The organism is Halobaculum sp. D14 (assembly GCF_051195135.1).
GTDB lineage: Archaea > Halobacteriota > Halobacteria > Halobacteriales > Haloferacaceae > JBNTKA01.
The window spans coordinates 1-54,443 of sequence record NZ_JBNTKA010000002.1; the positions used below are offsets into that span (position 1 = coordinate 1).

At 70.2% G+C, this 54,443-nt stretch carries 59 protein-coding genes and 2 tRNA genes (1 of these 61 running past the window's edge); 38 read left to right on the plus strand and 23 right to left on the minus strand.

All coding sequences use genetic code 11. From position 1 onward, the window contains the following. Window positions 1–163: 163 nt before the first annotated feature. A tRNA-Cys gene (locus tag ACQUST_RS05720) sits at window positions 164–239 on the plus strand. Between the two features lie 149 nt (window positions 240–388). After that, window positions 389–1,270 carry a hypothetical protein gene (locus ACQUST_RS05725; protein ID WP_435126122.1) on the plus strand — a complete coding sequence of 294 codons (882 nt, stop codon included), beginning with the start codon at window positions 389–391 and terminating at the stop codon, window positions 1,268–1,270. Window positions 1,271–1,429: 159 nt separating this feature from the next. Here the strand turns inward: ACQUST_RS05725 and ACQUST_RS05730 are convergent. Together ACQUST_RS05730 and ACQUST_RS05735 are read right to left on the minus strand one after the other, a co-directional pair. Further along, a tRNA-Arg gene (locus ACQUST_RS05730) sits at window positions 1,430–1,505 on the minus strand. Window positions 1,506–1,555: 50 nt separating this feature from the next. Beyond that, window positions 1,556–1,765 (minus strand): hypothetical protein, encoded by a 210-nt coding sequence (locus tag ACQUST_RS05735; RefSeq protein ID WP_435126125.1) that lies wholly within the window; start codon window positions 1,763–1,765, stop codon window positions 1,556–1,558. A 129-nt stretch (window positions 1,766–1,894) separates the two neighbouring features. Here ACQUST_RS05735 and ACQUST_RS05740 point away from each other — a divergent pair, with 129 nt between their 5' ends. Further along, window positions 1,895–2,512 (plus strand): AAA family ATPase, encoded by a 618-nt coding sequence (locus ACQUST_RS05740; RefSeq protein WP_435126127.1) that lies wholly within the window; start codon window positions 1,895–1,897, stop codon window positions 2,510–2,512. Next, window positions 2,509–2,946 (plus strand): RNA-binding domain-containing protein, encoded by a 438-nt coding sequence (locus tag ACQUST_RS05745; RefSeq protein ID WP_435126129.1) that lies wholly within the window; start codon window positions 2,509–2,511, stop codon window positions 2,944–2,946. Before ACQUST_RS05740 ends, ACQUST_RS05745 begins: the two co-directional genes overlap by 4 nt. Window positions 2,947–2,963: 17 nt before the next feature. On the opposite strand, the gene ACQUST_RS05750 is transcribed toward ACQUST_RS05745, so the two are convergent. Continuing rightward, on the minus strand, window positions 2,964–3,521 hold the full coding sequence (locus ACQUST_RS05750) for a magnesium transporter (RefSeq protein ID WP_435126132.1): 558 nt from the start codon (window positions 3,519–3,521) through the stop codon (window positions 2,964–2,966). Further along, window positions 3,521–4,135 carry a magnesium transporter gene (locus tag ACQUST_RS05755; protein ID WP_435126135.1) on the minus strand — a complete coding sequence of 205 codons (615 nt, stop codon included), beginning with the start codon at window positions 4,133–4,135 and terminating at the stop codon, window positions 3,521–3,523. Before ACQUST_RS05755 ends, ACQUST_RS05750 begins: the two co-directional genes overlap by 1 nt. Before the next feature lie 123 nt (window positions 4,136–4,258). On the opposite strand from ACQUST_RS05755, the gene surE reads away from it, so the two are divergent. Further along, window positions 4,259–5,197, plus strand: coding sequence for a 5'/3'-nucleotidase SurE (gene surE, locus ACQUST_RS05760; protein WP_435126137.1), 939 nt, complete (start codon window positions 4,259–4,261; stop codon window positions 5,195–5,197). Window positions 5,198–5,242: 45 nt separating this feature from the next. Here surE and ACQUST_RS05765 read toward each other — a convergent pair whose 3' ends face one another. Together ACQUST_RS05765 and thpR are read right to left on the minus strand one after the other, a co-directional pair. Next, window positions 5,243–6,490, minus strand: coding sequence for an MFS transporter (locus ACQUST_RS05765; protein WP_435126140.1), 1,248 nt, complete (start codon window positions 6,488–6,490; stop codon window positions 5,243–5,245). 164 nt (window positions 6,491–6,654) lie between these two features. Continuing rightward, window positions 6,655–7,215 (minus strand): RNA 2',3'-cyclic phosphodiesterase, encoded by a 561-nt coding sequence (gene thpR / locus ACQUST_RS05770; protein ID WP_435126142.1) that lies wholly within the window; start codon window positions 7,213–7,215, stop codon window positions 6,655–6,657. A gap of 75 nt (window positions 7,216–7,290) precedes the next feature. Between thpR and ACQUST_RS05775 the strand changes: the two genes are divergently transcribed. The 9 genes from ACQUST_RS05775 to ACQUST_RS05815 all read left to right on the plus strand — a co-directional run bounded on the left by ACQUST_RS05775 (window position 7,291) and on the right by ACQUST_RS05815 (window position 13,722). Beyond that, window positions 7,291–8,046, plus strand: coding sequence for a tetratricopeptide repeat protein (locus ACQUST_RS05775; protein WP_435126145.1), 756 nt, complete (start codon window positions 7,291–7,293; stop codon window positions 8,044–8,046). Continuing rightward, a complete protein-coding gene (locus ACQUST_RS05780; RefSeq protein WP_435126148.1) occupies window positions 8,046–8,345 on the plus strand; it encodes a DUF424 domain-containing protein in 300 nt (99 codons plus the stop codon). The genes ACQUST_RS05775 and ACQUST_RS05780 overlap by 1 nt, the downstream gene beginning before the upstream one ends. A 61-nt stretch (window positions 8,346–8,406) precedes the next feature. Continuing rightward, on the plus strand, window positions 8,407–8,685 hold the full coding sequence (locus tag ACQUST_RS05785; protein WP_435126149.1) for a hypothetical protein: 279 nt from the start codon (window positions 8,407–8,409) through the stop codon (window positions 8,683–8,685). 126 nt (window positions 8,686–8,811) lie between these two features. Then, the gene (gene sufS / locus ACQUST_RS05790; RefSeq protein ID WP_435126151.1) at window positions 8,812–10,089 is read left to right on the plus strand and encodes a bifunctional cysteine desulfurase/selenocysteine lyase SufS; all 1,278 of its coding nucleotides are present in this window, start codon (window positions 8,812–8,814) and stop codon (window positions 10,087–10,089) included. Between the two features lie 95 nt (window positions 10,090–10,184). Then, entirely contained in the window at window positions 10,185–10,613 is a 429-nt protein-coding gene (locus ACQUST_RS05795; RefSeq protein ID WP_435128137.1) for an iron-sulfur cluster assembly scaffold protein, read from the plus strand. 121 nt (window positions 10,614–10,734) lie between these two features. Then, a complete protein-coding gene (locus tag ACQUST_RS05800; RefSeq protein WP_435126154.1) occupies window positions 10,735–11,397 on the plus strand; it encodes a DUF4129 domain-containing protein in 663 nt (220 codons plus the stop codon). Continuing rightward, a complete protein-coding gene (locus ACQUST_RS05805) occupies window positions 11,394–11,939 on the plus strand; it encodes a DUF7269 family protein (RefSeq protein WP_435126157.1) in 546 nt (181 codons plus the stop codon). Before ACQUST_RS05800 ends, ACQUST_RS05805 begins: the two co-directional genes overlap by 4 nt. Beyond that, entirely contained in the window at window positions 11,936–13,231 is a 1,296-nt protein-coding gene (locus ACQUST_RS05810) for a DUF58 domain-containing protein (RefSeq protein ID WP_435126160.1), read from the plus strand. Before ACQUST_RS05805 ends, ACQUST_RS05810 begins: the two co-directional genes overlap by 4 nt. Continuing rightward, entirely contained in the window at window positions 13,228–13,722 is a 495-nt protein-coding gene (locus ACQUST_RS05815) for a DUF7519 family protein (RefSeq protein WP_435126163.1), read from the plus strand. The genes ACQUST_RS05810 and ACQUST_RS05815 overlap by 4 nt, the downstream gene beginning before the upstream one ends. 122 nt (window positions 13,723–13,844) lie before the next feature. On the opposite strand, the gene radA is transcribed toward ACQUST_RS05815, so the two are convergent. From radA to htpX, 3 genes are all read right to left on the minus strand, one after another. After that, complete coding sequence (gene radA / locus ACQUST_RS05820; protein ID WP_435126166.1) at window positions 13,845–14,876, minus strand: DNA repair and recombination protein RadA; 1,032 nt, start codon at window positions 14,874–14,876, stop codon at window positions 13,845–13,847. Between the two features lie 252 nt (window positions 14,877–15,128). Then, on the minus strand, window positions 15,129–15,767 hold the full coding sequence (gene pspAB, locus ACQUST_RS05825; RefSeq protein ID WP_435126169.1) for a PspA-associated protein PspAB: 639 nt from the start codon (window positions 15,765–15,767) through the stop codon (window positions 15,129–15,131). Next, window positions 15,767–16,639 carry a zinc metalloprotease HtpX gene (htpX, locus tag ACQUST_RS05830; protein ID WP_435126172.1) on the minus strand — a complete coding sequence of 291 codons (873 nt, stop codon included), beginning with the start codon at window positions 16,637–16,639 and terminating at the stop codon, window positions 15,767–15,769. Before htpX ends, pspAB begins: the two co-directional genes overlap by 1 nt. A 123-nt stretch (window positions 16,640–16,762) precedes the next feature. On the opposite strand from htpX, the gene ACQUST_RS05835 reads away from it, so the two are divergent. The 6 genes from ACQUST_RS05835 to ACQUST_RS05860 all read left to right on the plus strand — a co-directional run bounded on the left by ACQUST_RS05835 (window position 16,763) and on the right by ACQUST_RS05860 (window position 22,759). Continuing rightward, window positions 16,763–17,935, plus strand: a complete 1,173-nt coding sequence (locus ACQUST_RS05835; RefSeq protein WP_435126174.1) for a type IV pilin N-terminal domain-containing protein — start codon at window positions 16,763–16,765, stop codon at window positions 17,933–17,935. Between the two features lie 67 nt (window positions 17,936–18,002). Then, complete coding sequence (locus ACQUST_RS05840) at window positions 18,003–19,169, plus strand: anion permease (RefSeq protein ID WP_435126176.1); 1,167 nt, start codon at window positions 18,003–18,005, stop codon at window positions 19,167–19,169. A gap of 268 nt (window positions 19,170–19,437) precedes the next feature. Then, complete coding sequence (gene fer, locus ACQUST_RS05845) at window positions 19,438–19,827, plus strand: ferredoxin Fer (protein WP_435126178.1); 390 nt, start codon at window positions 19,438–19,440, stop codon at window positions 19,825–19,827. 111 nt (window positions 19,828–19,938) lie between these two features. Next, a complete protein-coding gene (locus ACQUST_RS05850; RefSeq protein ID WP_435126181.1) occupies window positions 19,939–21,024 on the plus strand; it encodes a prepilin peptidase in 1,086 nt (361 codons plus the stop codon). Between the two features lie 98 nt (window positions 21,025–21,122). After that, complete coding sequence (gene hisI, locus ACQUST_RS05855; RefSeq protein ID WP_435126184.1) at window positions 21,123–21,524, plus strand: phosphoribosyl-AMP cyclohydrolase; 402 nt, start codon at window positions 21,123–21,125, stop codon at window positions 21,522–21,524. Beyond that, window positions 21,524–22,759, plus strand: a complete 1,236-nt coding sequence (locus ACQUST_RS05860) for a DUF7118 family protein (protein ID WP_435126187.1) — start codon at window positions 21,524–21,526, stop codon at window positions 22,757–22,759. The genes hisI and ACQUST_RS05860 overlap by 1 nt, the downstream gene beginning before the upstream one ends. A gap of 92 nt (window positions 22,760–22,851) precedes the next feature. Here ACQUST_RS05860 and glmM read toward each other — a convergent pair whose 3' ends face one another. Further along, window positions 22,852–24,213 (minus strand): phosphoglucosamine mutase, encoded by a 1,362-nt coding sequence (glmM, locus tag ACQUST_RS05865; protein WP_435126190.1) that lies wholly within the window; start codon window positions 24,211–24,213, stop codon window positions 22,852–22,854. Window positions 24,214–24,364: 151 nt separating this feature from the next. Between glmM and ACQUST_RS05870 the strand changes: the two genes are divergently transcribed. Then, a complete protein-coding gene (locus ACQUST_RS05870) occupies window positions 24,365–25,798 on the plus strand; it encodes a DHHA1 domain-containing protein (RefSeq protein WP_435126193.1) in 1,434 nt (477 codons plus the stop codon). Between the two features lie 54 nt (window positions 25,799–25,852). Here ACQUST_RS05870 and ACQUST_RS05875 read toward each other — a convergent pair whose 3' ends face one another. Next, complete coding sequence (locus ACQUST_RS05875; RefSeq protein WP_435126196.1) at window positions 25,853–26,440, minus strand: response regulator transcription factor; 588 nt, start codon at window positions 26,438–26,440, stop codon at window positions 25,853–25,855. A gap of 142 nt (window positions 26,441–26,582) precedes the next feature. Here ACQUST_RS05875 and ACQUST_RS05880 point away from each other — a divergent pair, with 142 nt between their 5' ends. Beyond that, on the plus strand, window positions 26,583–27,314 hold the full coding sequence (locus tag ACQUST_RS05880; RefSeq protein ID WP_435126198.1) for an RAD55 family ATPase: 732 nt from the start codon (window positions 26,583–26,585) through the stop codon (window positions 27,312–27,314). Window positions 27,315–27,357: 43 nt separating this feature from the next. On the opposite strand, the gene ACQUST_RS05885 is transcribed toward ACQUST_RS05880, so the two are convergent. Further along, window positions 27,358–27,699: an ArsR/SmtB family transcription factor gene (locus ACQUST_RS05885; RefSeq protein ID WP_435126201.1), complete on the minus strand. Its 342-nt coding sequence runs from the start codon at window positions 27,697–27,699 to the stop codon at window positions 27,358–27,360. Window positions 27,700–27,963: 264 nt separating this feature from the next. Here ACQUST_RS05885 and ACQUST_RS05890 point away from each other — a divergent pair, with 264 nt between their 5' ends. The 12 genes from ACQUST_RS05890 to flaJ all read left to right on the plus strand — a co-directional run bounded on the left by ACQUST_RS05890 (window position 27,964) and on the right by flaJ (window position 39,139). Then, window positions 27,964–28,554, plus strand: a complete 591-nt coding sequence (locus ACQUST_RS05890) for an archaellin/type IV pilin N-terminal domain-containing protein (RefSeq protein WP_435126203.1) — start codon at window positions 27,964–27,966, stop codon at window positions 28,552–28,554. A gap of 2 nt (window positions 28,555–28,556) precedes the next feature. Beyond that, window positions 28,557–29,162 (plus strand): archaellin/type IV pilin N-terminal domain-containing protein, encoded by a 606-nt coding sequence (locus tag ACQUST_RS05895; protein WP_435126206.1) that lies wholly within the window; start codon window positions 28,557–28,559, stop codon window positions 29,160–29,162. Window positions 29,163–29,221: 59 nt separating this feature from the next. Continuing rightward, window positions 29,222–30,055 (plus strand): DUF7500 family protein, encoded by an 834-nt coding sequence (locus ACQUST_RS05900; RefSeq protein ID WP_435126209.1) that lies wholly within the window; start codon window positions 29,222–29,224, stop codon window positions 30,053–30,055. A gap of 109 nt (window positions 30,056–30,164) precedes the next feature. Next, window positions 30,165–30,527, plus strand: a complete 363-nt coding sequence (gene cheY, locus ACQUST_RS05905; protein ID WP_435126212.1) for a chemotaxis protein CheY — start codon at window positions 30,165–30,167, stop codon at window positions 30,525–30,527. A 2-nt stretch (window positions 30,528–30,529) separates the two neighbouring features. Beyond that, window positions 30,530–31,759: a chemotaxis protein CheC gene (locus ACQUST_RS05910; protein ID WP_435126215.1), complete on the plus strand. Its 1,230-nt coding sequence runs from the start codon at window positions 30,530–30,532 to the stop codon at window positions 31,757–31,759. Continuing rightward, window positions 31,746–32,294, plus strand: coding sequence for a chemotaxis protein CheD (locus ACQUST_RS05915; RefSeq protein ID WP_435126218.1), 549 nt, complete (start codon window positions 31,746–31,748; stop codon window positions 32,292–32,294). Before ACQUST_RS05910 ends, ACQUST_RS05915 begins: the two co-directional genes overlap by 14 nt. 260 nt (window positions 32,295–32,554) lie before the next feature. Then, window positions 32,555–33,994 carry a FlaD/FlaE family flagellar protein gene (locus ACQUST_RS05920; RefSeq protein ID WP_435126221.1) on the plus strand — a complete coding sequence of 480 codons (1,440 nt, stop codon included), beginning with the start codon at window positions 32,555–32,557 and terminating at the stop codon, window positions 33,992–33,994. Further along, a complete protein-coding gene (locus tag ACQUST_RS05925; protein WP_435126223.1) occupies window positions 33,978–34,415 on the plus strand; it encodes a hypothetical protein in 438 nt (145 codons plus the stop codon). The genes ACQUST_RS05920 and ACQUST_RS05925 overlap by 17 nt, the downstream gene beginning before the upstream one ends. Further along, window positions 34,415–34,867 (plus strand): flagellar protein G, encoded by a 453-nt coding sequence (locus ACQUST_RS05930; RefSeq protein WP_435126226.1) that lies wholly within the window; start codon window positions 34,415–34,417, stop codon window positions 34,865–34,867. Before ACQUST_RS05925 ends, ACQUST_RS05930 begins: the two co-directional genes overlap by 1 nt. Further along, window positions 34,864–35,622 (plus strand): ATPase domain-containing protein, encoded by a 759-nt coding sequence (locus ACQUST_RS05935; RefSeq protein ID WP_435126228.1) that lies wholly within the window; start codon window positions 34,864–34,866, stop codon window positions 35,620–35,622. The genes ACQUST_RS05930 and ACQUST_RS05935 overlap by 4 nt, the downstream gene beginning before the upstream one ends. An 82-nt stretch (window positions 35,623–35,704) precedes the next feature. Next, window positions 35,705–37,375, plus strand: a complete 1,671-nt coding sequence (locus tag ACQUST_RS05940) for a type II/IV secretion system ATPase subunit (RefSeq protein ID WP_435126230.1) — start codon at window positions 35,705–35,707, stop codon at window positions 37,373–37,375. Window positions 37,376–37,387: 12 nt separating this feature from the next. Further along, window positions 37,388–39,139, plus strand: coding sequence for an archaellar assembly protein FlaJ (gene flaJ, locus ACQUST_RS05945; RefSeq protein WP_435126232.1), 1,752 nt, complete (start codon window positions 37,388–37,390; stop codon window positions 39,137–39,139). A gap of 101 nt (window positions 39,140–39,240) precedes the next feature. Here flaJ and ACQUST_RS05950 read toward each other — a convergent pair whose 3' ends face one another. The 3 genes from ACQUST_RS05950 to ACQUST_RS05960 are packed head-to-tail and all read right to left on the minus strand — an operon-like array spanning window position 39,241 to window position 42,534. Further along, window positions 39,241–39,831, minus strand: a complete 591-nt coding sequence (locus tag ACQUST_RS05950) for a dolichol kinase (protein WP_435126234.1) — start codon at window positions 39,829–39,831, stop codon at window positions 39,241–39,243. A gap of 4 nt (window positions 39,832–39,835) precedes the next feature. Beyond that, on the minus strand, window positions 39,836–41,677 hold the full coding sequence (gene glyS / locus ACQUST_RS05955; RefSeq protein ID WP_435126236.1) for a glycine--tRNA ligase: 1,842 nt from the start codon (window positions 41,675–41,677) through the stop codon (window positions 39,836–39,838). Continuing rightward, window positions 41,677–42,534 (minus strand): CBS domain-containing protein, encoded by an 858-nt coding sequence (locus ACQUST_RS05960; protein WP_435126238.1) that lies wholly within the window; start codon window positions 42,532–42,534, stop codon window positions 41,677–41,679. The genes glyS and ACQUST_RS05960 overlap by 1 nt, the downstream gene beginning before the upstream one ends. A 197-nt stretch (window positions 42,535–42,731) precedes the next feature. Between ACQUST_RS05960 and ACQUST_RS05965 the strand changes: the two genes are divergently transcribed. Further along, the gene (locus ACQUST_RS05965) at window positions 42,732–42,875 is read left to right on the plus strand and encodes a DUF7556 family protein (RefSeq protein WP_435126240.1); all 144 of its coding nucleotides are present in this window, start codon (window positions 42,732–42,734) and stop codon (window positions 42,873–42,875) included. A gap of 110 nt (window positions 42,876–42,985) precedes the next feature. Here ACQUST_RS05965 and ACQUST_RS05970 read toward each other — a convergent pair whose 3' ends face one another. Both ACQUST_RS05970 and ACQUST_RS05975 read right to left on the minus strand, forming a co-directional pair. Then, window positions 42,986–43,237, minus strand: a complete 252-nt coding sequence (locus ACQUST_RS05970; RefSeq protein ID WP_435126243.1) for a hypothetical protein — start codon at window positions 43,235–43,237, stop codon at window positions 42,986–42,988. A gap of 69 nt (window positions 43,238–43,306) precedes the next feature. Then, window positions 43,307–45,028: a methyl-accepting chemotaxis protein gene (locus tag ACQUST_RS05975; protein WP_435126244.1), complete on the minus strand. Its 1,722-nt coding sequence runs from the start codon at window positions 45,026–45,028 to the stop codon at window positions 43,307–43,309. A 110-nt stretch (window positions 45,029–45,138) separates the two neighbouring features. On the opposite strand from ACQUST_RS05975, the gene ACQUST_RS05980 reads away from it, so the two are divergent. Then, entirely contained in the window at window positions 45,139–46,872 is a 1,734-nt protein-coding gene (locus tag ACQUST_RS05980; protein WP_435126247.1) for an excinuclease ABC subunit C, read from the plus strand. A gap of 122 nt (window positions 46,873–46,994) precedes the next feature. On the opposite strand, the gene ACQUST_RS05985 is transcribed toward ACQUST_RS05980, so the two are convergent. Together ACQUST_RS05985 and mdh are read right to left on the minus strand one after the other, a co-directional pair. After that, complete coding sequence (locus tag ACQUST_RS05985; protein WP_435126249.1) at window positions 46,995–47,990, minus strand: CPBP family intramembrane glutamic endopeptidase; 996 nt, start codon at window positions 47,988–47,990, stop codon at window positions 46,995–46,997. Between the two features lie 106 nt (window positions 47,991–48,096). Further along, the gene (gene mdh, locus ACQUST_RS05990; protein WP_435126251.1) at window positions 48,097–49,011 is read right to left on the minus strand and encodes a malate dehydrogenase; all 915 of its coding nucleotides are present in this window, start codon (window positions 49,009–49,011) and stop codon (window positions 48,097–48,099) included. A 204-nt stretch (window positions 49,012–49,215) separates the two neighbouring features. Between mdh and upp the strand changes: the two genes are divergently transcribed. Together upp and ACQUST_RS06000 are read left to right on the plus strand one after the other, a co-directional pair. Next, complete coding sequence (upp, locus tag ACQUST_RS05995) at window positions 49,216–49,893, plus strand: uracil phosphoribosyltransferase (RefSeq protein ID WP_435126254.1); 678 nt, start codon at window positions 49,216–49,218, stop codon at window positions 49,891–49,893. A 311-nt stretch (window positions 49,894–50,204) separates the two neighbouring features. Then, window positions 50,205–50,405 carry a DUF7569 family protein gene (locus ACQUST_RS06000; RefSeq protein WP_435126257.1) on the plus strand — a complete coding sequence of 67 codons (201 nt, stop codon included), beginning with the start codon at window positions 50,205–50,207 and terminating at the stop codon, window positions 50,403–50,405. 6 nt (window positions 50,406–50,411) lie between these two features. Here the strand turns inward: ACQUST_RS06000 and ACQUST_RS06005 are convergent, their stop codons facing one another. From ACQUST_RS06005 to ACQUST_RS06020, 4 genes are all read right to left on the minus strand, one after another. Further along, on the minus strand, window positions 50,412–50,591 hold the full coding sequence (locus ACQUST_RS06005) for a hypothetical protein (protein ID WP_435126259.1): 180 nt from the start codon (window positions 50,589–50,591) through the stop codon (window positions 50,412–50,414). 96 nt (window positions 50,592–50,687) lie between these two features. After that, window positions 50,688–52,793 (minus strand): S9 family peptidase, encoded by a 2,106-nt coding sequence (locus ACQUST_RS06010; protein ID WP_435126262.1) that lies wholly within the window; start codon window positions 52,791–52,793, stop codon window positions 50,688–50,690. A 78-nt stretch (window positions 52,794–52,871) separates the two neighbouring features. Beyond that, on the minus strand, window positions 52,872–54,011 hold the full coding sequence (locus ACQUST_RS06015; protein WP_435126265.1) for an NAD(P)/FAD-dependent oxidoreductase: 1,140 nt from the start codon (window positions 54,009–54,011) through the stop codon (window positions 52,872–52,874). Window positions 54,012–54,107: 96 nt separating this feature from the next. After that, on the minus strand, window positions 54,108–54,443 hold the 3' portion of the coding sequence (locus ACQUST_RS06020; RefSeq protein ID WP_435126268.1) for an IMPACT family protein. The gene runs 288 nt beyond the window's last position; the window shows 336 of its 624 coding nt (coding positions 289–624); the start codon falls outside the window, past its right edge; it ends in the stop codon at window positions 54,108–54,110.

Sequence of the window (54,443 nt, forward strand, 5' to 3'; positions counted from 1 at the left end):
CCCCGACACCCGGTCTCGCCTCGACACTCCCCCGCACTCAACACTCCCCAGCCCGCCCAACCACACCCCCTGCACGTACGACTCGATTTAGCGACAGCTCTCCGCCGCTGAAAACGAGGTGATTCGCTAGGCTTAAGCGCGGCACCCGTCTTTCCGTACATGCGCCAAGGTGGCAGAGTCCGGCCATACGCGACGGCCTGCAGAGCCGTTATACGCCGGTTCAAATCCGGCCCTTGGCTTCTTTCGATTCAGCGACGAAACGCGACAGCCTCAGCGACGCGTCCGTGTCCCGACGAGCGCCCGTCGACGCGCGCCGAAGGCGGGCCGGGCGGGTCGCACACTTCATCGAAAAGTAACGGTTAAACGCCGGGCGGACTGTCGTCCGCGTATGCAACGTCGTGCCGCGGCAATCTACGTCGCGTTCTTCGTCGTCGTCGGAGCGGCGTCGTTCTCGCTCATCGCTACGGCGAGCGCGCCGCACCTCTCCTTCGACAACCCGGACCACGAGCTCGCACCGGGCGAGAGCATCACCGTGGACGGGACTCAGTACCGGCTCACCGAGATCACCGCCGAGATGCAGGGCGGCGGTGGCGGCGGCCACGGCGGCGGTGGCCCGGCGACCCTGGTCCGCTCGGGGACGTTGGAGTGGACGAATCAGTCGTCGCGGTACACCGTCGAGTGGGCGAACGGCTCCACCGTGACGTACGACGGCGAGGACTGGACCGTCGTCGTCGAGAGCGGTGACGACCCGACGCAGTTCACGCTGCGCGAGAACATCGACCGGTCCGCCATCCTGCAGAACGACTCGTCGGTCGAGAACGAGACGACGACCGTCGACGGCCAGACGTACGTCGTGCGGAAGGCGACCGAGAACGGGAGCCGCGAACTCGTCCCGGCGGACGACTACTTCCCCGAGCCGGCGACCCGCGAGTACGCCGAGGGCGACGAGGTCTCGGACGTCCAGAACCACACCGCGACGGTCGCGTCCGTGACCGGGAGCGGTGCGACGCTGGAGTGGTTCGCGCCGCGCACGAACACCATCGACGTCGCGGACACCGCGAACGTGACGCTCGGGTCGACGACGTACTTCGCGCACTTCCCGAACAACCAGACGCTGGTGTTGACCCAGAACTTCGAGCAGTACGACGAGTACCAGCACCAGTCGTCGCTACACACGACGATGAAGAACGGGCTGTGGGGCGTCACCATCCTCAGCGGCGTCGTCGCCTTCCTCGTGACCGGCTTGGCGTACCTGCCGTCGCGGTACTGAGCCGCCAGCCCCGCTTCGCCGCCACGACTGCACACGACTCGACTCCCGTTTTTCCGATTCGACGCGACCCGCCGAGCGGCGGCGCTGTCGAACGGCCGGTTCAGCTCGAAAACGGCGTCTCGCGGTGGTCGGCGGACCGCCGGTCCGCGGTTCGGTGGACGGGCACGATGGGATTTGAACCCACGGCCACCGGATTAGAAGTCCGGCGCTCTCATCCGGACTGAGCTACGTGCCCCGTCGTGGGTGAGTGCGGACAGCGGGAAAAACGACGCGGTTAGCGAGCCGTCACGGCGCCCGGCGGCCGGCTTCAGCGGAGCGCTGCGTCCCGTCGTCGGGGTCTTCCTGGTCCGGGTCGTCGTCGGGGTCGTCGTTGGGGTCGTCTTCGTCGTCCGGGTCCTCGTCGAGTCGGTGGTCGCCGCGTCCGGCTGGCGCGTCGCGAGCGGCCGGCGTGTCGCGGACGAGCGGGCGACTGCGTGGTGCTGTGTCGGGGACCATACGAGCCGGTCGGCCGCCGTCGACAAGAGCCCGGGTGACGTTCCGGTTCGGGGACACGTCCCGCGGATGCGTCGGCGCCGCCACGGGGTCCCGCAGCCCTTAACTCCGGGAGCGGCGAAGCCGGGAGTAATGCGAGTTATCGGGACGGTCGGCCTGCCGGGTAGCGGAAAGGGCGAGGCCGCCGCGGTCGCCGAGGAGGAGGGCGTCCCCGTCGTGACGATGGGGGACGTCATCCGCGAGGAGTGTCGGCGCCGCGGACTCGACCCCGCCGAGCACCACGGCGAGGTGGCGAAGGCGCTCCGCGAGGAGGAGGGCCCGGCCGCCATCGCGGAGCGGTCGATTCCGCTCATCGAGGAGGCCGCCGCCGAGACCGACGCGGACGCGGTGCTCGTCGACGGGCTCCGGTCGATGGTGGAACTGGAGCGGTTCCGCGACCGCTTCGGCGACGACTTCCTCCTGGTCAGCATCGAGGCGCCGTTCGACGTGCGCGCCGAGCGGCTCGGCGCCCGCGGCCGCGACGACTCCGACGTGGACGTGGACGCGCTGCGCCGCCGGGAGGAGCGCGAACTGGAGTTCGGGATGGGCGAGGTCATCGACGCCGCCGACGTCACCGTCGAGAACACCGAGTCGCTCGCGGCGTTCCGCGACCGGGTCCGCGACCTGCTCGGCGGCGCCGCAGCCGACGCGGACGCCGACGAGGCGGGGCGGGAGGCCGCCGGCGACGACGCCGCGGAGGTGCGCGAATGACGACGGTGTACAGCGTCGACGCCCGCATCGAGGTGCCGGTGCACCGCACGGAGGTCACGGACCGCGTCGCCGACGCCGTCACGAACCTGTTTCCGAACGCGGAACTGGAGTCGGAGCCGGGCGACCCCGGCCGGCTCGTCGCGGAGACGCACACTCTCGACCCGTTTTCGGACCTGCTGCACGAACAGGAGATTCTCGACACGGCGCGCCGCGAGTTCGAGCGGAACGCCGACGAGGACGGCTTCTCGTTCGAGCTGAAAAAGCAGGCGGCGCTGCAGGGCGTCGTGAACTTCGCCGTCGGCGACACGGACGAACTCGGCGACATCCGCGTCGACGTGACCGTCCGGGAGCCGTCCGTCGAGGAGTACATCGACCACATCGCGCCGCCAACCGAGGGCGGCCGGCCGGTCGACCCGGACGCGACCCGCGGGTAGCGACGCCGGGGCCGCCGCTACGTGAACAGCACCACGGCGCCGAACAGGACGACGACGCCGAGCACGTCGCAGACGTTCGTGACGACCGGGATGACGACGTCGTCGGGGTCGAGCGACAGCACGTAGGCGACGTAGGTGGCGACGACGGTGACGGCGACGGCGAGCGCGGCGAGCGTGACGCCCGCGGTGGTGGCGACGAGCAGCACCGTCGTGACCGGGAGCGACGCGCCGCCGGTGAGCGACGCGAGCGCCCAGGCGCCGGCGCCGACGACCGGGAACAGCGTGGCGGCGAGCGCGACGGTCGCGACGGCGTTGCCGGCGAGTTCGTCGTCCGTCGCGTCGAAGCTGAGCGTCCCGAGGTGGAACGCGGTCGACAGCCGCGAGGCGAGGACGCTGCCGAGGTTCCCGGCGGTGCCGATTGTGACCGGTACCAGCACCAGCAGCGACGGCGCCCGGTACAGCCGCTGTTCGAAGCTGCCGAGCACCAGCCCGGAGCCGAGTTCGACGACGGTCAGCGCGAGCAGCACCGGGAGCGTCGCCCGCGTGATCGACCGGACGGTCCACTCGGTCGGCACTACCCGCCACCTCCGAGTGCAGCGAGCGTCACCCGGACCGCGAGCAGCAGGAACGCGACGCCGAACACGTCGCCGGTCGTCGTGACCAGCGGCCCGACGAGCGTGTCCGGGTTCCGGCCGCGGCGGTAGCCGGCGAACACGACTGTCACGACGACGGCGGTGAGCGCGACGCCCGACAGGACGCCGGCGATGAGCGCGATGCTTACCAGCACGGGCAGCGGCGCCGCGCCGCGGCCGAGCACCGCGAGCACGACGGCGGCGGCGACGGCGGCGAACACGGACGCGAACACGCCGTTCACGAGCGCCGCGGCGGCCGCCCCGCGGAGCCGTTCGTCGCCGACGGTCACCCGGGGCTCGATGAGCCCCTGGTGCAGCCCGGTGGAGAGCCGCGCCCCGAAGCTCCCGTAGACGTTTCCGCGGGTCGCGAGCAGCGCCGGCACCAGCACCAGCAGCCCCTCGACGGCGCGCAGTTCCGCGCGCATCCCGCCGAGCACGACGCCGGCGAGCAGCCCGCCGACCAGCGACGCCGACAGCGCCGGCAACGCCTCCCGGTAGGCCTCCCGTGCCGTTCCCAGCACGCCGCCGACGCCGTCGCCGCGCCCGCCGGTACTCATTCGTTCGGGGCAACGAGCGCCCCCGTGAAAAGTCGGCCGGGGTCTGCCGGCCGCCGAGCGCCGCGCCGTTCGGCGACGCGGCGGACCGACGCGCACTTGCCGGCGCGCACGAACGCTTCGGCAATGAGCGACCGCCAGGTGCTGTTGACGAACGACGACGGCGTGGACTCGCCGGGGCTCGCCGCGCTGTACGAGGAGCTGCGCGCCGTCGCGGACGTGACGGTCGTCGCGCCCGCGGCGGACCAGTCCGGCGTCGGACGCTCGCGCTCGCGCGCGGTCGACGTCGACGACCACGAGTGGGGGTACGCGGTCCACGGGACGCCCGCGGACTGCGCCGCCTTCGGGCTCCGCGGACTCGACCGCCGGTTCGACGTCGTCGTCTCCGGCTGTAACCTCGGCCCGAACTGCGGCGAGTACATCATGGGCCACTCCGGCACCGTCGGCGCCGCCGTCGAGGCCGCCTACCTCGGGACGCCCGCCGTCGCGGTCTCCGCGTACCACCGCGAGGAGTTCTTCCCGCCGAACCGGTTCACGTTCGACCTGCCGGCGCAGGTGACCCGCGACGTCGTCGAGCGCGCGGCCGGCGACGGCGACGCGGACGGTGACGGCGACGCCGACGTGTTCGACGCCGCGGACTACCTCAGCCTGAACGTCCCGGTCGAGGACGCCGGCCCGATGCGGGTGACCGAGCCGCTCGCGGACTACGGCGTCGACGCCCGCGACGCCACCGACGAGGAGCGCGACGAGTACGGCGGCGCCTACCGGCTCGAAAGCGACTACTGGGCGCGGCTCGACCAGCCGGACCGCTACCCGACGCTGGAGCAGGTGAGCCGGACGTACCCGACGTGGTCCGACCGCGCCGCCGTCGTCGACGGCGACGTCAGCCTCTCCGCGCTCCGCGTTCCGCAGGAGCCGGTGCACGACCCCGCGATCGACGACTTCGTCGCCCGCTACAACGACGTCCGCGGCGCGCTCGCCGCCGACGGCGACGGTGCCGGCGATGCCGGCGACGTCGACCGGGGCAGTGGCAGCGACGTCGGCGACGCCGGCGGCGACGACTGATTCTTCTCGGCTCCTCCGGTCCGTCGCCGGTCCGTCCCCGTGCCGTCAGGATTCGAGCAGCGCGACGACGCCCGTCAGGGCCGCGGCGGCGACGAGCGCGAGCGCGAGGACGCCGAACGCCGCGCCGAAGCCGACGGCGTCCGCGACGACGCCGACGACCGCGGGCGCGACGGCGCCGGCGCCCATCAGCAGCGTCCGGACCGCGCCGAGGCCGCTGCCGGCGACCTCGTCCGGGATGACCGCCGCGAGGTAGGCGCCGCGGACCGGCCGGAAGCCGTGGCTGCCGAGGCCGAACGCGACGACGGCGGCGCCGAGCACCGCGGGGCCGGCGGCGCCGACGGCGAGCAGCGCGCCGAGCCCGCAGGCGGCGAGCGTCAGCGTCGCGCCGACGACCGGGAGGCGGCCGACGCGGTCGGAGAGGTCGCCGGTGACGAGCTGAACCGGGTTCACGACGAACAGCGCGCTGTACAGCAGCGACGCCGTCGCGTCCGGCAGCCCGGCGCTGTCGGTGAGGTACAGCGGCAGGAACGCGACGGCGCCGTTGTACGCGAACGAGAAGCACAGCGTCACGGCGACGAACGCGGAGAACGCGGGCCGGCGGAACAGCCGAACGTACGCCGCCGCGGAGACGCCGCCGTCGCCGCCGCCGCGGTCGGTGTCGGAGACGCGGTTCGGCACCCGGAGCAGGAACGCGGCGACGAGCGCGAGACCGGCGACGCCGCCGGCGAGAAACAGCGTGTGCCAGTCGGCCCACCCGGTGGCGACGGCGACGGTGACGGCGGCGGGCGCGACGACGCCGCCGAACGCGCCGAACGTGTCGAGGACGCCGAGCGCACGGCCGGTCCGCGTCGGGTAGATGCGCGAGAGCAGGCCGACGGCGACCGTCTTGTGCGCGCCGGTGCCGACGCCGACGAGCAGCATTCCGGCGACGAGCGCGACGAACCCGGCGGCGACGTCGCCGACGACCGGCACCACCACCACGTCGTCCCCGACGGCCGGGAACAGCGCCAGCGCGCCGACCGCCGCCGTCACCGCGCCCGCCGCGATGACTTTCGTGGCGCCGAGCCGGTCGGCGACGGCGCCGCTCGGGAACTGCATCAGCGCGTACACCGTCATCATCGCGGTGAACGCCGCGCCGAGCGCCGCGTTCGACGCGCCGAACGCGGCCTGATACGTCGGGAACAGCGGCGGGAACGCGTACCGCAGGAACTTCGCGAGGAACCAGATGAGCGCGGTCAGCGTCAGCGCGTCGTAGTCGGCGAGCGCGGACAGCCGCGGAACCCGGACGCGCATGGTCGTTCGAGCCGTCGGCGCGCCGCCTGAAAAGCGGACGGAAACCGGCGTTCGACCGGAAGCTGTCGGGGCCGCCGGAAGTCGTCGAGGCTGCCGGGGGTAGTCGATGCCGCCGGGAGTCACCGGGAGTTGTCGGAGTCGCCGCGACCGCCGCCTCCCGGGGATTACGCGGGCAGCGGGATGCTCTCGACGGTTTCGTAGACCGGGCCGTCGTCGGTCAGCGTCGACTCCGTGAGCCGGATTGCGTCGACGTCGAACCGGCCGACGACCGGCTCCTCGTCGAGGAACGCCTGCACCGTCGCTTTCCCGCGGGCGTCGTCCATCCGGGCGAGCGTCAGGTGCGGCGTGAAGTCGTGCTCCTCCGGCTCGAAGCCGAGCGCCGTGGTTTCGCGTTCGACGGCCTCGTGCAGCCGGGCGAGTTCGTCGGCGCCGTCGCCGACGCCGACCCAGACGACGTTGATGTACTCGGGCGACGGGAACGCGCCGACGCCGCCGACTTCGGCCTCGAACGGCTCGACGCCGGCGTCGTCGACGGCGCGTTCGAGCGCGGCGACCACGTCGTCGACGCGGTCCTCGTCGACGTCGCCGAGGAACTTCACGGTGAGGTGCGCCTGCGCGGGGTCGGTGAACCGGAGCCCCTCGACGTCTTCGAGCTCCTGCTGGACGGCGGCGAACTCGCCGGCGAGCGTCGCCGGGAGGTCGACCGAGACGAACAGTCGCGGCATACCGGTGGCTCCGCCGCCGAGCCGGAAAAGTCCGACGCGCAACATACATCCGTCCGCTCGGCCAACTCACGGGTAATGAGTGACGAAGAGCCAGAACCTGGGAGCCACGAGTTCTCGTCCGGGCAGGGGCTCGATGAGGACTACGACGAGTTCTCGCTCGACCCGGAGGAGCTGAACGCCGACCCGTCGAAGGTCGACCCGGTGGACACGCGCGTCATCACCGACATGCTCGACGAGCGGAACATCGCGAAAGACCAGGTGGACATCGACAGCCTGCTCGACGTCGGCCTCTCGTACATGGGTATCAACCGGTTCGAGGCCGCGACGGAGACGTTCGGCCGCGCCGCGCAGTTCGCCGAGGACGACTCGCTCGACGAGCAGGAGGCGTGGGTGAACAAGGGCGCAGCGCACGCCCAACTGGAGGAGTGGGACGAGGCCATCGGCGCCTACGAGGAGGCCATCCGCATCGACGACAGCTCCGAACACGCCGCGTCCGCCGAGACGAACCTCGCGTACGCGCTCCACAAGTCCGGCCGGACCGAGCAGGCGCTCGAACACGCCGAACGCGCCGTCGAGGCCGACCCGCGGTCGCCGCAGGCGTGGTACAACCGTGGCTTCTTCCTCGTCGAACGCGGCCTGCTCGAAGACGCCGTCAACGCCTTCGACAACGCCATCCGGCTCGGCATGCGGAACGCCGAGGTGCTCGAAGAGAAGGCCCGCGCGCTCGACGAACTCGGCAAGGTCGAGGAGGCCGAGGAGGTCGCAGAGGAGGCCGAGGAACTCCGCCAGCAGGCCGAAGCCGAGATGGTCGAGGAGTACGGGGAGCGCTGATGCTGCTGAAGGAGCGAGACACGCCCGAGGGCACGCTCGTGTCCGTCTGCGACCCGGACTGCCTCGGCGAGACGTTCGAGAGCGGCGACGTCACGCTCGCGGTCACCGAGGAGTTCTACGGCGGCGACGACGCCGAACTGGCCGACGCCGACGCCGTCGTCGCGAGTCTCCGCTCGGCCACGACCGCGAACCTCGTCGGCGAGGAGTGCGTCGGCGTCGCCGTCGACGCCGGCATCATCGACGAGGAGCGCGTCCTCGAAGTCGACGGGACGCCCCACGCACAGCTCCTGTACGTCTAACTGACGCCCTGTATCCGGGCCGAGCGGAACGGTTTTCCGGCGCGCCGCGGACCAGCCGAACATGGAGTCACGTGTCCTCGTCCGAATCGACGTCCTCCTCGGCCTCCTGGCGCTGTCGCTCCTCGTCGCGTGCTGCTTTCTGGTCGCGCTGAACGCGTTCGCGGGCGGCGTCGCGCTGGTCGTCGTCGCCGCCGGGCTGTACGCGCTGTGGTCGTATCTCTCCGGGTTCCTCGGCGCCGTCGACGCCGCCCCGGCGTCCGACACTGCCGCCGCGGCCGACACCGGCGCTGCGGCCGACGCCGACGGCGACACCAGCACGGGCACCGATACCGACGCCTGAGCCCCGGCCGGTTCGCGGCGCCGAAGCCGAACGCGGCTTCTCGGCGCGCTTCGCGTAACTGCTCGCGGTTTGGCGTCGCTGACGCGACCGAAGGGGTGTTAGTCCTGCAAACCGTTCGTGGACCTAATGGGAACACAGGAGCTGTCTCCGCTCGACGTCGACGCCATCCGGGCGGACTTCCCCATCCTCGACCGGACGGTCGGCGGTGACGCCACCGTCCCCGGCGAGGGCGACGGGGACACGAAGCCGCTGGTGTACCTCGACAACGCGGCGACCAGCCACACGCCCGACCAGGTCGTCGACGCCATCGCGGACTACTACCGGTCGTACAACTCGAACGTCCACCGCGGCATCCACCACCTCAGCCAGGAGGCGAGCGTCGCCTACGAGCACGCCCACGACCGCGTCGCGGAGTTCATCGGGGCCGACGGCCGCGAGGAGGTCGTGTTCACGAAGAACACCACCGAGGCCGAGAACCTCGTCGCGTACGCCTGGGGGCTGAACGAACTCGGCCCGTCGGACAACGTCGTGCTCACCGAGATGGAGCACCACGCGTCGCTCGTCACGTGGCAGCAGATCGGGAAGAAGACCGGCGCCGACGTCCGGTTCATCCGCATCGACGACGACGGCCGCCTCGACATGGACCACGCCGCCGAACTCATAGACGACGACACCGCGATGGTGTCGGCGGTCCACGTCTCGAACACGCTCGGCACCATCAACCCGATTTCGGCGCTCGCCGACGTCGCGCACGACCACGGCGCGTACATCTTCGTCGACGGCGCTCAGTCCGTCCCGACCCGCCCGGTCGACGTCGACGACCTCGGCGCCGACTTCCTCGCGTTCTCCGGGCACAAGATGCTCGGCCCGACCGGCATCGGCGTCCTCTACGGCCGCGAGGAGCTGCTCGAGGAGATGGAGCCGTACCTGTACGGCGGCGAGATGATTCGGTCCGTCACCTACGAGGACTCCGAGTGGGAGGACCTGCCGTGGAAGTTCGAAGCCGGCACGCCCGTCATCGCGCAGGGCGTCGCGCTCCACGCCGCCATCGACTACCTCGACGACCTCGGCATGGACAACGTCGAACGCCACGAGTCCCTGCTCGCCGAGTACGCCTACGACCGGCTCACGGAGTTCGACGACGTCGAAATCTACGGTCCGCCCGGCGACGACCGCGGCGGCCTCGTCGCGTTCAACGTCGACGGCGTCCACGCCCACGACCTGTCGAGCATCCTCAACGACCACGCCGTCGCCGTCCGCGCCGGCGACCACTGCACCCAGCCGCTCCACGACAAACTCGGCGTCGCCGCCTCCGCCCGCGCCAGCTTCTACGTCTACAACACCCGCGACGAGATCGACGCGCTCGTCGACGCCATCGACGACGCCCGGCAACTGTTCGCCTGAAGCGGAGGCGGAGCCGGAGCGGTCGGCGTTGCCGGCGCGGTCCACGGGGCGGTAGCCTTTTCCACCGCAGCGCCCAATATTCCGGTAATATGGGTATCGGCGGCGGCTCCGACATGTATCGGCAGCAGATCCTCGACCACTACAAGAACCCGCGGAACTACGGCGAGATGGACGACCCGACGTTCTCGCACGTCGGCGAGAACCCCTCCTGTGGCGACACCATCCAGGTGGACGTGAAACTGGCCGACGACGACGAGACGATCGAGCGGGTCACGTTCTCCGGCGACGGCTGCGCCATCTCGCAGGCCTCGGCGTCGATGCTCTCCCAGCGCCTGCAGGGGATGACCATCGACGAACTGGAGGCGATGGACACCGACGACGTCACCGAGATGCTCGGCGTCGACATCTCCCCGATGCGAATCAAGTGCGCCGTGCTCGCCCGGCAGGTCGCACAGGACGGCGCGAAACTGTACGAGGGCGACCTCGACGACCTCGACGTCACCAAGACCGAAGACGACGAGTAGCGACGGCGGCTCCTTCTCCCGGCCCGAGCGGCTCGACCAGCGGAGCCGCGTTCGTCGGCCGCGCGACCGGCTGCGTTTCGCCGGCGAAAGATTCACGCGGTCGCTCGCGTATGCACGGACCGTGCCTCCCCGCACGTCCGCTCCCCTCCTGGTCGCGGCGCTGGCCGTCCTCGCGCTCGCCGTGGGCGCCAGCACGTTCGACGCCGTCCACCGGCTCGACGGCGCGTCCGCCGGCGCGCCGAACGACGGTGTGCGCGCGGATTCGTCCAGCGCCAGCCCCGAACAGCAGCGCAGCCAACAGCAGGACGCCGCGCCCGACGACGATGCCGGCGCCGACACCGGCGGCGACGTCGGCCGCACCGGCACCGGCGGGTCCCCGGTTCTCATGGTCGGCTTCGTCGCCGCCGGCGTGCTCGCGGCCGCCGTCCTCCTCCGTAGGCTCGCCGCCGGCGACGGCGAGTCCGTTGACCGGTCGACCGGCGACGGCTCCGACGACGACGCCGGGCGGAGAGCCGACCGGGCGGACCCGACGCCCGAGAACCCGGTTACTGCGGCGTGGCTCACGCTCGCGCGCCGCGTCGCCGGCGCCGACTGGCGCCGCCGGACGCCCGGCGAAATCGCGGCTGCGGCGCGGGACGACGGGCTGCCGGCCGCCTCCGTCGCCGAACTCCGCGGCCTGTTCGAGCGGGTGCGCTACGGCGGCGCGCCGGTGACGCCCGAACGCGAGGCGCGCGCCGAAGCCGCGGTCGACCGGCTGGACGCGGGCGGCGAGAACGCACAGTGACGCCCGCGTCGCTCCGGCGAGCCCTGCTCGCCGTCGGCGTCGTCGGCTGTGCGTACGGACTCGTCGCCGTCGCGGTTCCGGCGGCGGCCGTCCCGCTACCGCTTTCGACCCCGGTCGTCGCGGCGGTCGGACTCGCCGCGTTCGCCGCCGCCGCTGTCGGCGGGATTCGGCGGGTCCGGCGGCCACGACCGCTCCCCGTCGGGGACGACCCGGAGCCGTATCCGGCGCCCGGCGACGACTGGCGAGCCAGGCTCGCAGCGACGAGCGCGGCCGACGAGGACGCCCAGCGCGCGCTCCGCGACGACCTCGCCGCGTCGGCGGTCGCGGCGCTGGCCGCACGCGGCACGCCGCCCGAGACCGCCCGCGACCGCGTCGAACGGGGCGTCTGGACGGACGACCCGCTCGCGGCGGCGTACCTCCGCGGCGACCCGCCGTCGCTCGCCGAGCGAATCAGGGCCGTGTTCGGCGGCGACGCCCCGTTCCGTCGGCGCGCCCGGCGGACGATGGCCGCCGTCGCCGCGATCCGCGAGGTGGACGAGTGACCCGGACGAGCCGCTGGGACGGCGCCGTCTCGCTCTCGCTCCTCGCGGTCGCGCTCGGCGTCGTGACCGGCCGGCCGGCGCTGCTCGTCGCCGCGTCGGTGCCGCTCGCGCTCGGCGCCGTCACGCGGGCGCGCGCCCCGCCGGAGCCGACGCTCACCGTCTCCCGCGACGTTTCGGAGCGAACGCCGCGCCCGGGCGAGGACGTCCGGGTCTCGCTCCGCGTCCGCAACGACGGCGACCGGACGCTCCGGTCGCTCCGGTTCGCCGACGACGTCCCGCGCGGACTCGACGTCGTCGACGGCTCCCCCGAGCGCGCCACGCCGCTCCGGCCCGACGCGACCGCGACGGTCGAGTACGTCGTGACCGCGGCCCGCGGGCGCCACGAGTTCGACGCGCTGACGGTTCGGACCGGCGCCCCGCCGTCCGGTCGGGAGCGGCGAACCACGGTCCGAGCCGACCCGGTCACCGTCGAGTGCGTCCCGCGGCTCGACAGCGACCCTCGGCCGCCGCGTCGGGCGGTCGCCCGGTTGGCCGGCACCGCTCCGAGCCCCGGCGAGGGCGCCGGCACCGAGTTCAGCTCCGTCAGGGAGTACCGCCGCGGCGACCCGGTTTCGCACATCGACTGGCGCGGCTGGGCGAAGCGCGGCGAGCCGACGACGGTCGCGTTCCGCGCCGAGCGGACCGCCCGCGTCGTACTCGTCGTCGACGCCCGCGCCGCGGCCTACGTCGCTCCCGACCCGGCGGGGCCGCCGGCCGTGGACCGGTGTGTCGCCGCCGCCCGGTCCGTCGCCGGCGGCCTCCTCTCCGCCGGCCACCGAGTCGGCGTCGCCGCGCTGTCGCCGCGGCCGTGCAGAATCGGCCCGGGCGCCGGGTCGGGCCACCGTGCCCGGCTGGAGCGCGCGCTCGCGCTCTCCTCCGCGTTCGACGCGACCCCGCCACCGAACGACGCCGCGGGTGACGACGCGGACGCCGTCGCGGGTGACGACGCGGACCGGGACGCACAGGCGGTGCTCGACGGCGTGCGCCGCTGGCTGCCGGGCGACGCGCGAGTCGTGGTCTGCTCGCCGCTGACCGACGACGGGGCCGTCGACGCCGCCCGGCGCCTGGCCGGGTACGGACATGAGGTCGCGGTGCTCTCGCCGGACCCGACGACCGTCGACTCTCCGGTGGCCCGCTTCGCGCGCGCCGAACGCGACCGGCGGCTCACGGCGCTTCGCAGCCGCGGAATCACGGTCGTCGACGTCCCGTTCGACGCCGACCCGGGCGACGCACTCCGGCGGAGGGCGCCGTGACTCGGCCCGGACGGACCGGACTCGGCGTCGCCGTCGTCGCCGGAACGGTCGCCGTCGGCGCGCTCCTCGCTGTCGGCGAGCCCCGGCCGGCGCTGCTCGCACTCGGCGGCGTCGCGCTGGTCGCCGTCGGCGCACACCGGCCGGCTCGGCGCCCGGTTTCGCTCGGCGGCCTGACGCTCGCGGCCGGCGTTCTCCTCGCGGGCGCCGTCGGTGTCGGCGCGGTGCCGCTGCTCGTCGCGTCGGGCGCGGCCGCGCTCGCGTACGACGCCGCCGACCGGGCGGCGACGCTCCGCGCCGGGTCGAGGCGGGCGACCGACACGCGGGAGGCCGAACTCAGCGGGTCGGCGCTGACGCTCATCGTCGTTCTCCTCGCCGGCGGCGGCGGGTACCTCGCGACGCTCGCCGTCTCGTCGGCGTCGGCGACCGCGGTGCTCGCGCTGCTCGCGGGCGCGGTGTCGCTGGTGGCGCTGCTCGGTAGCCGGGCGCCGTAGGGACGCTGCTCCCGCTCGGCCACGGTCTTGCGCGCGAGGAAACGAGGTCCGCGTGAGAATCGGTGCGGCGGGGCGGGGACCGGGACGAGGACCGCCGGTCGGTGACGCTGCCGGGTCGGCGGTTACTCGGGCTTCAGGCCTTCGTCCTGCACGCGCATGATGGCCTCGCCGTCGGCGAGGTTCGGCGCGTCGACGAGTCGGACGATGCGCTTGTCGCCCTTCGACTTCCGGAGGTAGATGCGGAACGTCGAGGTGTGTCCGAGGATGTTGCCGCCGATGGGCTGGGTCGGGTCGCCGAAGTAGGAGTCGGGGTTGGAGGCGACCTGGTTCGTGACGAGCACGACGCAGTTGTAGAGGTCGCCGATGCGCATCAGGTCGTGGAGGTGCTTGTTGAGCTTCTGCTGGCGGTCGGCGAGTTCGCCGCGGCCGACGTACTCCGCGCGGAAGTGCGCGGTGAGCGAGTCGACAGCGAGCATCCGGACCGGCCGCTCGGTGTCCTCGTGTTCGCTCGCGAGCTCTTTCGCCTTCTCGGCGAGCAGAATCTGGTGGTTGGAGTTGAACGCCTTCGCGACGTGGATGTAGTCGAGGAAGTCCTCGACGAGCGTCTGCATCGCCTCGTCGTCGTCGGGCGACCCTTCGATTTCGCGCTCTTCGAACTCGCGTTCGAGAATGTCGTCGTCGAGCCCACGCACCATGTCGTCGATGCGTTCGGGGCGGAACGTGTCCTCGGAGTCGATGAAGATGGCGCTGCCGCCGAGCCCGCCGTCCTCCGGCTGGAGCTGGACGTTCACGGCCATCTGGTGGGTGACCTGCGACTTCCCGGCGCCGAACTCGCCGTACACCTCGGTGATGGACTGCGTTTCGAGGCCGCCGCCGAGCAGGTCGTCGGCCTCCGGAATCAGCCACGACAGCTTCCCGATCTGTTCGCGTCGTTCGAGCACCTGCGCGCCGGACTCGAAGCCGCCGACGTCGGCGGCCTCGCGGGCGCCCTGGATGATGTCGTTCGCCGTCGAGTCGCCGATGTCGGCGGTGTTCGACAGTTCGCCGGGGCTGGCGACCGCGATGCTCTGGTAGCTCTCGAAGCCCGATTCCACGAGTTTGTCCGCCGTCGCCGGGCCGACGCCCGGGAGGCTCTGGAGGTCGTCCTCTGCCATCGTGACTACTCGTTGCGCGGCTCCGCACATAAACCCTCGTTAACAGCAAAGTGAAAGTGAAAATGCGGGACGCGAAGCCGCCGGCTGCTCGGGAAACCGTAGGTTTAGGCGGGAGAAGGCGGATGCCGACGGGCGACTCGTCGGCGGCGTCGCCGCGGGCCGAGCGAAACTGAACCGGGTGGGAGGCCGGGGTCGGGTTCGTCGCCGCGAACTCGGGAGTCTCGCCGCGTCAGGGTCGCTTCTGGTTCTGGGTCACTCCCAGGGGTGTGCCCCGGGCGTGTCCGGCCACAGCGGGTACCAGTACTCCTTGTCGGGCTCCAGGTCGAGTTCGCCGTCGAGGACGGACTCCAGTTTGAACTCGATTCGGCGGTCGTGTTCGCCGCCGTCGGGCGCGAACGGGTAGTAGGCGCCGCGGCGGAACGAGTACACCCAGTAGGCGCGCTCGCGGCCCGCGTCGCGGCCGCCGGACCCGCCGCCGTCGCCGTCCCGTTCGAAGCCGAAGACGGCGGCGAGGAGCCGCGACCCGTAGCCGCGCTCGACGAACTCGTCGGCGGCGAAGTGGACGGACGTGACGAGGTCCTCGGGGTCGTCGTCGGCGAGCACGACCCAGTTGTAGCCGTGGTCGTCCTCGTGCCGCCGGAACTCGGTGCCGGTCTCCTCGCTGCCGGCGTCGAGGATGGACTCGACGGCGTCGACGGTGTCGGCGAAGTCGGTGGAGTCGACGGCGGAGAAACACAGCGCGGCCTCGCCGACCGGCCGGAAGCCGAGGTCGGCCTCCATGGTGACGTAGGCGGTGCTCATCCCGAACAGGTCTTCGGGGTCGGCGTCGCGGGCGGCGTCGGACTCGGCGCGGACGCCGAGCGCCGACTTGAGCGAGTCGAACAGGCCCATCAGACGGTTTCCATCTCGCGCTCCAGGTCGCGGAGCCGCTCGACGCGCTTCTCCGTGCTCGGGTGCGTCGAGAACAGTTTGCCGACGATGCCGGTCTTGATGGGGATGACGAAGAACGCGTTCATCTCCGCGGAGTCGCGCAGGTCGTCGTCGGGCACCTTGTCCATTCGGCCGTCGATGGTGAGAAGCGCCGACGCGAGCGCGCCGGGCTTCCCACTGATGGCGGCGCCGCCGCGGTCGGCCGCGAACTCGCGGTACCGCGAGAGCGCGCGAATCAGCAGGAACGACACGACCCACACGACGAGCGAGACGGCGATGGCGGCGAGCGCGCCGCCGTTCTGCCGGTCGCGGCCGCCCGTGAACAGCCACCCCCACCGCACGACGATGAACGCGATGGTCGACAGGAACGACGCGATGGTCATCACCATCACGTCGCGGTTCTTCACGTGCGCCAGTTCGTGCGCCAGCACGCCCTCGAGTTCGTCGTCGTCGAGCGCGTGCAGCAGTCCGGTCGTGACGCACACCGCCGAGCTCTTCTGTGACCGGCCGGTCGCGAACGCGTTCGGGACGCGCGAGTCGGCGACGGCGACCTTCGGCTTCGGCAGGTCGGCCTGCTGGCTCAGCCGCGTCACCGTCGCGTGCAGTTCGGGGTACTCCTCCTCGCTGACCTCGTGGGCGCCCATCGAGTACAGCGCCAGTTTGTCGCTGAAGAAGAACTGGCCGACGAGGAACAGCCCCATCACCGCGACGATGCCGAACATTCCGACGCTTGTCTGCGACAGCACGGCGATGAACACGACGTACAGCGCGAACAGCAGGAACATCGTGAAGAACATCCGGCCGCGCAGGCCCCAGTCCGTCTTCCACTCCATGTACGGTACTACTTGACGGACGGCTTAAACGCTGTCGTGCGTGCGGCGATCGCGACCCGCCCGATTCCGAGAACTAATACGCGAACGGGAAGCGTTATTGTCGCCGTTCCACCCGGTCTGTCCGTGCAGCAGCGCGGGCAGTCGTCGGTGCTCGGCGTCGTCGCGACGACCGCGGTCATCGTCCTCGTGGTCGGCACCGTCAGCTACGCCTTCGTCGGCGGGACCGTCACGGAGGCCCCGAGCCGCGACCCGGTCGGCGACTACCGGTTCGCGGTCGACGGCGAGGTCACCGTCACGAACGCCGGCGGCGACGCGCTCGACCCGGCTGTCCTCTCGCTCGTCGTCCGCGGCCCCGACGGCACCACCCGCGTCCCGTTCACCGACCCGGCGGTGACGCTGACGGCTGACCGGTTCGCGCCCGGAACGACGATGCGGTACGGCGGCGCGCCGCTCCCGCTTCCCGCCGGCACGACCGTCCACCTGTACGTCGTCCACGAGCCGACCGGAGCCGTCGTCGACGACGCGGTCGTCCAGATACCCGAAGCCACCGCGACGCCGACCGCAACGCCGACAGCGACGCCGACGGCGACACCGACAGTGACGCCGACGGCCACCGCGTCGCCGACGCCGACTGCCACGCCGTCGCCGACCGCGACGCCCGCTCCGCCCGAAATCCGCTCCTTCCGAGCGCACGGCACCGGCGGCGACCTCTCGGTCAGCGTCCGCGCCGACGCGCGGCTGTCCACGGTCCGCGTCGCCGTCTACGGCCTCCGCGGCCGGGAGTGGACCCGCGTGGCGACGCTGCCCCGCGACGCGTTCACCGTGCGCGCCGTCGGCGACGACTACCGCTACCGCGCCCGCATCGACGTGCCCGACGGCCTCTACCTCGCGTCGCTCTCGCGGGGCGCCGGCGACGACGCCCGAACGTACTCCGACTTCGCACTCGTCCGTGGCGGCGGCGACGGCGACCGCGGTGGGAACGACACCGGCGACGGCGACCCCGGTAGCGACGACGGTGGCGGCGAGGATGGAGGCAGTGGCGGCGGTAGCGACGATGGTGGCGGCGAGGATGGAGGCAGTGGCGGCGGTAGCGACGATGGTGGCGGCGAGGATGGAGGCAGTGGCGGCGGTAGCGACGATGGTGGCGGCGAGGATGGAGGCAGTGGCGGCGGTAGCGACGATGGTGGCGGCGAGGATGGAGGCAGTGGCGGCGGTAGCGACGATGGTGGCGGCGAGGATGGAGGCAGTGGCGGCGGTGGAGACGGCGACGACGACCCGTGGTGGCGGTGGTGGTGACGGAGCGGCAGCGACGCGGTCGGCGGTGACGCGGGGGACTTATTTCCGACGCGCCACCACTACCGGCGTGGTCGAAGTACTCCTCATCGTCGGACTCGCGGTCGCCGCGTTCGTCGGATTCAACATCGGCGGCTCCTCCACGGGGGTATCGTTCGGCCCCGCAGTCGGCAGCGGCCTGCTGTCGAAACTCGCGGCCGCGGCGCTGATGACCGGGTTCGCGTTCGCGGGCGCGTGGACGGTCGGCCGCGGCGTCATCGCGACGATGGGCGGCCGAATCGTCCCGTCGGCGCAGTTCACGCTCGGCGTCAGCGTCGCCGTCCTGTTTTTCGTCGGCCTGGCGCTGCTCATCTCGAACACGTTCGGGGTCCCGGCGTCCACGTCGATGACGGCGGTCGGCGCCATCGCCGGCCTCGGCGCCGCCACCGGGACGCTCATCACGGACACGATGGTCCGCATCGTCGGCTGGTGGCTCGTCTCGCCGGTCATCGCCTTCTGGGTGTGCGCCGTCATCGGTCGCTACCTCTACCCGCACCTCGACGCCCTGTTCGCCGTCGACCGCAGCGACGGCTCGCTGCTGTCGTTCGACGGCGTCGTCCCGACGCTCGCTGACAACACCACGCCGCGGGAGTTCGCCGGCACCGTCCTCGTCGTCGTCATCGCGTGCTACATGGCGTTCTCCGCGGGTGCGTCCAACGCCGCCAACGCCGTCGCGCCGCTGGTCGCCGGCGGCTCCGGGCCGCTGAAAATCGAGCAGGGCATCCTGCTCGCCTCCGCCGCCATCGGCCTCGGCGCGTTCACCATCGCCCGCCGGACGCTCGACACCGTCGGCAACGACCTCACCGACCTGCCGCTGCTCGCCGCGCTCGTCGTCGAGGTCGTCTCGGCGAGCCTCATCACGTTCCTGTCGTACATCGACATTCCGGCGTCGCTCGCCGTGTCGGCGACGATGTGTATCGTCGGGCTCGGCTGGGGCCGCGCCACCCGGACGTCGACGCTCGGCGACGCGGTCGGCGAGGCGGTCCGCGGCGAGGGTCCGGAGGTGTCGGTGAACGCGCTCGCCGCCGAAACCGAGGCGGGCGAAGTGCCGCAGGTCGGCGAGGAGCGCGGCTCCGACCTGCTCGCGGAGGACCTGTTCGACCCCGGGACGACCGGCCGCGTCATCTTCTTCTGGATTCTGACGCCGTCGCTGTCGTTCGCGGCGTCGTTCGCGCTGTTCACGCTGTTTTCGGTGTAGCCGGTCGCCCTGTCGACGCGGCGATTCGCCGCTCGTACGGCGCCGCCTCCGCGGACTTTTCGCCGGCTTCCCGTCGGTTTCCGCCGACGTTCCGATAACTTCCTTCGTCACCTCGACTTCCTCGGCGGCGGCCGCTGACCCTGGCTGGCCGGAGCGAAGCCGCGGGACGGAAACCGGTGTTTTGGCTGGCCTAAACGGCTGGCTTCGGCTGATGCCGGGGACCGAGATAGCAAAGTCTAATGCGTAACGACCGAAAAACGCCGGTGAGATGCCCACGGTCGAATACCTCAACTACGAAGTACTGGACGATCACGGCTGGGAGATGGACGACGACGACCTCTTCGAGGAGGCCGCCGACGCCGACCTCGACGAGGAGGACTACGGCGAAATCGAGGTCAACGAAGGCGAGTACATCCTCGAAGCCGCCGAGGCGCAGGGGTACGACTGGCCGTTCTCGTGCCGCGCCGGCGCCTGCGCGAACTGCGCGTCCATCCTGAAGGAGGGCGAAATCAACATGGACATGCAGCAGATCCTCAGCGACGAGGAGGTCAACGAGAAGAACGTCCGGCTCACCTGCATCGGGACGCCGGAGGCCGAGGAAGTCAAGATCGTCTACAACGCGAAGCACCTCGACTACCTCCAGAACCGCGTCATCTAACGCCGCTCCCGCGCCGTTTTCACCGTTTTTGCTCGCAGCCAGCCGCCGGCTTCCCCGGCCGCACCGCGCGTATACCAAACGCCTAACTCCCCTGCGTCCCGCCGTTCGGCAATGACCGTACTCGGCGTCGCCTCGGCCGCCGACCTGCTCCGGCTGTTCGTCGTCCCGGCGTTCGCGTGGGCGGCGTACCGGGACGTGCTGACGCGGCGGCTGCCGAACAAGCTGTGGCCGCCGCTGCTCGCCGTCGGCGTCGTCGCGCTCGCGCTCGACGTCCTCCGGTTCGCGCCCTTCACCGGCTACGAGAGCCGGCTGTTTCTGGTCCGCGTCGGCTTCGCGCTGCTGTTTCTCGTGCCGTTCTCGCTGCTCGCCTACCGGCTCGCGGCGTTCGGCGGCGCCGACACGAAGGCGCTCATCGTCCTCGCCGTCACCTACCCGGCGACCCCGGAGTACGTCGTGCCGCTGTGGCTGCTCCCGGAGACCTCGTGGCTGCACACCGCCGTCTTCCCGCTCCACCCGTCGGCGCTCGGCGTCACCGCGATGTCGGCGCTGACGAACGCGGTGCTGTTCGGCCTGCTGTACGTCGTCCACATCGGCGTCCGGAACGCCGTCGCCGGCCGGTTCTCTCCGGCGATGTTCGTCGGGACGCCGACCGCCGTGAGCCGGCTCCCCGACCGGCACGGCTCGCTGCTCGACACCGACGGCGCCGTCCCGACGCGCGGGCTCGACCTCGACGCCCTGCGGATGTACCTCCGGTGGCGCGGCTGCACGCTCGCCGAACTCCGTCGCGACCCGGCGGCCCACCGCGACCCGACGTCCGTCGGCGCCACCAACGACCCGACCGACGGCGCCGTCGACGCCGACGTCCCCGACGTCGCGGAGACGACGCCGCGCCCCGACGGCGGCGCCCCGACGGACGACGCCGCCGCGGTCGACGCGGCCGTCGAGTCCGCCGCTGACGGCGTCGCCGCCGAGGACGACCCGTGGGCGGCCGACCGGTTCCTCGCGGAAATCAGCGGGACGGCGTACGGCACGACGCCCGAGACGCTCCGGGAGGGGCTCGACCGGCTCGCCGAACGCGACGTCGTCTGGGTGTCGCCGGGGCTGCCGTTCGTCGCGCCGCTGTTCGCCGGCCTCGTCGTCGCGCTCACCTACGGCGACGTGCTCACCGAACTGCTCCGCCTCGTCGGCGTTCTCTGAGCCGGCCCCGTCTCCGAGGCGGCGTCCGCGCCGGCGTCGGCTGGGGAGGGAGAGGCCACGCAAAAGACCTATGCGACGCACGCGCCTCCCGTCGACCAATGAGTGAGCAGACGGAGGAGACGGAGGCGGCGCCGACGCGGCGCGTCGACGTCGACTTCGGCGAGGACGGACTCGTCCCGGCGGTCGCACAGGACGCCGACTCCGGCGAGGTGTTGATGCTGGCGTACGTCACCGACGAGGCCCTCCGACGCACCCGCGAAACCGGCCGCGCCCACTACTACTCGCGCTCCCGCGACGAACTCTGGGAGAAGGGCGCCACCAGCGGCCACACCCAGGCCGTCGAGGAGGTCCGCGTCGACTGCGACGGCGACGCGCTGCTGTACCTCGTCGACCAGACCGGCGGCGCCTGCCACACCGGCCACCGGTCGTGTTTCCACCGCACCCTCGACGGCGACGAGGTCGGCGAGCGCGTGTTCGACCCCGAAGCAGTCTACGAGTGATGGCGGGACAGAACCGCGACACCGGCGCCGACGCGGACCGCGACGGCGACGCAGGCGGCAGCCACGACGACCGCGACGGCGACGCGGACGCCGCTGACGCCGCGGTCGACACGGACGTCGCCGGGCTCGTCGCGGAACTCCGCGACGCCCGCGACCGCCGCCGCGCCGCCGAAGCCGCCGTCCGAGACGTCGGCGAAGACGCGCTCGAAGCCGTCGCCGACGCCGTCGAACGCGCCGACGGCCTCCTCCGGCGCTACGAGGACTCCGCGACCGGCACCGGCGACTTCGAGGCGTACCTGGAGTTCCAGAGCCAGTTCGCCGAACTCGCCGAGTCGCTCCCGGACGACCTGCCCGCCCGCGACGCCTTCGACGCCGCGAACGACATCGTCGATCAGCGCCGGCTCTCCGACGCCGACTTCGCGGACGCCCGCGACGCGCTCGCGCCGGCCCGCGAGCTCGCCGACCGGCTCGCCGAACGCGAACGCGCCGAAGACGCCGTCGCGGACGCCGAACGGCGCGCCACCGACCGGCTCGCCGAACTCGACGACCGAATCGACTCGCTCGAACGCCTCCTCGAACTCGGCGCCGCCGACCTCTCCGCGCCGACCGAACGGCTCCGCGACCCCATCTCGTCGTACAACGACGCCGTCACCGACGCCTTCGACCGGTTCCGCCGCGAAGAGCCCGCCCGGACGGTGCTGCGCGTCGTCGACGACGCCGCGTCGTTCCCGCTCGTCGACGCCGGCCCGGTGCCCGCCGAACTCCGCGAGTACGTCGAGTCGCACGCCGCCGGCGACGAGCCGGTGCCGACGCTGCTCGAATACGCCGACTACTCCCAGTCGAAACTGAGCCACTACGTCGACGACACCGACGCCTTCCGGACGACCGTCCCGGTTCACCGCACCGCGCTCGACCGGCTCTCCGCCGACCCGTACACCGTCGATTGGCCGCCGGCGCCCGCCGGCGAACTCCGCGCCGTCGCCGGCGAACTCGTGTCCGTCACCGCGAAGTTCGCCGACGAGGAGGTCGTCGCGAGGGTGCGCCGCGTCGGCCGACTCGCCGACCGCGACGACTACGACCGGCTCCGCACCGCCGCCGAAGCCGAAGCCCGGCTCGGCCCCGGCGAACGCGACCGGCTCGAACGCGGCGGCGTCCAGCGCGAACTCGACGCCGTCCGGGCCGCCCGGTCGACGCTCGCGGACGCGCTCGCCGAAGACGACGAACGCGACCGCTGACGCTGTCTACCAGTCGGCCAGCCGGGTTCATCGAAAAGCCACTCAGTCCACTCGGTCGGCTCGCCGCCGAACGCTGCGTCGTCAGTGCGTCGTCAGCGCGCCGATTCGAGCGCGTCGCGGACGGCGTCCGCCAGTTCCTCCGCGCGGTCGGGGTCGCGCGCCTCCGCGTACACGCGGACCTTCGGCTCCGTGCCGGACGGCCGGACGAGCACCCAGGCGTCGCCGTAGTCGAGCCGGTAGCCGTCGATGGTGTTCGGTTCGGCGTCGGCGGACGCCGCGAACGACTCGGCGGCGTCGAGCATCGACTGCAGTTCGGCGTCGTCGTCGTACTCGAGGTTGACGCGGACGTTGTGGTAGTCCGCGAACGGCTCCACCACCGTCGAGACGGCGGCGTCGCGCTCGGCGAGCAGTTCGAGGAACTTCGCGGCGATGAACGCGCCGTCGCGCACCAGCCGGTACTCCGGGAAGAAGACGCCGCCGTTCCCCTCGCCGGCGACCGGGACGGACTCGCCGTCGTCCCACAGCTCCCGGATTCGCGTGATGATGTTGGTCGAGCCGATGGGCGTCAGTTCGAGGTTCGCGCCGACGTCCTCGCAGACGTCGACGAGCCGCTGGGAGACGTTCACCGCGGCGACCGTCGTGTCGCCCTCCGAGAGCGCCGCGTCGGCGAGCGCCGCGAGCGACGCGTCGCCCTCGACGTAGTCGCCGTTCTCGTCGTAGAAGATGGCTCGGTCGGCGTCGCCGTCGTGTGCGACCCCGACGTCGGCATCGCTCGCGCGGACCAGTCTGCCGAGGTCGGCGAGGTTCTCCTCGACGGGCTCCGGGTCCCGGCCCGGGAAGTGGCCGTCCGGCTGGCCGTTCACGGTGACGACGTCGCAGCCGAGCCGCCGGAAGAAGCCGGGCGACGTGAGCGCGCCGGCGCCGTGGCCGGGGTCGAGCGCGACGGTGAGGTCCGCGTCGGCGACGGCGTCGCGGTCGACCGCCGCGAGCATCTCGTCGACGTAGTCGCCGTTCGCGCTGCCGACCGACCGGCGCGTCCCGACGTCGTCCCACGACACGGTGCTGACGTCGTCGGCGAGCAGCACCTCCTCGACGGCTTCGAGCCGGTGGACGGGAAGCTCGATTCCCTCCGCGCCGACCAGCTTCACGCCGTTGTACTCCGGCGGATTGTGCGACGCCGTGATGAGGACGCCGGGAACCGATTCGACTTCGCAGTACCTGACGAGCGCGGGAGTCGGGGTGACGCCGAGGTCGTCGACGTCGACGCCGGCGGCGGTGAGCCCGGACGCCGCGGCGTCCGCGAACGTCGCCCCGGACGTCCGGGTGTCGCGGCCGAGCGCCACCCGATCAGTCCCCCACACGGTCGCCGCGGCGCCGGCGACCCGGAGGACGAACTCCGAGGTGAGCTCCTCGCCGGCGACGCCGCGGGTCCCGCTGGAGCCGAACACCTTCATTCGATTCGACAATCCGTCGGTGAGGGGATAGTGGTTCCGAACCGCCACCGAACCCGTCGCCCCGCCGACGATTCTCCCGCGGTTCACCGCCGCCGACCGCGCCGAGAGAGGCGAGCGTTTAACCGGGAGAACGCCCCACCGTCACGCAGACATGGCGACGGCTGACGCGGAGACTGACGCCCCGGTGCCGGCGCTGCACGGGCGAGCACAGCGGTGTGCGGCGCGGCTGCGGGAGGCCGACTCGGTCCTGCTGGCGTCACACATCGACGCCGACGGGCTGACGAGCGCCGCGGTGGCGTCCCGCGCGCTCGAACGCGCCGGGCTGCAGTTCGAGACGCTGTTCTCGAAGCAGCTCGACGAGGCCGAAGTCGCCAGAATCGCCGCCACGGACTACGACACCGTGCTGTTCACCGACTTCGGGAGCGGCCAACTCGACGTCATCGCGCGCCACGAAGCCGCCGGCGACTTCACGCCGGTCATCGCCGACCACCACCAGCCGGCGGACGCCGACACGGAGTACCACCTGAACCCGCTGCTGGAGGGAATCGACGGCGCCGCGGAGCTCTCCGGCGCCGGCGCCGCCTACGTGCTCGCGCGGGCGCTCGAAGGCGACGGCGACAACCGCGACCTCGCGAAGCTCGCCGTCGTCGGCGCCGTCGGCGACATGCAGGACACCGACGGCGGGCTCCGCGGCGCCAACGAAGGCATCGTCGCGGACGGCGTCGCAGCCGGCGTGCTCGCCGAAGAGACCGACCTGGCGCTGTACGGCCGGCAGACCAGGCCGCTCCCCAAGCTGCTCGAGTACGCGAGCGAGGCCCGAATCCCCGGTATCTCGAACGACGAGGCCGGTGCCATCGAGTTCCTCTCCGGGCTGGACCTGCCGCTGAAGGACGGCGACGGCGACTGGCGGCGCTGGGTCGACCTCGACGGCGACGAACGCCAGCAGGTCGCGTCGGCGCTCATCCGCCGCGCCGTCGCCTCCGGCGTCCCGTCCGACCGAATCGACGGCCTCATCGGCACCACGTACGTCCTCACCGACGAGACGCCCGGCACCGAACTGCGCGACGTCAGCGAGTTCTCGACGCTGCTGAACGCGACGGCGCGCTACGAACGCGCGGACGTCGGCCTCGCGGTGTGTCTCGGCGACCGCGGCGGCGCGCTCGACCGCGCCCGGACGCTGCTCCGGAACCACCGCCGGAACCTCTCGGAGGGGCTGCAGTGGGTGAAAACGGAGGGCGTCACCGCCGAGGAGAACGTCCAGTGGTTCGACGCCGAGAGCCGCATCCGCGAAACCATCGTCGGCATCGTCGCCGGCATGGCCGTCGGCGCCAGCGGCGTCTCCCGCAGCAAACCCATCGTCGCGTTCGCCGACAAGAACGACGACGAGGTGAAAGTGTCTGCCCGCGGCAGCGGCCACCTCGTCCGCGACGGTCTCGACCTCTCGGCCGTGATGCGCGAGGCGTCCCGCGCCGTCGGCGGCGACGGCGGCGGCCACGACGTCGCCGCCGGCGCGACTATTCCGCGGGGCGAACGTGACGCGTTCATCGAGGCGGCCGACGAACTGGTCGGCGAACAACTCGAATAACGCGGTATCCTCCGAAAATTGCGCACTTGGTCGACGACGGCAGCCAGTGCGGGGCTAGACGGATTCGGTCGTGGACCGGCTGCCGTCGTCGCCGATGTCGCGGAACAGCATCCGGTAGTCGTCGGTGGAGAACGCGGTCGCGAGGTCGTCGAGCTCCGATTCGAGCCCTTCGATGCGAGCGATGAGGTCGTCGTACTCCGGGCTCGACCGGAGCTCGGTCGGCGTCCGCTCCGTCTCCAGGACGGCCCGCTTCGTGACGAGCGCGGCGGTCCGCTGGAGCTTCGTGTCGTAGTTCGCGCGCGTGTCCAGCCGCTCCACGGCGGAGACGATGTCGTCGCGGGTCGCCGGCTTCACCAGGTAGAGGTCGAAGCCCATCTCGATGATGTCGACGTCAGGCTCGACGGCGGTCACCATCGCGACCCGGCAGTTCAGGTCGCGTGCGCGGAGTTCGGTGAGCACCTCCGACCCGGACAGGTCCGGGAGTCGCCGATCGAGCAGCACGGCGTCGACCGTCTCGTCGGCGAGCTCCAGCGCCTCCTCGCCCGTGGTCGCGACGTCGACGTCGTAGTCGTCGGCGAGGTAGCCCCGGTAGAGGTCTGCGACCTCCGGTTCGTCCTCGACGATAAGCACGTGCCGCGTCATCGCCCCGTACTCACCGTGGGCCGCGCGCGGAATCCAGTCATGGCTGTGACGGAGAATCCTCCGACCTTAAACCTATCGCACACGGCGGGCCTCGGCGTCGGAACCGTTTTCATTTATGCGGCCCCCACGTCTGTCAACGAGCATGGTCGATACGGTCAAAACCGGGGTCGACGGCCTCGACTCCATTCTCAACGGCGGGCTGGTGAAAGACGCGACGGTACTCGTGAGCGGGAACCCCGGCACCGGGAAGTCGCTGTTCGGCATTCAGTACCTCTACACCGGCGTCACCGAGTTCGACGAGCAGGGCATCTACATCTCCTTCGAGGAGAACGAAGCGGACATCCGTGAGGCGGCCGAGTCCATCGGGTTCTCCGAGTGGGGGTCGCTCGTCGACGACGGCGACATCAAAGTGTACGACAAGAGCCACATGCTCCGGGAGGGCGATTTCACCTCCACGATGGACACGCTGCTGGAGGACTTCGGCGAGCAGGCCTACGACCGCCTCGTCCTCGACTCGCTCACGATGTTCGAACTGTTCTTCGAGACGGAGCAGGAGAAACGCACCTACCTGCTGAAGTTCTCCGACATCCTCAAGCAGAACGGGCTGACGTCGCTGCTCATCAACGAGCAGGGCGCCGTCTTCCCCGAAACCGAAATCGGCCTCGAGAACTTCCTCACCGACGGGAACATCTACTTCATCCAGACGCCGACCGACTCCGGCGTGAACCGCTACGTCTGGGTCGCGAAGATGCGGAAACAGGACATCGACACCGACATCTTCCCGATGGAGATCGCCGACGGCGGCATCAAAGTGTACGAGCGCGCCGGCGGCTTCTCGATGATGGGCCGCGACGGCCCGGACGCCGGCTTCTAGCCGGGCCGCCCGACGCGTCGCGCCTCACGACCCGCCCGGTCTCTCAGTTGTCGTTCATCGTCTGCCACACCTGGTCGAGCTTGTTCTTCACTTCCGACCGCCGCTCCAGCTCGACCGTGAGCCCGTCTCGGAACCTGACGTTGACGCCGTCGACGCAGCGCCGATACACCTTGATTCGGCGGTGTTCGTCCGACAGCGGCCGGTCGTGCAGCTCGATGAGGTCCGTCTCTTCGAGTTCGTTGATGCGTCGGTAGCAGGTCGCAATCGGGACGCCGAGTTCGTCCGAAAGCTCCTGTGCCGACTTCGGTTCCCCAGCCGCGTCGAGGATTTCGGGGTTGTACTTGTTCCCGAGCACCTCGATGATTTCCTCGTCGTCCACCGCCATTGAGTATCGTATCTGATTTTCCGAGGTATAAGCGTACCGACCGCATTCCGGCCGTGTCCGCCGAATCTGTCGGCGGCAACTGGGCGGTATCACGGCTGAATACCACGACGTACCTGACCGACTGGAACGGTTCGACGGATTGAGGCAGACGTCGCCGGTAGTTATCTACTCTGAAAACTAGCGAGTCAGTTTTAATAGGCAAATCCGATTTGGTGCGCCCAGAGCCCGGCCGTACGGCGCGAGCCGGGACCCACTACCAAACAGATGTTCGAGTTCATAACGGACGAGGAAGAGCGCGGTCAGGTTGGTATCGGGACACTCATCGTGTTCATCGCGATGGTGCTCGTGGCGGCGATCGCCGCGGGGGTCCTGATCAACACGGCCGGCTTCCTCCAGTCGAAAGCACAGGAAACGGGACAGCAGTCAGCGAAGCAGGTGTCCGACCGCCTGCAGGAAGTCGTTACCTCCGGTAACGTCACTAATGGCGGTAAGGTCGACTACGTGAACGTCACGGTCACGCTCGCACCTGGCTCCGGAGAGGTCGACCTCTCTAACGCCACAATCAGCTGGATCGGGCCGCAAGGCACCGAGACGTTGACGCACAACTCCTCGAGCGAGGACGGGTGGCAGTTCGGCACGTCCATCGTCAAGAACACTGACGGGTCCAACACCGTTCTCAACGATCCGGACGACCGGTTCAACATCGAGTTTGATCTAAGTGATAGCAACGCTCCGGCGTTCCTCCAGGAGGGGCAGTCGGTGACCATCAAGATTAACACGATGTCGGGCGCGACGACGACGGTCCGGTTCACCGTCCCGCAGTCGCTCGACGGCAAGAGCGCGGTTGAACTGTAACCATGTTCGAGTTCATCACCGAAGAGGAAGAGCGCGGTCAGGTTGGTATCGGGACGCTCATCGTGTTCATCGCGATGGTGCTCGTGGCGGCGATCGCCGCGGGGGTCCTGATCAACACGGCCGGCTTCCTCCAATCGAAAGCGCAGGCGACGGGAGAACAGTCCGCACAGCAGGTGTCCGACCGCCTGCAGGCCATCTCGACCACTGGTCACGTGGACACTACCAACTCGACGATCGATAAGGTCAACGTCACCGTCTCGCAGGCCCCTGGTGCGGGTGAAATCGACCTGCGGAACGCCACCGTCAACTGGATCGGCCCGGACGGCACGTACACCATCGTCCACGCCAACGTGTCCGATGCTGCAACGAACGCCGACAGTGACTTCTCGGTGACTCAGGTCAAGGACGCTGACAACTCCGTGCCGGTTCTCAACGACGCCGACGACCGGCTGAAGATGACCTTCGACCTGACCGGCTCCGACTCGCCGGACACGCTCAGTGAGGGCGAGTCAGTCACGATCAAGATCAACACGATGGCGGGCGCGACGACGGCGGTTCGGTTCACCGTCCCTGAGTCCCTCAACGGGAAGCAGGGCGTGGAACTGTAAGCCGGTCCCGCTGAATCGACTCACACCTTTTTAGCGCTCCACGAACGTACACTGCACTGATGAGCGACGACCACAGCGATCCGGCGCTCGACCCGGACGATCTCGACATCTCCCGGAGCGAGTACGTCCGGGAGCTGGGCGACGATCGCTACGTCGTCTCCGCGGGCGCGGGTCCGCCGCGCGCCCCGCCCGACCCGGAGGACGACGCTCCGGACGCCGACGCGGAGGCTCGGAGCCCGGAGTCGGCGGGCGACGTGGCGCCCGACGACTCGAAGGCTCCCTCGGTGAGCGACATCGCGGCCCGCGACCTCGGCGGCGGCGCTGAGGCGAGCGCGGACGCCGCCGACGTCCCGACCGGCAGCGACGCGCTGGACGGCCTCCCGGGCGACGACGGGACGGCCACGTCGACGCAGCCGGCCGCCGAGCCGTCCGGCGGCGCGTCTCGGCAGCAGGACGAGTCGCCGGGCAGTCCGGCGTCACACAGCCGCCGGGGCGCGCCGTCGCAGAACCGCGGTTCGTCGGCCGCCGCCGGCGACGTGGACGCCGCGACGGTCGGGCAGTGGCTCGCGGAGTCGCTGTCGGAGTCGGAGTTCGAGTACGGCTTCGACGCGACGCTGTCGTTCGGCGACGAGACGACGCGGCACCGGATGGCGTCCGACGACGTCGTCGAGGCGTTCGAGACGCTGGCGACGTGGTTCGCGGCGTCGGCCGCCGGCGACGACGCGACGGCGGCGCGGGCGCTCGGGATTCTGCTCGTCGAGATGGACTCGTCGGTGGAGGTGCCGGCCGCGGCGGTGACGCGGTCGCTCGCCGACCTCGGCCTGTCGCGGAGCGACTCCATCGACGACCTGCTCGCCGCGATGGAGGAGTCCGGCGGGCTGACGCTGGAGTAACGCCCGGCGCCGGCGCCTCCGCGAGGGCTCACCGAAGCGGCACGCGTCTGTTTTCACGGCTGATACTCTCGGGGGAGCGTTTATGTCCGCTGGAGGGTGGCAGATACCTATGCCGACTAAAGTGTTGATCGCCGACGACTCGGAGTTCATGCGGAACCTGCTCCGGGAGATTCTCGAAGGCGAGTTCGAAATCGTGGGGGAGGCGGAGAACGGCGTCGAAGCCGTCGACATGTACGGCGAGTACGACCCGGACCTGGTGATGATGGACATCGTGATGCCGATCCGGAACGGCATCGAGGCGACCGAGGAGATCACGGCGGACAACCCCGGCGCGAACATCATCATGTGCACCAGCGTCGGGCAGGAAGAGAAGATGAAAGCCGCCGTGAAGGCCGGCGCGGAGGGGTACATCACGAAGCCGTTCCAGAAACCGAACGTCCTCGAAGCAATCAACGACGTGGTCCCGGCGTAGGGATGTACGTCGACATCCAGTCGCTCGGCACCTTCAGCGACCTGGCGAGCCAGGGCGCCGACCGCGCCGCCGACGCCCTCGGCCAGCTCACCGGCACGGACGTGTACGTCGACGTCACGGACGTGACGCTGATGGCGGCGGGCGACCTCGAAGAGGCGTTCGCCGGCCGGGAGTTCGTCGGCGTCGAAATCGGGCTGCACGGCGGCATCGCCGGGCAGACTGTGATGGCGTTCGAACGCGACGCCGCCGGCGAACTCGTCTCGCGGCTCATGCCGGGCGGCAGCGACGACGACGCCCTCGTTCGCAGCGGCGTCACCGAAGCCGGCAACATCATGACGTCCGGGTTCATCGACGGCTGGGCAGACCACCTCGGCGTCGCCATCGACATGACGCCGCCGACGTACGTGCAGGCGTCCGGCCCCGACATCCTGCCGGACGGCGCGTTCGACTCTGACCGCGCCGGCGTGTTCATGTTCGAATCGCAGATCTCGTCGATGGACACGGAGCTGTCGTTCACCATCTACATGCTGCCGGAGTACGCCGGCTTCACCGACATGCTCGGCCACGACGGCGCGAACCCGAGCGCCTCCGCCGCCGCCGGCGAAGCCGTCCCGGTCGACAAGCTCCCGGCGTTCAACCAGATGACGAAGCGCGGCGCGTCCAGCGCCGCCGACAACATCACGATGATGACCGGCACCGAAACCGACGTCGACGTCTCCCGGCTCCGGTTCGTCCCGGTGCAGGACGTCCCCTCGGAGGTGGGCGACGAAACCGTCGCCGGAACCATCTTCGAACTCCACGGGGAGCCGAGCGGCTTCCTCGCCATCCTGTTCGACGAGGCGTCCGCCGAGGAAGTCGCCGCCGGCATGATTCCGACCGAGACCGACCCCGGCATCGGCGACATGGAGAAGGGGGCGCTCCGGGAACTCGGCAACATCATGACGTCCGGGTTCATCGACGGCTGGGCGAACGTGCTCGGCACGTCCATCGAGCACACGCCGCCGCAGTTCGTCCACGACATGGGGTCGGCCGTGATGAGCCCGCTCGTCAGCCGGCTCTGCCGCCGACAGGACCACGCGTTCATCATCGACTCCACGGTCCACACGCCCGACGGCGACGTCCGGTGTGACATCTACGCGCTGCCGGACCAGCAGGAACTGGCGGCGGCGCTCGACCGCATCGACCCGGCGGCCGCCGACGGCGGAACGGTCGGGGGCGATGGACTTCACTGATTCTCACGCCAGTCCGGGCGGCGACGCGGCCCCGCCGACCGAGTTCACTATCGACGGCGCGCCGCGACGCAAAGTCGGCCTGTCAGAACACGGCGTCGCCACCGACGGCGCCGTCCTCGTCACCAGCGGCCTCGGCTCCTGTCTCGGCGTGACGCTGTACCACCCGCGGACCGAAACCGGCGGGCTGCTCCACGCGATGCTGCCGGCCGCGGCCGACCGGCCGGGTCCGGAGACGAAGTTCGTCGCGGAAGGGGTCGGGCTGCTCGTCGACGAACTCGTCGACGCCGGCGCGGCCCGCGGCGAACTCCGCGCGAAACTCGTCGGCGGCGCCGCCATCCTGAACCTGGATCTCGGCGACGACGCCGGCTCAATCGGCGAACGGAACGTCGCCGCGGCGGAAGCGGTGCTCGAACGGCTCGACGTCCCGGTCGTCGCGGACGACACGGGCGGTGACCGCGGCCGATCCATCCAGTTCGACACCGCCTCCGGCGACCTCCGCATCTCGTACGCCGACGGCTCACAGCTCGTACTGTAGCGTCGCGGTCGCCAACCGAGCCTCAAACTGCACTCACGGCCTTCTCCACGGCGAACCGCTCCCCTGCGCGCGGCAATTACTCTCGGGGCGGTAGTTCCTCGCGGCGGTAGTCTCTCACAGCGGTAGTTCCTCGCTGCGGTAGTCACGACGGCCACCGATTCGCCGACCGGAATCTCGTCCGCGACAGCCTGAGGCGTCTGTTATCGCCCCCGATAATCTGCGGGGAGGGTTTAAGTTTCGGTCAGGGAAGAATCGAGGCAATGGGTCTCCTCACCGCACTGTCGGGAGCCGGGGTCATCCCAGGCGGCCAGGCGTGGCTCCTCGCCTCGCTCGGCCTGCTCGGCGCGAGCCTCCTCGATCGGTTCCGCGACGGCGACGACGACTCCGTGGACACCGACGACTCCGAGGACCCGTTGCTCGACGACGACGGCGCGTTCGGCGGCGGCGACGCCGACGGCGGCGACGGCGGGGGCGACGACCTCGGCGAATTAGGCGAAATGGACGACTGGGACGACGACGACCCCTTCGGCGGCGGCGACGACGGGGGCGACGACTCCACAGCCGAACTAGAGAAGCGGCTCGAAGACCTCGAAAACGAGGTCGCCAGCCTCTCCTCCACCGTCAACACGGTCCGCTCGGAGAACGAGGAGATCTCCGGGCAGGTCGACGACATGGGCGAGGACGTCCGGAGCCTCCTCGACATCTACGAGATGGTGACGCGGGGCATCAACCCGTTCGTCGACGACGTCTCCACCGGCGGCATGGCCGGTGACGACCTCGGCGGCGAGGGCAGCTTCGGGCTGTTCGACGACGACGGCGCCGAGGAGGTAGAGGAGGACCTCGACGAGGACCTCGCCACCGCCGACGCGGAAGGGTTCTTCGACGAGGACCTCGCGGAGGACGACGACCTCGGCGACGGCGAAGACGACCTGGATGACGGGGACGACCTCGACGGGCTGGACGACGGCTTCGACGAACTCGACGATGAAACCGACGACGACACCACTGATTCAGAAACTATGGCGAGCGACAACGGAGGTAAGAGCTTCAGCGAACTGAAAGACGAATACGAATCCGGTGACGCCGACTGGGACGAAGCGCCCGGCGACGACGAGGCGGAGGCGGAGCCGGACGACGACCCGCTCGACGCGCTCGACGCAGGCCCGGAAGCCGGCAACGGCCACGGCGGCGACGACCTCGACGTGGCCGACGACCCCGAACCCGAGCCGGAACCGGACGCCGGGACATCGACGGCCGCGCCGACGGACCCGAGTTCCGCGGGCGTCGGCGGCGACGACGGCGGCTTCGAGTTCGTCGAGGAGGACGACCTCTCCGACGAGCCGGAGAAGCCGTATCTCTGTGACCTCCCCGGCGACTACGTCGGCGACCTGATGGTGATGGAGTGGCTGGAGTACCTCGTCGAGGAGTCCAGCACCACCGACGCCGTCCGCGCCGTCAACTACTACCACCGCGTCGACTGGATCGACGACGACGTCGCAGACCAGCTCAAGGCGTTCCTCTCCGGCTTCGGCGACATCGACCGGAACCTCATGGACCGCCCCGGAACGTCCCAGCTCGACCTGGACCACCACACGCAGAGCCTGAAATACATCATGCAGCTAACCAACGCCACGGCCGAGTCGGTCGTCATCGACCGGTGGCCGCAGCTCTCGGGGGGCCTGCATGGGCCTCAGCGTTAGCGCGTCGTCGGCCGTCGTGTTCCTCGGCGTGTTCCTCGCCGCGGGCATCCTCTACCCGGCCGCAGCGAACGGCGCAGAACAGGTCACAGAAGCACACCACGCCGCACGCGACCGCGCGCTCGACCAGCAGAACACACACATCACCGTGACGAACGCAACGTACTACGACGGCAACTCGACGCTGGTCGTCACCGCCGAGAACGACGGCACCACGTCGCTGTCGCTCGACCACGTCGACCTGTTCGCCGACAACAGCTACGTCACGGTGCCGCCCGAGAACGTCACCGTCGCCGGCGACGCCGCGACGTCGCTGTGGCTGCCCGGCGAAACCGCCCGGTTCGAGGTCGGACTGCCGTCCGAGCCGAGTCGGAGCAGCGTCGTCGTGGACCACGGCGTCAGCGACGCCGAGGAGGTGGCCTGATGGCGGGCGGCAGCGCCGCCGAGATGATCCTGTTCATCGCCGCCATCCTCGTCGCCGCCTCCGTCGCCGGCACGCTCACCAGCGAGGTCGGCCGGGTCAGCGACGCCATCAGCGCCCGGTCCCTCGACGTCGCCGGCGACGTCCGTGCCGACACCGAAATCGTCTCCGACCCCGGCGCGCCCGTCTGGAACACGTCCGGCAACGGCAACGTCACGGTCTACGTCCGCAACACCGGGTCGTCCACGCTCGAGGCGTCGCCGGCGGCGTTCGACGTGATACTCGACGGTCAGTACGAGACCGACGTGTCCGTCAGCGTCGTCGGCGCCGCGTCGACGTGGTACTCCGGCGAAGTCGTGAAGCTCGAAATCCCCGCAGACAACCTCGATGCGGGCGACCACCGGCTGAAGCTGGTGGTCCGCGAAGACGAGGAGGTGTTCACCTTCAGAACATGAGCCGGAACCAACAGAACACGCTGCTGTCCATCGGCCTCCCGGAGCGCGACCAGCTGAACAAGGAACTCGGCGGCGGCATCCCGCGCGGCTCCATCGTCCTCATGGAGGGCGACTACGGCGCCGGCAAGTCCGCCATCAGCCAGCGGTTCAGCTACGGGCTCGTCGAGGAGGGCGCGAGCGTCACGCTGCTGTCGACGGAGCTCACCGTCTCCGGGTTCATCGACCAGATGTACTCGCTCGACTACGACGTCACCAAGCCGCTGTTGAACGAGGAGCTGCTGTTCCTCGCAGCCGACTTCGACTCCGGCGGCAACTTCTCGGAGTCATCGGGCGACCGCAAGGAGCTGCTGAAGCGGCTGATGGAGGCGGAGACGATGTGGAACTCCGACGTCATCATCATCGACACGTTCGACTCCATCCTCCGGAACGACCCGACGTTCGAGGCGCTCGTCCGGAACAACGACGAGCGGCAGGCCGCCCTCGAAATCATCTCGTTCTTCCGCGACATGATTTCGGAGGGGAAAGTCATCGTCCTCACCGTCGACCCCTCGGCGGTCGGCGAGGAGGCCATCGGCCCGTTCCGCTCCATCGCGGACGTCTTCTTCGAACTCCAGATGGTGGAGGTCGGCAGCGACGTCCGGCGGAACATCGCCGTGAAACGCTTCGCCGGCATGGGCAGCCAGGTCGGCGACACCATCGGGTTCTCCGTGCGGTCCGGCACGGGAATCGTCATCGAGTCACGGAGCGTCGCCTGATGCCGGGGCCCGGCGTGCACCCGGTGCCGCGACCGCCGCGGCGACGCCGCACGCCACACGCGACAACCAGAGGTGATATGACATGACGGACCAAGGAACTGCGCAGCCGTCCAGCGAACTGAAGCAGCTCGCGATGAAGCGACCGCACCTCCGGGAGCACCTGCAGAAGTTCAAACAGATCACCGGGGAGTTCCCGATGTTCGTCGACGAAATCGAGGGCGAACACGAGACGCGGCGGCCGAACGTGCTGTACCCGGTCGGCGGCCCCATCTACTGTCACGTCTACGGCGACTTCGGGCAGGACACGAAGTACTACGCCGTCGAACCGACGCTGTCGTCGGCCGAAGAGCAGGTGCTCGACATCGTGAAGGGCAAACTGCTGAACAAGAGCGGCCACAAACAGACGCCGGACGCCGAAGCCGGCTACGACGACCTCATCGAGGAGCTGCTCGAAGAGGTCACCGTCATCGCCGAAGAGCAGGGCGACTACGGGCCGCTGTCGAAGGTGATGAACTTCGGGCGCACCGAGGTGTCCCAGCAGACCTACGAGTCGATTCGGTACCGACTGAACCGCGACATCGTCGGGTTCGGGCCGCTCGAACCGGTGATGCGCGACCCGGAGAACGAGGACATTCACGTCATCGGGCCGAAGGAGTGCCACGTCGACCACGGCGTCTTCGGTATGCTGGAGACCACCGTCGACTTCGGGACGCCGAAGGAGTTCGACAACTGGCTCCGCAACATGGGCGAACGGATGGGCGACCCGGTCTCCGACTCCCACCCCATCGTCGACTCGACGCTCCCGGACGGCTCCCGTATCAACATCATCTACTCCGACGACGTCTCCATCAAGGGGTCGTCGCTCACCATCCGGCAGAGCGAGGACACGCCGCTGTCGGTCAACCAGATCACGAAGTGGGGGACGCTCAGCCCGGAGCTGGCGGCGTACCTCTGGCTGTGCCTGGAGAACGAACAGACCGTGTTCGTCGTCGGGGAGACGGCGTCCGGGAAGACGACGACGCTGAACTCCATCCTCTCGTACATCCCGCGGGACTCCAAGATATACACCGCGGAGGACACCGCGGAGGTCGTCCCGCCGCACAACACGTGGCAGCAGCTGCTCACCCGCGAGGGCGACGGCGGCGACTCGAACGACGTCGACATGTTCGACCTCGTCGCGGCCGCGCTGCGCTCCCGGCCCGACTACATCATCGTCGGTGAGGTGCGTGGCGCCGAAGGTCGCATGGCGTTCCAGGCCGCCCAGACCGGCCACCCCGTCATGCTGACGTTCCACGCGTCCGACATCGTCTCGATGATTCAGCGGTTCACGTCCGACCCCATCAACGTCCCCGAGACGTTCATGGACAACGCCGACGTCGCGCTGTTCCAGAACCGCGTGAAGCAGGGCGACAAGGTGCTTCGCCGCGTCACGTCCGTCCAGGAGATCGAGGGGTACTCGAAGGAGATGGACGGCGTCGTCACCCGCGAAGTGTTCAACTGGGACCCCGTCGAGGACGAAATCGTGTTCCGCGGCATGAACAACTCGTACGTCCTCGAAGACCAGATCGCGACGCTGCTCGGCTACGCAGACACCCGCGACATCTACGACGACCTGTCGTTCCGGGCCGACCTCGTCGACCGCATGATTCAGGAGGGCGTCCTCGGCTACCACGAGGTGAACGAGGCCATCACGTCGTTCCAGCGCGACGGCGTCGAGGGCCTCCCGTTCGACATGCACCGCTCGACGAGGTAGCGGGACCGACAGATGAGCACCGGCGCGTCGACGTCCGACTCCGAGCTGTTCCCCGACTCCGTAGCCGAGGCAGTCGCGGACCTGCTGGACTCGTACGACGCGCTCGACATGTCCAAGCGGAAGTACGTCGGCGTCGTGCTGCTGCCGTCGTTCGGCTTCCTCCTCCTGACGCTCGTCGGCGCCGTCCTGCTCCCGCTGCCGCTGACGGTCAGGCTCCCGATTCCGGCGCTCGGCCTGCTCGTGTTCGTCGCCGCGGTCATCTACCCGAAGCTGTACCTGAACGGCCGGAAGGTCGCCATCGAGAACCAGCTGCACCTCGTCATGACGCACATGACGGTGCTGTCGACGACGAACATCGACCGGATGGAGGTGTTCCGGACGCTCGCCGCAGAGGAGGAGTACGGCGCCGCCGCGGACGAACTCGCCCGCGTCACCCACCTCGTCGACACCTGGAACCAGTCGCTCGACGACGCGCTGCGCCGCCGCGCGAAGGAGGTGCCGTCGGACGCCTTCTCCGACTTCTTCGACCGGCTCGGCTACACCATCGGCGCCGGCCAGTCGCTCGACGACTTCCTGCTGTCCGAACAGGACGCCGTCATCCAGAACTACATCACGGTGTACGAGGGCGCGCTCGCGAACCTCGAGGTCATGAAGGACCTCTACATGTCGATGATTCTGTCGATGACGTTCGCGCTGGTGTTCGCCATCGTCCTCCCGATTCTCACCGGGAACAACCCGACCGCGACGGTGTCTGCGGTCATCGTCCTGTTCATGGTCGTTCAGCTCGCCTTCTACGTCATCATCCGGGCGATGGCGCCGCACGACCCGGTGTGGTTCCACTCCGAGCAGGGCGCGCCGTCGGACTTCCGGCTGTGGCTCAGCTTCGCTGTCGGCGTCGGCGCGACGTTCCTGCTCGTCGCGTACGTCGGCGCCGGCCTGTTCGACGTCGGCCCGGGGCTCCGCGGCCTCCTGTTCTTCCTCAACGAAATCCCGCTGCCGCTGTACATCTGCGTCCCCATCACGCCGATGGCGTTCACCGGCGTGATGCTCCGCATCGAAGAGCGCAACATCGAGGAGCGCGACGCCGAGTTCCCGTCGTTCATCCGCGCGCTCGGCGCCGCCGAATCCGCGAAGCAGTCCACCACCGGCGACGTCCTCGAGACGCTCCACCAGAAGGACTTCGGCGCGCTCACCGACTCCATCACGCGGCTGTACCGCCGGCTCAACATCCGCATCGACTCCGGGCAGGCGTGGTACACCTTCGCCACCGACACCCGGTCGTACCTCATCCAGAAGTTCTCCGACATGTACCTCGAGGGGCGGTCGATGGGCGGGGAGCCCAAACAGCTCGGCGAACTCATCTCCGAGAACATGAACACGGTGATGCAGCTCCGCGAGCAGCGCCGGCAGGCGACCGTCACCATGATCGGGCTGCTGTACGGCATCACGTCCGCCTCCGCGTTCGCGTTCTTCATCGGCCTGCAGGTCGTCAGCATCCTCGCCGACCTCTCCGCGCAGTTCAACATCACCGACACCGGCAGCGTCGGCCAGATCATCTACGCCGGCGCCTACGACATCGCGCTCATCGAGTTCCTGCTGCTGCTCGTCATCCTGTTCAACGCCGTCCTCTCGTCGGTGATGATTCGGACCATCGACGGCGGCAACAAGGCGAACGCCTACCTCCACTTCGTGCTGATGACGTGGCTCGGCTGCCTGGTCGCCATCTTCACGAAACACCTCGTCACGTCTATCCTGACCATCTGACGGGACTCGGCTCCGCCGCTCCCGGCTCGGCGCCCGCTCAAGCCTCCATTTCTCCCCGGGGTTCGTCTCCGCGGCAGCGCCCGTCTCCGCGGCAGCGCCCGTCAGCCGAGCAGCGACAGCGTCGCGGTCATGGCCGCGCCGGCGACCGGCGGAATCGTGAGGTTGTCGTCGACGACGTAGCCGCGGATGACCGGCTTCAGTCCGTCGGCGGCGGTCGCGCCAGCGGCGCCGGCGGCGGCGACCGCGACGCCGGCGACCCGGCCGAACGCCGGGACGGTGAACGGCACGGCGAGCGCGAAGCAGACGAGGAACATGACGCCGAGCACGCCCAGTTCCTTCGCGGTCGTCGCGTCGTTCGAGCCGAGGTAGCCCGACACCGGGTCGCCGATGGTCAACATCAGCACGGCCGGGACGGCCATCGCCGGCTGAAACACGACGACGGCGATGAACGAGCCGACCATGTACAGCGCGTAGCCGGCGACGTTGTCCTGTTCGTACTGGCGGGTCAGTTCGTCGTAGACGCGGTGGTCGACGCCGACGACGAGCCGGGCGAACTCGAGCGCGAACGCGACGACGACGGCGGCGCCGAACAGCGCCTGGAGCTGCGACCACGTCACCAGCTCCAGGACGTACAGCAGCGGCAGCCCCGTCCCGGACGCGTGGACGAGCCGTCGGTTGAGTTCGCCGCTCATCGGCTCAGGCCGTGTCGACGCCGGTGTCGATTTCGTCGTACGCGGCTGCGACGTCGCCGAACGTCCGGTCGGACTCGGCGTCGTGCAGCGCCGCGAGTTCGTCGGCGACGTCGTCGACGGGGAGCCGGACCTGCCGCGCCGAGTCGCGTTCGCGGACCGTCACGGTGTCCGGGCCGCCGCCTTCGAGGCCGTCGCGGTCGACGGTGACGCAGAACGGCGTGCCGACCTCGTCCTGCCGTCGGTACCGGCGGCCGATGCTGCCGGAGTCGTCGTACTCGACGGAGAGGCCGGCGTCGCGCAGCGCCGCCATCACGTCGTCGGCGAGCGCCGTCAGTTCGTCGTCGTTGGTGACGAGCGGGAAGACCGCGGCGTCCCGCGGCGCCACCTCGGACTCCAGCGAGAGGTACGTCCGCGGCTCGCCGTCGACGGTGTCCTCGCGGTAGGCGTGTTCGACGAGCGTGTACAGGATGCGGTCGACGCCGAACGACGGCTCGACGACGTGCGGCGTGACGTGCTCGCCGTTCTCCGTCACCTCCTCCACCGAGAAGTTCGCGACGTCCGCGTCCACCGCGTACGTCTCGCCGTCGACGGTGACGGTGACCTCGTCGGCGTCGAAGGCGTCCGGGTCGCGCTCGGCGAGCGACTCGAGCGCGTCAGCCACCGCGCCGGCGTCGCCGCCGAACTCGGGGCCGAGCGTCGCCATGTCCGGGTCGACCGTGGCGCGCTCCACCGTCTTCGGCTCGTCGTACTGCTGGAACACCGTGAACGACTCGCCGGAGTGTTCGGCGTGCTTTTTCAGGTCGTAGTCGCCGCGGTAGGCGAAGCCGGTGATTTCGATCCAGTCGCCGTCGACTTCGGCCTCGGCGTCCCAGCAGTCCGCGGCGTAGTGTGCGAGTTCGCCGGGGAGGTGCTGACGGAACCGGAACCGGTCCATGTCGACGCCGATGCGCTCGTACCACCCCTGCGCGACGCCGAGGTAGTACGCCACCCAGTCGGAGCCGATGACGCCTTCCTCGACCGCCTCGCCGACGGTCGCCGTGTACGGCTCGCCGTCCGCGCTCGCGGCTTCGCCGCTCGCCTCCGAGGCGCTCTGCGCCTCGCTGGCCTCCTGCTCGTCGGCGGGGTACAGCGTCACTTCGACGTCTTCGACGTCGGCCAGCGGCGGTTCGTCGGTCTCGGGGTCGATGAACTGCTCCAGTTCGGCCTGCGTGAACTCGCGGACGCGGATGATGCCCTTCCGCGGCGAAATCTCGTTCCGGTACGCCGGGCCGATCTGCGTGACGCCGAACGGCAGCCGGTTCCGGGCGTACTCTTTGAGCCGCGGGAACTCCACGAAGATGCCCTGCGCCGTTTCCGGGCGGAGGTAGCCGGGCTGGCCGGAGCCGGGGCCGATGGCGGTCTCGAACATGAGGTTGAACTCCTCGACCGGCTCGTCCGCCAGCGCGGCGTCGCAGGACGGGCAGCGCAGGTCGTGGTCGCGAATCAGCATCTCGACCTCCGAAATCGGGAGCGACTCGGCCTCCTCGATGCCGGTGTTGTCCTCGATGAGGTGGTCGGCGCGGTGGGACTCGCCGCACTCGGGGCACTCGACGAGCATGTCGTCGAAGCCGTCGAGGTGGCCGGACGCCTCGAAGACGGCCTCCGGCATCACGGTCGGCGCCTCGATTTCGTGGTTACCCTGCTTGACGGTGAACCGGTCACGCCACGCGGATTCGAGGTTGTCTTTCAGCGCGGCGCCCTGCGGGCCGTAGGTGTAGAAGCCGGCGACGCCGCCGTACGCGCCGTTGGCGCCGAAGAAGAAGCCGCGGCGCTTCGCCAGCTCCATGACGTCCGACTGCGTCGCCATTACAGCGCCTCCAGCAGGTCGACGTCGCGGACGATGCCGGCGAGGTCGCCGCCGGTGACGAGCGGGAGCTGCTCGACGTCGTTCGTGATCATCGCCTGGGCGGCCTCGGTGACGGTGCGGCGCCGGCCGACGGTGACGACGTCGGCGGTCATGAACTCGGACACCGCCTCTGCCGGAATCTGGACGTTCCGGGTCGGGACGTAGGCGTTCCCGACGGACTTGATGCCCTCCCACTTCCAGTCGTCGTCCTCGTCGGCGATGGAGCCGCCGGTGTCGTCTTCGCCCTCGACGATGCGCGCGACGTCGAGCACGTCGACCTCCGTGAGCACGCCGGCCATGTCGCCGTCGTCGCCCAGCACGACCGCGTACGGGACGTTCGCGTAGTACAGTTCGCGCTCGGCGACCGGGAGCGGCGTCTCGGCGTACACCGTGTTGACGTCGCGGCCGGCGACGTCGCCGCAGGTCTCGTCGACGTCGATGTCGCCGTGAGCGATGGCGTGGACGACGTCGGTGACGGTGACGATGCCGGCGAGCCGGTCGCCGTCGTCGGTTTCGACGACCGGGATGCGGCGGATGCCGTCGCCGAGCATGATCTGTGCGGCGTCCCGGAGGTTGGTCGACGGCGTCACCGTCGGTACCTCGCGCAGCAGCAGCGCGAGCTGGTCCTCGTCGGGGTTCTCCGTGATGTCGTCGCGGGAGACGAGGCCGCGGTACTGCTCGCCGCCGTCCGTCTCTTTCACCACCGGCACCGAGGAGAACTTGTACTCCTGCAGGTACGCTAGGGCGTCGTCGCGGCTGCCCGGGAGCGACACCGTCACCAGGTCCTCCCGCGGCGTCATCGCGTCGGCTACGTTCATACCCCGGCTTTCCCGCCGACGCCTCTTGTAAACTGCGAAGCCCCGTTCACCTGTCTCACGGTGCCGTTCAGCCGGACGGCCACCAGACTCACAACCCCGGGCGCCGTCCGACTCGTTCCACTCGGCCGTTTCGGCGATCGCGTCGCCGCGGCTGTCGTTCCGATGTGCTTATCAGTGTGTGGGAGAGAGTCGCATTCATGACACGGGTCAGCACGGAGCCCGAGGTGATGGCGTCAGTCGACGAATCCACCGCGGAGTTCGTCATTGCCGACATCGAACACGACGACGCGTGGCTCTCCATCGGAGAGCGAGACGCACCGGTCCTCGAGAACTGGTGTTGAGCCGCTGACCCGTCCGCGCACCGCTCTTCACTTTTCACGCCGCTCCGCCGCACGTCGACTCACAGCACGTCGCTCCGCCGCGCCGCCGTGGTGACACTGCGCAGCCGAACTCACACGACGTCGTCCGGGTCGTGTTCGTCGGCCATCCGCTCCGCCTCCGCCGCGTAGCGCTCGCGGGCCTCCTCGTCGTCGACAGCGGCGACGTCGTCTTCGGTCTTTTCGACGGCCGCGGTCGCCGGGTTTCGCTGCAGTAACTCGACGGACGCTTGCCGCGTGTACGTGGCGTCGCCGTCGACCGTCGCGTACCGGAGCGTCACGGTCTGCCGCGTGTCGTACTCGCGTTCGACCAGCCAGAGGCGCATACCGTCGCGTCGGGCGCGAACGGAAAAAGCAGTGGGGAGTTCCGGCCGCCGCCGCGGCGTCCGCGTGGCTCAGCGGTCCGCGCCGAACTCGAAGCCGCCGGTGTCGCTGTCGGCGACGCCGCCGGCGCCGTCGTCCGGCTCGGAGTCGGCTTCCACGCCGCTGCGGCGGGCGATGCCGCCGTCCGTCCGGAACGGCGACTCGCCGCGGTTCACGCCGCCGTCCGTCTGGACGCCCGAGTCGCGGCCGCGCAGCTCTCTGACCCGATCGGAGAGCGCGTCGATGGCCTCCGTCTGCTCGTCCGTCGCCGCGACGATGCGGTCCGCCGCCGCCTCGGTCTCGCCGGACCGGTCCCGGACGTCCTCGATGGTGGCGGTCAGCTCCTCGACGGTCGCGGCCTGGTCGTCGGTCGCCCGCGACACCTCGGTGATGCCGTCGGCGGCCTGATCGATGGACGCCGCGATGTCCTCGAACGCCTCCAGTACGTCGTCGATCTGGTCGGCCGCGTGGTCGATCTGCTGGTGACTCTGCTCGGCGGCGACGACCGTCGAGTCGGTCTGGTTCTGGAGTTCGCTGATGTTCCCCGTGATCTGTTCGGTGTGCTGACGGGTCTCGTCGGCGAGGGTCTTGACCTCCTCGGCGACCACTGCGAAGCCGTCGCCGTCCTTGCCGGCGCGCGCCGCCTCGATGTTCGCGTTCAGCGCGAGCAGGTTCGTCTGCTCTGCGACGTCCGAGATGACCTCGACGACCGCCTCGATGTCGTCCATCCGGTCGCCGAGGTCCGTCACGGACTCGACGAGCTCCTCGCCGATTTCGGTCACTTCCTCCGTGGCTTCGCGGGCGTCCTCGGAGGCGTCGAGCCCCTCGTTGGCGGCGTCGCGCGCCTGGTCGGCGGCCGTGTCGACCTCCTCTGCGGTCGCGGCGACCTCCTCCATCGACGCGGAGAACGTCTGCATCTCCGAGACGGCTTCGGTGAGCAGCTCGTTCTGCTCGCCGACGTTCTCGGAGATGTCGCCGGCGGCGTCGACGGCTTCGTCCACGGACTCACGCAGGTGCTCCGTCCGGTCGTCCACGCCGCGAGTCATCTCCTGGAACTCCCGGCCGAGGTCGTTCACCTCCTCGACGACGGTGAGGAGCCGGTCGTCGAGCAGGTCGTTCTCGTGGTCGAAGTCGGCGCGGGCCGACAGTTCGCCGTCCATGAGCGACTGCATCGTGGACTGCAACTCGGTGACCAGTGATTCGACGGCCTCCTGCCGGCGCTGCTGTTCGGTCCGGTCGCGAACCGTCTCGATGACCGCGACCACGTCGCCGTCCTCGTACAGCGGCATCGCCGTGAAGTAGATGTGGCGGTCCTCGCCGTGACGGTCGGTCATCACGCTCTCGTCGCAGTAGAGGTTCTGCTCGCGGTCCTCGACGGACACCCCGAACTCCTTGTCCGCGGTCTGGGGCGCTTCGAGCACCTTGTCGGCGAGCGTCTTCGCCCGCCGGCCGTCGGGGTAGAACATCTCGCTGGCGTGTTCGTGGCCGACTGCGTCGTCGGCGGAGACGCCCGTGAGGTCCTCTATCGGGTTGTTCCAGGCAACGATTTCACCGTCCGCGTCGATCATGAACACCGGCGAGCCGACGCCGTCGAGCAGGAGGTCGTCGTCGACGTTCAGTTCTTCCGACTTCTCCTCTGCGGTCGGCATCTCGGCGGGGTCGCTGCTGTCCTGCACCGTGACCCCACCGTCCGGAACCGGGTCGGTCTGCGACCCGACGAGTTTCTCCCCGAGCCGCCTGAGCCAAGTACGCATACTGGAACCCGCCCAACCATTCCCCCTATACGTTTCCTTCAAATACTCAGATGTGATACTCCGGCGCCCGACGCGTCACCCTCAAGCGCGCCGAGCACCCACGGAGACACATGGACGCGAGCGCCGTCCGTGACCGGGCAGCGGCGTTCCCGCGTGAGCCCGGCGTCTACCAGTTCCACGAGGGCGACGCCGTGCTGTACGTCGGGAAGGCGCTGGACCTCCGCGACCGGGTGCGGTCGTACGCAGACCCGCGGAGCGCCCGCGTCGCCCGGATGGTGCAGCGGGCCGACGCGCTCGACTTCGCGGTCACCGACACGGAAACGCAGGCGCTGCTGCTCGAAGCGAACCTCATCAAGCGGCACAACCCCCGGTTCAACGTCCGGCTGAAAGACGACAAGTCGTACCCGCTCGTCCAGTTGACTGACCACGCCGTCCCGCGGATTCAGGTGACGCGCGACCCGGAGGAGGGCGCGACCGTGTTCGGGCCGTTCACGGACAAGGGCCGCGTCGAAACCGTCGTGAAGGCGCTCCGGGAGACGTACGGGCTCCGCGGCTGCTCGGACCACAAGTACAGCGGCCGCGACCGCCCGTGTCTCGACTACGAGATGGGGCTGTGCTCGGCGCCCTGTACCGGCGAAATAGCCGAGTCCGCCTACCGAGCGGACGTCGAATCCGCGACTCGGTTCTTCGAGGGCGAGACCGGGGTGCTCGCGGACCCGCTGCGCCGCGCGATGGGCGAGGCCGCACAGCAGCAGGAGTACGAGCGGGCGGCGAACCTTCGGGATAAACTCGACGCCGTCGAGTCGTTCCACGGCGCCGGCGAGGAGGCCGTGTCGAGCCGCGGCGACGAGCGCGCGGTCGACGTCCTCGGCGCCGCCGTGGAGGGTGATTCGGCGGTGGTCGCTCGGCTGCACAGCGAACGCGGCCAGCTCGTCGACCGCACCCGCCACGTCCTCGAAGCGCCGGACGCCGAAGACCGGGTAGCGGAGGTGCTCGCCGCGTTCCTCGTGCAGTACTACGCCGAACGGGAACTCCCGGACGCCGTCCTGCTCTCTGAGCGCCCCGCTGACGACGATGTGCTCGCGTGGCTCCGCGCCGAGGACGTCGCGGTCCGCGTCCCCGGCGCCGGTCGGGAGGCGAAGCTCGTCGAGCTCGCGCTGAAGAACGCGAGAAGCGGGCCGGCCCGCGAGGACGGCCTCGCGGCGCTCGGCGACGCGCTCGGCATCCCCCGGCCGGAGCGCATCGAGGGGTTCGACGTGAGCCACGCGCAGGGGAAACAGGTCGTCGGCTCCGACGTCTGTTTCGTGGACGGCGCCGCCGAGAAGGCGGACTATCGGCGGAAGAAGCTCGCCGACCGCAACGACGACTACGGGAACATGCGCGACCTGATTCGGTGGCGAGCGGTGCGCGCCGTCGAGGGTCGCGACGACCGACCGGATCCGGACCTGCTGCTCGTCGACGGCGGCGACGGACAGCTCGGCGCCGCTCGGGACGCGCTCCGCGAAGTCGGCTGGGACGTCCCGACGGTTGCGCTTGCCAAGGAGGACGAACTCGTAATCACGCCTGACCGCGTCTTCGATTGGCCGGAGGACGCGCCGCAGCTTCACGTCCTGCAGCGCGTCCGCGACGAGGCCCACCGGTTCGCCGTGCAGTACCACCAGACGCTCCGGGACGACGTCTCGACGGTGCTCGACGACGTCCCGGGAATCGGGCCGGAGACGCGCCGGCGGCTCCTCCGGCGGTTCGGCAGCGTCGAGAACGTCCGGGCGGCGACGGAGGCGGACCTGACGGACGTCCCGGGCGTCGGCGAGAAGACGGCGCAGGCGCTCAAGGCGCGGCTGTGATGGCTGGCAGGCGGCGCGGCCTCGGACGCGGAGCGGTGCGCCGCACACCCGCTGGTCGCTCCGCGGCGACTGTCAGGTCACGGCGACGCTGGCCGCGTCCCCCTATTTGAATCTTCGCGGAGTCAGGTGGCGTCACCGTCGTCCGAAGCGACTGGGTCGGCGTCGTCGGCGGCGACGCCGGTATCGGCATCGGCGGCGTCGTCGACGAGCGGTGTCGCCGTCGCGGGGTCGAGCAGGTCGCTCCGGGCCAGCAGCCACGCCGCGGTGGCGATGAACGGGGCGCAGGCGACGATGCCGACCGGGAGCGGGCCGAGCAGCGGGTTCGGGTCGCCGGCGACGAACACGGCGGCGAGCGGCGCGATGGCGTTGACCGCGCCGTGCCCGACGGCGGCCGGCCACACTGACTCGACCCGGAACGTCGCCCAGGCGAAGATGACGCCGAGCGACACCGTGAACGGCAGGAACACGAGGAACCCCGTCCACGGGAATCCGGGGTAGCCGAAGCCGTACTCGTCTCCCATCGCGATGAGCGGCCAGTGCCAGACGCCCCAGACGACGCCGTGGAGCAGCACCGCCTCGCGGACGCCGAGCGGGAGCAGTTTCGGGAGCAGGTACGCCCGCCAGCCGAACTCCTCGCCGAACGCGAACAGCCCGTTGAGCAGCGGCGCGACCGTCACCGCGGCGACGACCTGGATTGCGACGAGCAGCGCCGGGTCGATACTCGTCGCGCCGGCCTCGGCGAGCGCGGCGGCGTACCCCTGCATCGACGGGTCGAACGTCGACGGGAACGCGGCGAAAAACAGGGCCGCGCCGAGCAGCGTCAGCACCGCGGGAGCGAGCCACATCGCGGCGTACGTCCGGAGGTTCCCCTCCGGGTTCGGGTCGAGCAGCAACTCGGTCCAGCCTTCGTTCGTCGCGATTCGAGTGACGACGTTTCCGACGGCGGGGCCGAACATGTAGCCAGTCGGCAGCAGCACCGCGGAAACGGTCAGCGGCCCGACGAGCGTCGCGCTGTCGGTGAGGCCGCCGGTCGCGTAGATGACGGCTGCGGTCGCCCACGAGACGGCGAACGTCACGGCGAGGAACACCGAGACGCGGCGGGTGTCGACGTCCTCCATGCCGCACCCGTGACAGCGAACCGACGTGATTCTATCGGCTGCGTCGAGCGAAAACGAGGAGGAAACCGAAGACGGCCGAAGGCGGTGGCGAGGTCGCGGCGCGGAGTCAGGAGATTTTGTCGTACTGCTCGGAGAGCTTCTCGGCGGCTTCGTCCATCAGGTCGGCTTCGTAGTCGTCGAGGTCCCACTCCACGACTTCCTCGACGCCGTTCGAGCCGAGTTTGACGGGGACGCCGAAGGCGGTGTCCTCGTAGCCGAACTCGCCGTCGAGGACGACCGACCCCGGAAGCACTTCGCCGGTGTCCCGCAGGATGGCTTCGACCATGTGGGCGACGCCGGTCGCCGGCCCCCACTGGGTCGCGCCTTTCCGGCTGATGACGTCCATCGCGGACTCCTGGAGGTCGCCCAGTATCTCCTCTTTCTCGTCGGCGTCGAACGACGGGTCGCGGCCGTCGACGCGGACCTTCGAGAACACCGGGACCTGCGCGTCGCCGTGCTCGCCGAGAATCGTCGCCTCGACGTTCTTGACGGGGACGTCGAAGCGCTCGGAGAGCACGTACCGGAACCGCGCGGAGTCGAGTCGGCCGCCGAAGCCGACGACCGTGTGGCGGTCGCGGTCACCGGCTTCGTACAGGTGGCGGTTCAGCAGGTCGACCGGGTTCGACGTCGTCACCGAAACGAAGTCGTCGTTGTACTCGGCGAGCGACTCGCCGATGTCGGCCATGATCGGGGCGTTGTCCCCCGCGAGGTCGATGCGGGTCTGCCCCTCCTTCCGCGGGATTCCGGCCGTGATCACCACGACGTCCGACCCCTCGGTCGCAGAGTAGTCACCCTGCCGGACGCGCGTGTTCGAGTCGTAGGCGATGCCGTGGTTCGTGTCCGCGGCCTGCCCGACGGTTTTCTCCTCCATGTCGGGGATGTCGACGAACACGAGTTCGTCCGCGACGTCCCGGAGCGCCAGGTTGTAGCCGGCGGCGGCCCCGACCGTTCCGGCCGCACCGACGATGCTAACCTTCGTCATACCACGTAAACCCGGGGTCGAAATTCGGGTAAGCGTTTCGGAACCCGCGACTACGCCACGCAGACGACGTATCTCTATTCGTCGACTGTCGTATTCTGGTCCGCGTTCAACTCTCTCGGCCTCCGCGGCAGCGACGGAGGACGGGTCGGCTGCGCGGATTGACCGGGGTTTATCAGCCCGCACGTCCCCCATTCAGGGTAAGCCATGCCCATCGAGGACCGGGGGGACGCGAAACTCATCACGCACGCGCTCGCCAAGGACACCCTGTCGAAGCTCCGAGACGTCGAGACCGAGCAGGTCGCGTTCCGGAAGGGGCTCGTCAAACTCGGCCGCATCTGCGGCTACGAAATCATCGACGGCGCGATGGAGACCGAGTTCGTGTCGATTCAGACGCCGCTCGCCGAAACCACCGGCGAGCGCGTCAAGGGGCTCGACGACGTCGTCATCATCAACGTTCTGCGCGCCGCGACGCCGTTCGTCGAGGGGCTGTTGAAGGCGTTCCCGCGCGCCAAACAGGGCGTCATCTCCGCCGGCCGAAACGAGGAAGCCGGGATGGCCGAGGACGGCACCTTCCCCATCGAAATCGACTACACCAAACTCCCGGACATCGCGCCGACCGACACCGTCATCGTCGCCGACCCGATGCTCGCGACCGGGTCGACGATGTGCGCGGTGCTCGACCACGTCCTCGACCAGAACGCGACGCCCGAACACCTGTTCGTCCTGTCGGCGGTGTCGGCGCCGACCGGGCTGCTCCGCGTCGACAGCGAGTTCCCGGAGGCCGACCTGCTCACTGTCGCCATCGACGACGAACTCGACGACGACGGCTTCATCGTCCCCGGACTCGGCGACGCCGGCGACCGCGCCTTTCGAACGCAGTAGCGCCCGCGCCCGCTGCTCGCCGCTCGTCGCTCGCCGGTCACCGTCCACCGCTCACCGCTTTCCGTCTCGCTGCTCGCCAATCTCGACAATTCCGTCCGCGAGCGGCGCCACGGCTTTTTGAACCATGACGGCACCAGCGCCGCCGTGACCTGACTGCGGTCGCGGCGGGGGCAGCGGGTGTGCGGCACGTCCCGCCGCGGCGACCAGTGCCGCCTGTCCGCCCACTACTCGCCCGACGGCACCGGTGACGCCGCCGTGCCGCACCCGGCCCGAGGCAACGCCTATATCCCTGGCTGACGCACCGGTGAGCCATGGCCGATTCCTGTGACGCCTGCGGCGACGACGTCGAGGACGCGCTCGCCCGCACGGTGCGGCTGTCGGTCGACCGGTCGAACGTCGACGAGCAGCGGCTCTGCCCGAGCTGCTTCGCCGACTGGATCGAACGCTACGCCGAGAAGATGCAGTCGGAGACCGGCGTCACCGTCGACGAGGACGACATCATCGTCGACTGAGCGGCGCTACGGCTCGACGGAGCAGGTCGTTCCGACGGCCAGCCCCTCCGCGTCGACGTGGGCCGCGAGGCAGCCGTAGTTGCAGAACGGCGTCTCCTCGTCCGGGTCGTCGTCGGCTTCTCGGACGTAGACGGGGTCGTGTGCCGTCACGTCACAGCCGCAGTACGCGCAGGCGGTGGTTGCCATCGCCGTCACGTACGTCCCGCAGCCGCAAAGAAGTCGCGACGCAGACGGCGTCCGAGAGGCGCTCCTCCCCCCGATTCGGCCGTGTCGTCCCTCGGTCTACTCGTCGCCGCTGCGGTCACCGCCCGCATCGTCGCTGTCGCCGTTTCCGTCTGCGTCGCTCTCCTCGCCGTCCTCGTCGTCGCCCGCGCTGAGTCCGTCGTTCTCCGGCCGGTCGAGTGCGCGTTCCGCGTCGTGGTACTCGGAGTAGCCGTCGAACCACCGGACGATGCGTTCGATGCGGTCGACGATGTGCGCCGGTTCGCCCGAGCGCGACAGCTCGTGGCCTTCGCGCGGATACCGGACCATCCGCGTGTCGACGCCCTGTTTCCGCAGGATGCGGTGGAACAGCTCCGCCGTGTTCGCTGGCGTCCGGTAGTCCTGGTCCGAGTGGATGACGAGCGTCGGCGTCGTCACGCCGTCGGCGTGCGCCACCGGCGACTGCTCCCAGAGGAACTCCGGCTCCTCCCACGGGGTCGTGTCGTAGTCGCCTTCGACGAGCTTGTAGGCGCTGTCGGTCGACCCGTAGAAGCCGGTGAAGTCGTAGACGCCGCGCTGGGAGACGGCGGCGCGGTAGTAGTCGGTCTGCCCGACCGTCCACGACGTCATGAACCCGCCGAAGGAGCCGCCGGTGAGGAACACGTTCGACTCGTCGACGTAGTCGCGGGCGGCGACGGTTTCGGCGCCGGCCTGCACGTCCGTGAGCGTCACGTCGCCCCAGTCGCGCTCGATGGCCTGCATGAACTGTTCGCCGTAGCCGGTGGAGCCGCGCGGGTTCGACCAGAAGACGACGTAGCCGCGCGCCGCGAGCGTCTGGAACTCGTGCCACATCGTCCCGGACGTCGTCCACATCGCGTGCGGGCCGCCGTGGACTTCGACCGCCAGCGGGTACTGCTCGTCGCCGTCCTCGTCGAACCCCGGCGGCGTCAACACCCAGCCGTCGACGTCGCCCTGGTCCGACTCGAAGTGCAGCGCCTCCGGCTCGCGCACCTCGACGTCGTCGAGGTAGTCGGCGTTCAGCTCGGTGAGCCGCTGCTCCTCGTCACCGAGGGCGTCCTCGCCGGTGAGCACGAACACGTCGCCGGGGTGGTCCCACTCGCTTTTCGCGAGCACCGCCGCGGACTCGCCGACGTGGCCGCCGCTGATTTCGCCGCCGCGGTACTCCTTCGCCGGCGGTTCGCTCGCGTCGCCCGGCGCGGACCACAGCGCCGTCGCGCCCCGGTCAGGCGTCGTGAAGTACAGCGTCTCGCCGTCCGGCCCCCACTGCGGACGCGCCTCGAAGCCGAGCGTCCGGTCGAGCGTCTCGGTCACGTCGTACGTCTCCCCGGTTTCGCGGTCGTACACGTGGAGCTCGGTCGGCTGGATGCTCGCCTGCTCCTCGGCGGTGTACAGGTAGGCGATTCGGTCGCCGGCCGCGGCGAGCGCGGCGCCCCAGCCGGACGACCGGTGGACGTCCTCGGCCTCCCCGGTGTCGGTGTCGTAGGCGACGATGTCGTACCGCAGGTCGTCGTCGGGGTCGTCGCCGACCTTGTCCGCGGCGAAGTACAGCGTCGACTCGTCGCCCCACGTCGGCGACACGTGGTCGTGGTCGCCGTCGGTGACGCGCGTCACGTCGCCGTCGTCGACGTCGAGGACGTACACCTGCGAGCGCTTCCCGTCGAAGTAGTGCTCGGCGGACCGGTAGACGGTGCGGTCGATGACCCGCGGGTCCGGCTCTTCGGATTCGTACTCGTCCGGAACCTCCAGGTCGCGGTCGGCGTCGCGGTCGTCGTCGGTCACCGACTGCGTGAACGCGATTCGGGAGCCGTCCGGGCTCCACTCGACGTTGCTCACGCCGCCGACGACGTCCGTCACCTGCTCGGCCTCCCCGCCGGCCAGCGGGAGCAGCCAGAGCTGCTGGGTGTCGTCTTCTTTGCCGCGCGTCGACGTGAACGCCAGCCGGTCGCCGTCCGGAGAGAACCGCGGCTCGGCGTCGTTCCCTTCTTCGAGCGTCAGCCGCCGCGCGTCGTCGCTGCCGTCGGCCGGCACGGCGTACACCGTCGACTCGTACTCCTCGTCGCCGTCCGGCACCGTCCGCACGAATGCGACGCGCTCTCCGTCCGGCGAGAGCCGCGGGTCGCCGGGCTTCGCGATGTCGTGGTAGTCGGCAGCCTGAATTCGCTCCATACCGCGGCGGTCGAAGCCGCGGCGGAAAGGCGTTCTGAACCCGGAACTCCGCGGTCAGTACGGGTGATTCCTGCCGATTCACTCGAACCGCGCCGGGTCGAACGCGGCCGGGTCGGTCGGCGGCGACTCGCCGCGGACGAGGTCGGCGACGACGCGTCCGCTGTACGGGCCGAGCTGCAGTCCGGTCGCGCCGTGGCCGGTGGCGAGGTACGCGCCGTCGACGTCAGGCGCGGCGCCGACGAGCGGCAGGCCGTCCGCGGCGACCGGCCGGAGTCCGACGCGGGTGTCGGTCGGCTCCGCGTCCCGGAGGCCGGTGGCGACGCGGAGCGCTTCGCCGTACACGTCGTGGAGTCCTTCCAGCGTGGCGTGCGGCGCGAACCCGGTGCCGTCCTCGCGGGTGGCGCCGACGGCGACGCGGCCGTCCGGCCACGGGACGAGGTACTTGTGGCGGAACGCGGTCAGAATCGGCCAGCCGGCGGTGTTGTCGTCGACGTCGAAGTGGACGATTTGGCCGCGCTGCGGCTCGACGGGGATGTCGAGGCGGAGCGCGTCCGCGAACTCGCCGGACCACGCGCCGCCGGCGACGACGACCGCGTCGAACGCCCGGGTCTCGCCGCCGACGTCGACGCCGGTGACCGCGCCGCCGTCGGTTCTGATAGCCGTCACGTCGGCGCGTTCGACGGTGAGCCCGTGCGTCTCGCCGGCGGCGCGGAGCGCGTCGGCGAACTCGCGGCCGTCGACGCGCGCCTGGTCGCGGTACAGCATCGCCCGGTCGGCGTCGCCGAGCGGCGGGAACAGCTCGCGCGCTCGGTCGACCGAAATCTCCTCGAACGACCCGGGCTCGGGGGCGCCGTACTGTTCGGCTCGCCGCTCGGAGCGCCGTTTCGCGTCCGCGAACGGCTCGGCTTCGTCGTCGTCGAACGCGACGCTCAGCAGGTCGCAGTCGGCGTAGCCGTGGTCGGTCGCGCCGTCGGTTTCGAGCCGGTCGACCAGTTCCGGGTAGTACGCCGCGGCGTCGACGGCGAACTCGAACCACGGCTCCGACCCGGTTCGGCTGCTCGTCGCCGGCGCGATGATGCCGGCGCCGGCGTCGGTCGCTCTGCCCTCGTCCACCCGGTCGAACAGCACGGCGTCGACGCCGCCGCTGGCGAGGTGGTACGCGACCGACGACCCGACGATGCCGCCGCCGACGACGGCGACGCGGCTCGGTGAATCCATACGTCGAGGTTCGGCGCCGGCACCGTCAACGTACCTCCCGCCGACCCGGTTGCCGCTACCGCGTCGCCGCGGGCTCGTCGCGTCGTCGCCGGCGGGCTACTCGATGTCGACGCGGCCGCTGGTGGCGCTGCGAAGCCGGTCGCGGAGGCCCGCCGCGTCGTCGACGGGCGCGCGGACCCTGAACTCGACGGCCGCGTCGTACTCCGCGTCGAAGTCGACGCCGGCCGACTCCAGGATGCCGCGCACCGTCCCGGAGTCGTCGTAGGCGGTCGTCACCGCGAACCGCTCGTGCGGCACCTCCTCGGCGACGCCGGCGGCGTCGACGCCGTCCTTCACTGCTTTCGCGTACGCCCGCGCGAGGCCGCCGACCCCGAGGTTCGTGCCGCCGTAGTACCGCGTGACGACGACGACGAGGTTCCGGAGGTCGCGCTG

Coding starts and splice junctions, on each gene's coding strand:
- ACQUST_RS05725 (WP_435126122.1), top strand. CDS start 389: ATGCAACGTCGTGCCGCGGCAATCTACGTCGCGTTCTTCGTCGTCGTC.
- ACQUST_RS05735 (WP_435126125.1), bottom strand. CDS start 1,765: ATGGTCCCCGACACAGCACCACGCAGTCGCCCGCTCGTCCGCGACACG.
- ACQUST_RS05740 (WP_435126127.1), top strand. CDS start 1,895: ATGCGAGTTATCGGGACGGTCGGCCTGCCGGGTAGCGGAAAGGGCGAG.
- ACQUST_RS05745 (WP_435126129.1), top strand. CDS start 2,509: ATGACGACGGTGTACAGCGTCGACGCCCGCATCGAGGTGCCGGTGCAC.
- ACQUST_RS05755 (WP_435126135.1), bottom strand. CDS start 4,135: ATGAGTACCGGCGGGCGCGGCGACGGCGTCGGCGGCGTGCTGGGAACG.
- surE (WP_435126137.1), top strand. CDS start 4,259: ATGAGCGACCGCCAGGTGCTGTTGACGAACGACGACGGCGTGGACTCG.
- ACQUST_RS05765 (WP_435126140.1), bottom strand. CDS start 6,490: ATGCGCGTCCGGGTTCCGCGGCTGTCCGCGCTCGCCGACTACGACGCG.
- thpR (WP_435126142.1), bottom strand. CDS start 7,215: ATGCCGCGACTGTTCGTCTCGGTCGACCTCCCGGCGACGCTCGCCGGC.
- ACQUST_RS05775 (WP_435126145.1), top strand. CDS start 7,291: ATGAGTGACGAAGAGCCAGAACCTGGGAGCCACGAGTTCTCGTCCGGG.
- ACQUST_RS05780 (WP_435126148.1), top strand. CDS start 8,046: ATGCTGCTGAAGGAGCGAGACACGCCCGAGGGCACGCTCGTGTCCGTC.
- ACQUST_RS05785 (WP_435126149.1), top strand. CDS start 8,407: ATGGAGTCACGTGTCCTCGTCCGAATCGACGTCCTCCTCGGCCTCCTG.
- sufS (WP_435126151.1), top strand. CDS start 8,812: ATGGGAACACAGGAGCTGTCTCCGCTCGACGTCGACGCCATCCGGGCG.
- radA (WP_435126166.1), bottom strand. CDS start 14,876: ATGGCAGAGGACGACCTCCAGAGCCTCCCGGGCGTCGGCCCGGCGACG.
- pspAB (WP_435126169.1), bottom strand. CDS start 15,767: ATGGGCCTGTTCGACTCGCTCAAGTCGGCGCTCGGCGTCCGCGCCGAG.
- htpX (WP_435126172.1), bottom strand. CDS start 16,639: ATGGAGTGGAAGACGGACTGGGGCCTGCGCGGCCGGATGTTCTTCACG.
- fer (WP_435126178.1), top strand. CDS start 19,438: ATGCCCACGGTCGAATACCTCAACTACGAAGTACTGGACGATCACGGC.
- ACQUST_RS05850 (WP_435126181.1), top strand. CDS start 19,939: ATGACCGTACTCGGCGTCGCCTCGGCCGCCGACCTGCTCCGGCTGTTC.
- hisI (WP_435126184.1), top strand. CDS start 21,123: ATGAGTGAGCAGACGGAGGAGACGGAGGCGGCGCCGACGCGGCGCGTC.
- ACQUST_RS05860 (WP_435126187.1), top strand. CDS start 21,524: ATGGCGGGACAGAACCGCGACACCGGCGCCGACGCGGACCGCGACGGC.
- glmM (WP_435126190.1), bottom strand. CDS start 24,213: ATGAAGGTGTTCGGCTCCAGCGGGACCCGCGGCGTCGCCGGCGAGGAG.
- ACQUST_RS05870 (WP_435126193.1), top strand. CDS start 24,365: ATGGCGACGGCTGACGCGGAGACTGACGCCCCGGTGCCGGCGCTGCAC.
- ACQUST_RS05875 (WP_435126196.1), bottom strand. CDS start 26,440: ATGACGCGGCACGTGCTTATCGTCGAGGACGAACCGGAGGTCGCAGAC.
- ACQUST_RS05880 (WP_435126198.1), top strand. CDS start 26,583: ATGGTCGATACGGTCAAAACCGGGGTCGACGGCCTCGACTCCATTCTC.
- ACQUST_RS05885 (WP_435126201.1), bottom strand. CDS start 27,699: ATGGCGGTGGACGACGAGGAAATCATCGAGGTGCTCGGGAACAAGTAC.
- ACQUST_RS05890 (WP_435126203.1), top strand. CDS start 27,964: ATGTTCGAGTTCATAACGGACGAGGAAGAGCGCGGTCAGGTTGGTATC.
- ACQUST_RS05895 (WP_435126206.1), top strand. CDS start 28,557: ATGTTCGAGTTCATCACCGAAGAGGAAGAGCGCGGTCAGGTTGGTATC.
- ACQUST_RS05900 (WP_435126209.1), top strand. CDS start 29,222: ATGAGCGACGACCACAGCGATCCGGCGCTCGACCCGGACGATCTCGAC.
- cheY (WP_435126212.1), top strand. CDS start 30,165: ATGCCGACTAAAGTGTTGATCGCCGACGACTCGGAGTTCATGCGGAAC.
- ACQUST_RS05910 (WP_435126215.1), top strand. CDS start 30,530: ATGTACGTCGACATCCAGTCGCTCGGCACCTTCAGCGACCTGGCGAGC.
- ACQUST_RS05915 (WP_435126218.1), top strand. CDS start 31,746: ATGGACTTCACTGATTCTCACGCCAGTCCGGGCGGCGACGCGGCCCCG.
- ACQUST_RS05920 (WP_435126221.1), top strand. CDS start 32,555: ATGGGTCTCCTCACCGCACTGTCGGGAGCCGGGGTCATCCCAGGCGGC.
- ACQUST_RS05925 (WP_435126223.1), top strand. CDS start 33,978: ATGGGCCTCAGCGTTAGCGCGTCGTCGGCCGTCGTGTTCCTCGGCGTG.
- ACQUST_RS05930 (WP_435126226.1), top strand. CDS start 34,415: ATGGCGGGCGGCAGCGCCGCCGAGATGATCCTGTTCATCGCCGCCATC.
- ACQUST_RS05935 (WP_435126228.1), top strand. CDS start 34,864: ATGAGCCGGAACCAACAGAACACGCTGCTGTCCATCGGCCTCCCGGAG.
- ACQUST_RS05940 (WP_435126230.1), top strand. CDS start 35,705: ATGACGGACCAAGGAACTGCGCAGCCGTCCAGCGAACTGAAGCAGCTC.
- flaJ (WP_435126232.1), top strand. CDS start 37,388: ATGAGCACCGGCGCGTCGACGTCCGACTCCGAGCTGTTCCCCGACTCC.
- ACQUST_RS05950 (WP_435126234.1), bottom strand. CDS start 39,831: ATGAGCGGCGAACTCAACCGACGGCTCGTCCACGCGTCCGGGACGGGG.
- glyS (WP_435126236.1), bottom strand. CDS start 41,677: ATGGCGACGCAGTCGGACGTCATGGAGCTGGCGAAGCGCCGCGGCTTC.
- ACQUST_RS05960 (WP_435126238.1), bottom strand. CDS start 42,534: ATGAACGTAGCCGACGCGATGACGCCGCGGGAGGACCTGGTGACGGTG.
- ACQUST_RS05965 (WP_435126240.1), top strand. CDS start 42,732: ATGACACGGGTCAGCACGGAGCCCGAGGTGATGGCGTCAGTCGACGAA.
- ACQUST_RS05970 (WP_435126243.1), bottom strand. CDS start 43,237: ATGCGCCTCTGGCTGGTCGAACGCGAGTACGACACGCGGCAGACCGTG.
- ACQUST_RS05975 (WP_435126244.1), bottom strand. CDS start 45,028: ATGCGTACTTGGCTCAGGCGGCTCGGGGAGAAACTCGTCGGGTCGCAG.
- ACQUST_RS05980 (WP_435126247.1), top strand. CDS start 45,139: ATGGACGCGAGCGCCGTCCGTGACCGGGCAGCGGCGTTCCCGCGTGAG.
- ACQUST_RS05985 (WP_435126249.1), bottom strand. CDS start 47,990: ATGGAGGACGTCGACACCCGCCGCGTCTCGGTGTTCCTCGCCGTGACG.
- mdh (WP_435126251.1), bottom strand. CDS start 49,011: ATGACGAAGGTTAGCATCGTCGGTGCGGCCGGAACGGTCGGGGCCGCC.
- upp (WP_435126254.1), top strand. CDS start 49,216: ATGCCCATCGAGGACCGGGGGGACGCGAAACTCATCACGCACGCGCTC.
- ACQUST_RS06000 (WP_435126257.1), top strand. CDS start 50,205: ATGGCCGATTCCTGTGACGCCTGCGGCGACGACGTCGAGGACGCGCTC.
- ACQUST_RS06005 (WP_435126259.1), bottom strand. CDS start 50,591: ATGGCAACCACCGCCTGCGCGTACTGCGGCTGTGACGTGACGGCACAC.
- ACQUST_RS06010 (WP_435126262.1), bottom strand. CDS start 52,793: ATGGAGCGAATTCAGGCTGCCGACTACCACGACATCGCGAAGCCCGGC.
- ACQUST_RS06015 (WP_435126265.1), bottom strand. CDS start 54,011: ATGGATTCACCGAGCCGCGTCGCCGTCGTCGGCGGCGGCATCGTCGGG.